This window comes from Halorussus sp. AFM4, assembly GCF_051194995.1.
Classification (GTDB): Archaea; Halobacteriota; Halobacteria; order Halobacteriales; family Haladaptataceae; genus Halorussus.
Window position 1 is genome coordinate 386,447 of record NZ_JBNTJT010000001.1, and the last position, 53,529, is coordinate 439,975.

Genomic DNA, 53,529 nt, shown 5'->3' on the forward strand with positions numbered 1-53,529 from the left:
GGGTCGGGCGCGATGCTCATCTACAAGGTCCGGACGCCGGACCTCTTCCACATCCTCCTGCTGGCGTTCGGGGCGATACTCGCCTTCGCGGTGCTCGGGGCGATAGCCTTCAGGCAGATGGTCCGCGAACCCGACGAGGACGACACGCCGCTCGTCGTCACCTCGATGGTCCACGTCGTCTCCACGCTGGGGAACCTCGTCCTCTCGTACCTCCTGGTCCGGTTCGTCGTCAGCGCCGCCACCCCGCGCTGGATCGCCTTCCCGCTCGTGGGGTTCCAGGCCACCTTCCTCTACAACGTCCTGCTCCTGCTGGAGGACTTCCTCTCGGAGGAGTTCGTCGAGCAGACCCGCTTCGGCGAAGACGTCGACGACGTCGAGGAGATGGAGTGACCCGCGGACCCCCTACGCCACGTCGACCCACTCGCCGCGCTCGTCGCTCTCCTGGATCGCCGAGAGGACCCGCTGGACCGCGAGGCCGTCCTCGAAGTCGGGGTGGTACTCCTCGCCGTCGGCGATAGCCGAGAGGAACTCGTAGTTCTCGTGGACGAAGGTGTGCTCCCACCCGATGACGTGGCCCGGCGGCCACCAGTGGTCGACGTAGGGGTCCTCGGCGTCGGTGACCAGCACCGTCTCGTACCCCCGGTCGCCGCCCCGCAGGACCTCCAGTTCGTTCAACCGCTCCAGCGAGAACTTCAGGCTCCCCTCGGACCCGTGGACCTCGATGGCGTGGTCGTTCTTGTGACCGTTCGCGAACCGGGAGGCCTCGAACGTCGCCATCACGCCGTCTTCGAGCTCGGCCTGCGCGGAGTAGGCGTCGTCGACCGTGACGGGCCGGGTCTCGGGGTCGCCGTCGCCCCCGCCGCCCTCCACCGGGCGCTCGTCCACGAACGTCCGGAGGTGGCCCGAGACGCGCTCGACGTCGCCGACAAGGAACCGGGCGAGGTCGACGGTGTGGGCGCCGAGGTCGCCCAGCGCGCCGCTGCCGGCGAGCTCCTCGCTGTTCCGCCACGACCACGGCGCCTCGGGGTCGACCAGCCAGTCCTGGAGGTAGCGCCCCCGGAAGTGGTGGATCTCGCCGAGTTCGCCGTCCTCGATGAGGTTCTTCGCGTACCGGACGGCCGGGACGAACCGGTAGTTGAACGCGGTGGCGGTCGGGACCCCGGCCTCAGCGGCGGCGTCGGCCATGCGCTCGGCCGATTCGAGGTCGTTGGCCAGCGGCTTCTCGCAGAGGACGGGCGTGCCCGCCTCCAGCGCCGCGACGGAGGGCTCGGCGTGGACGTGGTTCGGCCCGAGGTTGTAGAAGGCGTCGACCTCGTCGACCACGTCCGCCCAGTCGGTCGCGGTCCGCTCGAAGCCGAGGCGGTCGGCCGCGTCGGCCAGCGCCGCCTCGTCGCGTCCGACGAGCACGTGGCGCTCGACCTCAGGGGCCTCCGGGAAGAACATCGGTAGCCGCGCCATCGCGTTGGCGTGCGCTTTGCCCATGAACCGGTAGCCGAGGACGCCGACTTTGAGGGTCATCGCCTCGGACGTACTCGGGGCAGGCCCTTATCGTTTCAGGCGTCGGGTGGTGGGAATCCGCTTCGCGACTCTGCTGTCAGTCGACCGCCGCGCGGACGACGAGCAGCTGCGGGTCGGCCATCGCGGCCGCGTACCGGTCGGGGCGGTGCTCGCGGAACGCCTCGCGCGGCCTGGGCTCCTCGAACGCCTCGATCCGGAACCCCGACGAGACGACGGCGTCGACGACCTCGCCCATCGGTCGGTAGTACGTCGGGATGTCAGCGCCGGGCCACGGATTGGCGAACTCCGCCACTTCGTAGTAGTCGGCGTCGGTCCCCTCCCGGAGGTAGCGGGGATGGACGGTGGCGAACGCGAGCGTCCCGTCGACGGCGAGGACGCGCCGGAACTCCTCGAAGACGGGCGGCCACGACTCGACGTGGCTCAGCGCGAGGTTGCTGACGACGAGGTCGAAGGCCCCGTCTGCGAAGTCCAGGGGGTCGGTCAGGTCGGCCCGGCGGAACGTAGCGCTATCGCCGAACCGGTCGCGGGCCGCCGCGATAGCGCGGTCGCTGACGTCGACGCCGACCACCGCGGCCCCGCGGTCGAGGAACCAGCCGACGTGGTCGCCCCGGCCGCACCCGGCGAGCAGCACCCTGTCGCCCGCGACGTCGGGGAGGACTGCCGCGAGCGCGGGCCAGGCGTAGTGGCGCTGGAAGTGGCTGTCGCCCCACGGGCTCTCGGTCGGGTCGAGGTCGCCGGCGTCGGCGCTCTCGGCGAGTTGGTCGTATCCCGCTGCGACCGTCGAACGCGGAGCATCGGAGTTGTCCTCTCCCAAGCTTTCCCTCGCCACCGCGTAGCACGGAGCGACTGATATTCTTTCTATTCCGTCCGGCGGCGCGGGATTCGGTGCTACCCGGCCGCGGGGGAGTCGCTCACGCCGGGTCGTGCTCTTCGAGCACCGACCCGACCGCCGAGGCGAGCTCCTTGAACAGGTTCATCTCCATCTCGTCGGTCGTCACGAAGGCGCCGTGGTCGCCGACGATCACCCGGGTCACGTAGCCGCGCTCGAACACCCGGATGTTGAACAGGTAGTCGCCGAGCTCGGTGTCCTGGTACACCGCCTGCGTCCGGAACCCCAGCCGCTCGTTGTCCGCGAAGCCGACGAGGTCGGCGTCGGCCTCGAGGCCCTCGCGGAGGTAGACCTGCTCCTCCTCGTCTTCGGTGAAGTACGTGATGCTCCGGAGCTCGTCGCCCACGCTCGTTCGGGCGGCGCTGACGAGCTGGTCGGCGAGTTCGTCCGCTGCGATGTCCCCCATGGCTGGACCGTCGACCCGCAGCAGGAAAAGTGCTAGTGGCGGTCCTCGGGCTCCGGGAACCGGCCCCGATCAGGCCCAGTAGGCCTCGCCGGGCCGGTCGCGGAACACCGCGCGCTGGAGCATCGCCACCGCCTTCTCCAGCCCCTCGTTGGAGCTGGTCAGCGAGTCCTCGTGTTCGATGGAGAGCGCGCCGTCGTAGCCGACCATCCGGAGGGTGCTCACGACGTCCTTCCAGTGGTCCTCGCCGTGGCCGTAGCCGACCGACCGGAACAGCCACGACCGGTCGGGCTCCTCGTCGTACGGCACCGTGTCGAGCACGCCCTTGTACCGGGCGTTGGCGTCGTACACCTTGGTGTCCTTGGCGTGGAAGTGGTGGATGGCGTCGTGCTCGCCCAGGAACCGGATGGCGTCGGTGACGTCGATGCCCTGCCAGTAGAGGTGCGAGGGGTCGAAGTTCGCGCCGATGCGCTCGCTGGTCTCCTCGCGCAGCCGGAGCATCCCCGAGGGCTCGTACACCAGCATGTTCGGGTGCATCTCGATGGCGACGTCGACGCCGTGGTCGGCGGCGTGCTCCGCGACGTCCTGCCAGTACGGGACGGCGACCTCCTCCCACTGGTACCGGTGGGCCTCGGCGTGCTCGCCGGGCCACGGCGCGGTGATCCAGTTGGGCGTCTCGTCGTCCGGGCTCCCCGCCGGCAGCCCCGAGAACGTCGTGACCGTGTTCACGTCGAGCTGGTCGGCGAGCTCGATGGCCTCCCGGAGCTCGGTGTCGGCCCGCTCGGCCGTCTCGTCGTCGGGGTGCAGGGGGTTGTTGTGGGTCGCCAGCGCCGAGATGCGCATCTCGTACTCGTCGAGCAGGTCGAACAGGTGGTTCTGGGCCTCGTCGTCGTCGAGGTACTCCTCGCGGGGGAGGTGGTCGTCGCCGGGGTGGCCTCCGCAGCCGAGTTCGACCGCGTCGACCCCGATGCCGTGGAGGTACGCCAGGGCGTCGTCGAGCGACTGTCCGCCGAGCGGAACGGTGAGAACGCCGATGTCCATACCTCGTCTCACCACGGACGCCGGAATAAAATTGTGGGGCGGCCGGGGCCTCAGCGGCTCTCGGCGAGCTGCACGTCGAGCCGGTCCTCCAGGGCCTCGATGAGCGACCCGCCGACGTTGGCCTGGTTCGCCCGGCCCTGCTCGACCGCCAGCAGGTCGTTCTCGGGCACGTCGAGCTCCGCCGCCAGCTCGTCGCGGGTGAGCCCCTCGTCCTGGCGGGCGCGTTCGACCGTCTCGCCGTAGTCCGTCACGAGGTACGGCAGCGGATCGTCGTCGTAGTTGGTCCCCTCCTTCTCCCAGTGGCTGGAGTCGCCGTCGTAGACGCCGCTGGCCTTCGCGGCGTTCTGGGCGGCCTTCTTCTTCCGGTCTCGCCCGTCGTCGCCGCCCGATCGCGACTGCGTCTTCTTCGCGTTGTCGTTGTGCGAGGACGCGCAGTTCGAGCAGACCCGGAGCTGCGCCCCCGCCACGTTCGCCTCGGTCAGCGCGTCGCTCGACTTGCCACAGAGTTCGCACGAGCCGCCGCTACCGCCGCCGGACGACCCACCAGTCGAGTACTTAGCCATACACCCCTGTTGGGGCACGACGCATTTGAATACCCCGCTTGGCGGGCGGGCGAGCGGGCCCGCCCCGCGGTGGCGGTCCGGGTCGGAACCGCGTTCGCGGTCCGGGGCCCCGGTCAGACTCTCCGGCGGCCGAACACTCTTTACGCACGAACCCCGAGACGTGGTGACGATGGGCGCGGATCCACCCGACGACGGTTCCGAGACGGTGGGGGAGATATTCGACGTCCTCTCGCGGCCCGAGCGCCGGCTGCTGCTCTACTACCTCCGCGACAGGGAGGCGGCCTCCGTCGAGGAGCTGGCGACCGCGGTGGCGGGCTGGCTCCAGGCCCGCCGGGATCCGACCGAGGTCGTGACGCCGAGCGAGCGAGAGCGGGTCCGGGCGTCGCTCCACCACGTCGACCTCCCGAGACTCGAAGCGGCCGAGCTGGTCCGGCGCGACCGCGAGTCGGGCGAGGTCGCGCTCGACGAGCCGCCGCAGGTGTTCGAGGACATCCTGTCCCAGGCGCTCGCCCAGGAGCGACTGGTCGCCGAACGAACCGCCGGCGAAACGGCCGACGAGACCGACCCCGAGAACAGATGACGCTCCGGGACTTCGTCGACGAGATCGCGTCGTACCGCCGGACGCTCACCGTGTACGCGCCCGAGCCCGACGGGGCGCTCGAGCGCTACTTCGAGACGCGGAACGTGACCGTCGAGCACGAGCCGATCCCCGACGACGGCTCGGGCGGGTTCGTCGTCGTGACCGCCGACGGGGAGTTCGTCGGGAGCCTGGGTCTGCCCGCGGTCCGGGAGCTGGTCCTGCCGACGGTCGAGGAGCGGGAGCTCGGCCCCAACGAGTCGATCCGCGTGCCGATGAACCTGCTCGCGGACACCACCTTCGTCTCGTTCGACGCGCGCCAGCTGCTGGTGGCGACCCGCGAGATCGAGGACCGGGCCTACCGGCGGGGCCGGGGCACGCTCCGGTCCGGCTTCCAGACGCTCGGCCGACTGGTGCCCCAGCGGCGCAAGTACGAGCGACTGGCGGGCGAGACGGAGCTCGACGTCCACGTCTACGGGCTGCCCGACGCCGAACCGGAGCTGGCGGACGCCGCGGTCCACGCCGTGGACGCCGACGAGATCGCGAGCCACTGGTTCGTCGTGTTCGACGGCGGGGGCGACGACCGCCAGGCCTGCGCGCTCCTGGCCGAGCAGGTCGACGACGACCCGCGGTCGTTCCGGGGGTTCTGGACCTACGACCCGGGGACGGTCGCCGACGTCGACGAGTACCTCCGGGCGACGTACGGGGACGAGCGAGCCGGAAAGCGATAGACCGAACTTGGCCGACCCCCGACGTGTGACCGATGACCGACTACTCGTTCACCGCGGACGTGGAGGTCCGCTTCCGGGACATCGACGCGATGGGACACGTCAACAACGCGGTGTACGCGACGTACCTCGAACAGGCCAGGACGGCCTACTTCGACGCGGTGCTGGACGCCTCGCTGGCCGAGGTCAGCACCGTCCTGGCGACCCTCGAACTCGACTTCCGGCGACCGGTCGAACTCGGCGACGAGGTGACGGTCGCCACGCTCGTACCGGAGCTCGGCCGGTCGTCCATCCCGATGCGGTACGAGGTCCGTGCCGACGGTGCGGTGGCCGCCGTCGGCGAGACCGTGCAGGTGGCGGTCGACGAGGAGACCGGCGAGTCGAGGCCGCTCCCCGACGACTGGCGCGAGCAGATCCGGGAGTTCGAGGGGCTGTAGGCGGCCGTCTGTCCGACTCCGGGCGTCGCCGAGAAGCGGAGAGCCGTCGCTCGGGAGAAACGGAGAGCCATCGCTCGGAAGTTTGCGTCGAAAGGAATTGTGCGTGGGTGCAGTCCCAAGGGACTCCACCTGCATCCTTCGCGCGGCGGAACCGCGCTATGCGATGCGTGGGACCGGATTTGAACCGGCGGACCCCTACGGGACAGCGCCCTCAACGCTGCGCCGTTGGCCTAGCTTGGCTACCCACGCTCGCCGGGTCACTTTCCGCAGTCAAAGGTAGACACTACCCGAATAAAATGCCTTTCGTTTCAACACGGGGACGGCACCGCCACACACGGCAAGGCGTATTTCGCTGGGGTCCCTACCGCCGACCATGCAGCGACTCGCCGAGCGCCACGTCCCCGCCCTGACCGGGCTCCTGACCGTCGTCTCGCTCGCGCTGGTGTTCGCGGCCGCCCTGCGCGTCGTGCCCGAGGGCGCGCTCCCGCGGGCCCCCGACGCCGTGCTCGCGGCCATCCCGCACGTCAACGCCGCCATCAGCACCGTCGCGTTCGCGGTCGTCGCGGCCTCGTGGCGGGCGATCCGGCGGGGGAAGGTCGACCGCCACCGCAAGGGGATGCTCGCGGGCGTCGTCCTCTTCGCGGCGTTCCTGACCCTCTACCTCTACCGGGTCGCGCTGCTCGGGCCGACCCACTTCGACGGTCCGCAGTTCGTCGAGCAGTTCGTCTACTACCCGATTCTCGGGATTCACGTCCTGCTGGCCGTCATCTGCATCCCGCTACTGTACTACGTGCTGCTGCTGGCGCTGACCCGGCCCGCAGCCGAACTCGCGTCAACGAACCACCCCCGAGTCGGCCGGGTCGCGGCGTCGCTGTGGCTGACGTCGTTCGCGCTCGGCGTGGTCGTGTACCTCATGCTGTACCTGTTCTGAGGCCGGGTCGCTCCGTCCGGGACGAGGACACCGCCTTCGCTCCGGCGAGTCACCCCCTCGCCTTCACTCCGACAGTTCGCCCTCGTAGGTCTCCAGCAGCACCTCCCAGGCGTCGTACCCGGCGTGGTAGTGGCTGGCGAGGACGCGGCCGTTGCGCCCGAGTTCGACGGCGTGTCGCGGCTCCCGGAGCTGCACCCACCGGAGTTCAGGTCGCGGGCGGGCCGGCCCGGACTCCTCGGCCTCGGCGCGCTCGGCGGTGTCGTCGGCGGCTTCTCCGCGCGGGGACCTGTCGCGGCGGCGAGCCATCTCCGGAACCCACGGTGTCAACCGGATTAACAGTTGTGGCCCGTCGAGCGCCGACGGTCGCGCGACTCTACTGCCCGTCGGAGCCGTCGCCGCCGGACTTGCGGCTGTCGCCGCTCCCGTCGTCGCTACCGGACTCGTCGCTCCCGACGTCGATGCTGATGCTCTCGGTCCGCTCGCTCCCGTCGGACCCGCCGCCCTCGCCCAGGAACTTCGTCCGGAGGTCGTCGGCGACCGACTGGACCTGGTCGCGCAGCGTCTCGACCTCCCGCTCGAACTCCTCGACCGTCCGCTCGACGTGGTACACACGCGAGGCGGGGATGCGCCGCACCAGGTCCCGGCCCCGGTCGTCCTCGCCGGTCTTGACGATCCAGTGGTCCTGGAAGTACGCCAGGTGCTCGTTCTGGACGTTCTTCTCGGCGGTCTCGCCGTCCGGTGCCTCGTAGGTGATCGTCGCCTCGCCGAGGTCTTCCTCGACCATAGCGGGTTGTCGGCCTCGAAACGGGTAGTGACTGTGGCCGTCCGCCGTCGGCGGGGTCGCGTGTCAACATGCGTGGCGCTCGCTGGATCTGGAGCGTGGCGCTCACTGGATCTGGATGTGCTGGCGGGCGCAGTCGGCGAAGTAGAGGTGGTCGCGCTTCGGGTACCCCTCCGGGCGCGGGTCGTTGCGCTCGCCGCAGAGGTTGACCCCGCCGCCGCCGTGGCCCATCGGCGTCCGGTTCCACGACCGCGTCTCCTCGTCGACCCAGGTCCGGCCCCAGCTGCGCTCGTGGCCGCCGGCGTGGAGGTTGTGGCCGAGCTCGTGGAGCGCGCCGTAGACGCAGTGGCGCGGGTCGTCGGGTCGCACCCACTCGGCCACGTCGGCGTCCTCGGTGAGCGTCCCGCCGGGCGCGACGGCCGCCCGCTTGCCCAGCTTCGAGATGCCGCCGCCCTTCCGGTCGGTGAGCAGCAGGTTCGAGTCCTTCCGGACCTGCGGGGTGGCCCCGTCGGCGAGGTGCTCGGCCCACTGGTTCAGCTGGGTGCGCTTGTTCTCCCGGCCGGGTCGCGACGGCGCGACGTCCTGGACCGGCGGCAGGTCCCAGACCACGCGGTAGGGGATTCCCAGTCGCTCGAACGCCCGCTCGACGTACGTCGCGACCTGCGCCTCGGGGTGGCCCTTCGCGCGCTTCGAGAGGTCGCCGGTCTGCCGGACCGACACCTCCACGGTCGGTCGCTCGGCCCCGACCGGTTCCGGCACGTTCGATAGCTCTTTGTATCGCACGGGGGGACTCCGTGACTCGCGGGCATAGGTTCTCCGGCCGGGGAGGAGGGAATGGGGAGTACCGTCAGTCGTCGGCGGTACCGTCACTCGTCGGCGGGACAGTCACTCGTCGGCGGTACCGTCAGTCGTCGGCGCTCGCGGACTCGCCGACGTCGGGGCGAGGGTTGTCGGCGTGGTCGGCGTCCATCTCCTCGCCCTCGATGTCGTAGGGGTACTCGCCGGTGACGCAGCCCATGCAGAGGTCGGCCCGCTCCTCGCCCAGCGCGTCGGCGACCGCGTCCGGCGAGAGGTAGCCGAGGCTGTCGGCCTCGATCTCCTCGCGGATCTCCTCGACCGACCGGTCGGCGGCGATGAGCTCCTCGCGGGTCGCCATGTTGATGCCCATGTAGCAGGGCGCGGCGATGGGCGGCGCGCCGATGCGCATGTGGACCTCGGCGGCGCCGCAGTCCTTGAGCAGGGCGACCAGTTGGGTCGAGGTGGTCCCGCGCACGATGCTGTCGTCGACCAGCGTGACGGTCTTGCCCTCCACCGTCGACTTGATGGGGTTCAGCTTGAGGCGGACCGCCCGCTCGCGCTCGTCTTGGGTCGGCATGATGAACGTCCGCCCGACGTACCGGTTCTTCATCAGCCCCTCGGCGAACTCGACGTCGGCGCCGTCTTCCTGGGCGGCCTCGGCGTAGCCCGAGGCGAAGGCGCGCCCGGAGTCGGGGACCGGCATCACGACGTCGGTGTCGATGCCGCTCTCCTCCCAGAGCTTCCGGCCCAGCTCCCGTCGGACCTCGTAGACCAGGTTGCCGTCGATGACGCTGTCGGGCCGGGCGAAGTAGACGTGCTCGAAGAAGCAGTGGGCGGTGTGCTCGCGCTCGAACAGCTGGTAGGAGTCGAACCCCTCGCCGTCGGGGTTGAGGACGACGAGTTCGCCGGGCCGGACGTCCCGGACGAGCTCGCCGTCGAGAGTGTCGATGGCGGCCGACTCGCTGGCGACGACGTAGCCGTCGTCGAGCTCGCCGATGCAGAGCGGCCGGTTGCCCTCCGGGTCCCGGACGCCCAGCACGGTGTCGTCGTGCATGATAGTCAGCGAGTACGAGCCGTGGATCCGGCCCATCGTGCGCTTGACCGCCCGGACCAGGTCGGCCTCCAGCAGGTTGCGCGCCAGGTCGTGGGCGATGACCTCGGTGTCGCCGTCGGAGGTGAACGCGTGGCCCTGCGCCGCGAGCTCGTCGCGAACCTCGTCGGCGTTGACCAGGTTGCCGTTGTGGCTCAGCCCGAGAGCGCCGCTCCGGAACGAGACCGTGAACGGCTGTGCGCACGACTTGTCGACGCTCCCCGCGGTCGGGTAGCGGACGTGGCCGATGCCGGCGCTCCCGCGCAGGCTCTCGATGTCGTCCTCGGTGAAGGCGTCGCCGACCAGCCCCATCTCGACGTGGTCGTGCTGCTGGAACCCGTCGTGGGTGACGATGCCCGCCGACTCCTGGCCGCGGTGCTGGAGCGCGTACAGCGAGTAGTAGAGCGGCCGCGCGGCGTCGCGCTCCGCGAGCGAGACCCCGACGACGCCGCACTTCTCGGTCGGCCCGGAGAGGGCCGCGGGGTCGTGTGCATCGGCGTTCTCGGTCGGACTACTGGGGACCGGGTCCCGGCCGTCTGGCATGGACGGAGCTACCGCGCCGGCGTAGTAAAAACCCTCGCTATCGTGCCGAAATCTCCGCCGGCCGGCGCCGAAGTATGCACGTCCGCGGATATTTCGCGTCCAGTGTCAAAGAGCGCGTCCAGCGCCAAAGAGCGGCCGCGTGGGGTCAGGGCGACCCTGACGGTGTCACAGGAACACCAGAACCGCGCCGGAGGTGATGTAAATACACACCGGAACCACGGCGGAGGTGTAGAAAGGCACACCGGAACCCGCCGGAGATGGTGGAAAGGCACACCGGAACTGCCCGGAGGTGCTGGAAGGACACCGTAAGCGCGGCCTGAACGCGGCCGCGGTACTGTCGGGACCGATACGTTAATCCGCTCGCGGTCGCTGGATTCACGTAGCCATGCGGATACGCGAGTGGCAGGACATCGTCGAGGACGTGGTCGAGAAGGACGTCGACCCCGACGACTGGCGGGCGGTCGGGGGCAAGCGGGCCGGCGGCGTCGGCGAGGACCTCTACCTCGGCCACCCGCGCGCCGGCGTCTACCTCCTCAAGACCTACGCCAAGAACCCCTACGAGGTCCGGGGGGTCGGCAGTCGGGTCGCGCGCAAGCTCGACGACGAGATCGGCTCGTTCCTCCCCGAGGAGGAGTCGGGCGGCCGGTTCGCGGTCCGCAGCCCGCCCGAGGACGAGGACGACGCCGAGGAGAAGGCCCGCCACCTCCAGGAGGTCGTCAAGGCCCACGCCGACGCGCCCACCACGCCCGACGACTTCTTCGACGACGTGATGGAGGCGCTCGACAGCCCGGCGTTCGGTCCGATGGACTTCGACCGGTACGGGCGGCCCGACCCCGCCGAGGAGCTCTCCGACCGGTTCGAGGAGGCCGAGGACCTGCTCAACGAGGAGCTCGACGACCTCATCGACGAGGACGACGTGGGTCGCGGCTTCCAGTGACGGCAGTCGGTGATTTTTCGGCCGTCCGTCAGTCCAGGTAGGTCGTCGTCCCCTCGCGGCGGGAGTCGAGCCAGGTGACCCCGTCGACCGACTGCATCGCCTCGACGGCCGCGGGCGTCGCCGTCACGTCGACCCGGAGCCACCCGGTCCCCTCGACGGTCACGCCCGCCATCGCGCGGAGTTCTGCGGCGACGGCGGCGGTCCGGTTCTCGGCCCGGCGCTCGACTTCCTCCTGAAGTGCCTGCTTGTACTCCGTGTCGGTCAGGTCCTCGCGGTCGACGGCCGCCCCGGCCGCGGTGCGATTTATCTCGGCGACCGAGACCGTCACCGGGATCTCCTCGTCGGAGCCTGCGGACCGTAGCTGCCGGTTGAGTTCGCGGCTCACGTTGCCGTACTTCCGCTCGTATGCCCGGTCGGCCCGGGCCTCGACCGCGTCGCGGTCGGCTACGGTTCCGTTCTCCGCGACGAACACCCCGAGCGTGCGGCCCGACTCGCGGTTCCGGACCTTCGCCGAGTAGTAGCACTCGCCGAGCAGCGGGTAGTCGACGAAGGCGTCGTTGACGACCGAGACGTTCGCGGCGTCGGCGCCCGCCTCCTCGGCGACGTGGGCGACGGCGATGTCGCGATACCGATCTCTGCTATCGGGACAGTCGACGGGCGCAGATGCGGGCGACTCGCCGCTGTCTGTGGTCGGTCCGGCGGCGGTCGTCGCGGCATCGGAGGTCCGCTCGCTCGCCGGACCGCCGGACGCGCCGAGACAGCCCGCGGAGACGACGAGGACGACCAGCAGGCCGGCGACCGCCGCGTTCGGTCGGGTCATTGTCGGGGCCAGGCGGTCGGCCGGTAAATGCTTTCAGGAGGGTGAAACGGCGATTGTAACCATCGGCGTGGCCGCCGGGCCGACCGCGCACCCGGCGTGCGTATCGAACGAAGGCTTAAGCGGGTCCGCCGACACCGATTTCGCATGGACCCGACCGAAACCGTCGAGGAGTACTACGGCGCGCTCCGGCGGGGCGACCCTCTCGCGCCGTACTTCGCCGGCCGCGAGGACGTCGTGAAGTTCGGGGTACGCGAGCGGCTCGCGGGCGGCGAGGCCGTCGCCGAAGGGCTCCGCGAGCAGACGCGGACCACCGACGACTGGCGCGTCGAGAGCCGGGACCTGCGGGTCACCGCCCGCGATTCGGTCGCGTGGTTCACCGACGACGTCGGGCTGGCGTGGACCGACGCGGGCGGCGACCGGCGGTCGTTCGACACGCGCTGGAGCGGCGTCCTGGAGCGTCCGGACGGTGAGGTCGCGGACCGTCCCGAGAGCGAGGTCGCGGAGCATCCGGAGGACGATGTCGCGGAACATCCGGAGGGCGAAGCCGCGGAACGTCCAGAGGGCGATGCCGCAGAGCGTCCGGGGAGCGGCGACTGGCGCTTCGTCCAGATGCACGTCAGCGCCCCCCGCGACTGGTGACGATGGTCGGGCCACCGTCTCGCGAGGAGAAGCGCGAAGCGATGAACCGGCTCAAGGCCGCCATCGTGGTGCTCGTCGGCGCGTCGGCGGGGCTCATCACGCTGTCGGGCGGCGGGTCGCTGCTCCAGGTCGGGGTGGCGATCGTCGCGGGACTCGTGGTCGGCGCTGTTCTGCTCGCCTACCTGGTCCGGATCGCGTGACAGGAGAGGAGGCGTGACAGAAGAGGAGGCGTGACAGGAGAGGAGTAGACGATACCCGCAGTCTCAGGGACTCACGCGCGCCAGCCACCGCTGGGGGTCGTCGAGTTCGGCGTCGGTCGGCAGGTTCTCCGGGCGGTCCCAGACCGCGCTCGCGCCCTCGATGCCCCGCTCGGCGGCGACCGCGTCGAAGAACGCCTTGCCGCGCTCGTACTGCCGGCGCTTCAGGCCCAGCCCCAGCAGTCGGCGGACCAGCCGGGAGAGCGGGTCGCCGCCGCGCCGGCGGGCCTCCATCTTCTCGCGGAGGTCGGCGTACTCGTCGTCGAACGCGCCGTCCATCAGGAGCTCGGCGTACCCCTCGACCGCGGTCATCGCGGCGTCGAGTTCGCGGAACGCCTCGCGGTCGAGGCGGCCGTGCGCCAGCGCGTCGATGCCCGACTCCATCCGCTCCTCGAGGTGGTCCGAGAGCCACGGTGCCGCGCCGAACTCCGCAGCGTGGGTCACCTCGTGGAACGCGATCCAGCGACGGAAGCGGTCGTAGCTCACGTCGAGCTCGCCGGCGATCCGCTCGATGTTCGGCCGGACGAAGTAGAGGGCGTGCTCGTCGCCCTCCGCGAGCAGGAGCGGGTCGTACTGCCCGAGGACGTTCTTGGCGAGCACGGAGAGCATCACCGACATCGTCCCGGTGTTGATGGTCCGGGCGACGCCCGGCATGACCGCGGGGCCGTGCTCCTCGACCGGGTGCATCACCCGCCGGAAGGTGTCGATGTTGGCGTCGATCCAGTGGTGGCGGTTCTGCACCTCGACGGTGTCCGGGACGTCGAAGTCGGCACCCGACACCTCCCGGACTCGGCTCCGGGCGTCGCGCACGTCTGCCGCGTATCCTTCGCGCTCGGCCGCAGAGAGGTCCAGCGAGCCGGGCGGCGTGACCGCCTTGGCGGCCTCGCCGACCGCGTCCCAGTCGATGGGTCCGTCGCCCGACGCGTCGGCGATCGCCCGGACGCTACGATAGAGATTCACGGTTTCAGTTGGAGACGAGTCGTCAAAATCTTTCTGCCGTCGGTCGGCGGGTCTGTTCCCCGTCTCCGCGCCTGTCCCTCGGTCCGGGTCGGGGATTTCAGTCGGGGCCCACACCACCGTCGCGTTTGTAAGAGCAAGCGGTGGGTTCGGTCGGTCGGCGAGGGCCTCGGCCCCTGACACCACTGTCGCGGATGTATCTCGGGATCTCTTCCCCAGAGACAATCCGATACGTGATATCTGCAGTAGAGCCATTCAATACACAGAAAATACGGCATTTACATCCGCGATGGTGGTGTGTGTTCAACAACTAGACGCGTCTGCCGTTACAGACGCGACGGGGGTGTGTCAGTGTCCCACTCGAATCCTGTCTGCCGCCCACATCTTTCGCCTATGCATAACCCTACTTACAAATATTCTCACTTACCCCTTCCACTCACCTCTTCCACTCACATCCTCACACTTACACCCTCTCACTCACCCCTCCCACTTCCACCCCCACTCACAAATTCCGTCACCGCACGCCGACTCGGAACACGTTCCCGTACCGAACCGGGAACACAGCTCCGCGCCGGCCACCCCTCCTCCCCACTCCGTCCGGCGTCTTACATCCGCGAGGGGGGTGTCTGCGGGAATCCTCGACAGCTCTCCGCGAACACCGGTGACGCTCGGGAGTTGCCCCCTTCCCGACCGAACATCCGCGAAGGTACTCCGAATCGGCGGTTCGTTCGAACAGGTTCCAAACCCACTCCTCCCGACGCTGGCCGGCGAGATACATCCGCGACGATACCCCCTCCATTTATGTGCTGAAGTGCGAACCCACTGCCAGCAGATGGCCACCGACGACGACGTAGACCGCGACCCGCTCTTCCGGTACGACGAACCGATCTTCGCCGACGAGGACCTGCTGCGCATCTCCCACCTCCCCGGTCCGAACCGGATCGTCGGCCGCGACGAGCACATGCAGAAGGTCGCCGAGGCGCTCAACCCCGCGATCTTCGGCCAGGAGCCGACCCACCTCTTCATCTTCGGCAAGACCGGGACCGGCAAGTCGCTCATCTCCCGCAGCGTCTCGAAGCGCGTCGAGAACGAGGCCCGCCACGAGGACGTCGACGTCGAGACGGCGTTCATCGACTGCGGCGAGCAGACGACCGAGGCGTCGGTCATCAAGACCCTCGGCCGGGAGCTCAACGACCGGAGCGAGACCGGCATCTCGGTGCCCCAGCGCGGGCTCGGCACCGGCGACTACTACGACCGGCTCTGGCAGATCATCGACGCCTGCAGCGACGTGGCGATCATCATCCTCGACGAGATCGACATGCTGGAGGACGACGAGGTGCTCCGAAAGCTCTCCCGAGCGGGCGAGAACCGGCGCGTGACCGACTCGACCATCGGCATCATCGGCATCTCGAACAAGATCGATTTCCCCGACGAGCTCAACGAGCGTGTCAAGTCGAGCTTCGCCCACGACGAGCTCGTGTTCCCGCCGTACGACGCCCACCAGCTGGTCGACATCCTCCAGAACCGCGCCGACGCCTTCCGCGACGGGGTGCTCTCGGACGACGCCGTCCCGCTCACCGCCGCGCTGGCCGCCCAGGAGCACGGCGACGCCCGCAAGGCCATCGACATCCTCCGGAACGCCGGCCGGATCGCCACCAAGGAGGAGGACGAGATGGTGACCGAGGAGCACGTCTACGCCGCCAAGGAGAAGACCGAGGCCGACCGATTCGCCGAGCTCATCGAGGGCGCGCCGACCCAGGCGAAGGCGATACTGCTCGCGCTGACCGTCCTGACCGAGAACAAGCCCCGCGACCAGTTCCCGACCCAGCAGATCTACCGGCAGTACCAGTCCATCGCGCGCAAGCTCGACATGGACTCGCTGTCCGAGCGCCGGGTCCAGGAGATCCTCCAGGAGCAGGACTTCCTCAACGTCATCAACTCCGAGACCAAGGGCCGCGGTCGGGGCCGCGGGGTCCACACCAAGCACCGACTGCTCGAGGACCCCGACATCGTCAAGAAAGTCCTCAACCGCGATTCCCGGATCGCGGACCTCGGTATCTGAGCCGTACGACCGGGCTTCTGAGCCGTACCGTCGAGTATCTGAGCTGTACTGCCGGGTCTCTCAGCCATACTGCCGGGACCCTCAGCCGTACCGCCGTATCTCTAAGCAGCACTACTGTTCTCGGCCGTTACCTCGGTTCTCCTGTCCGCTTCTCGTCGAAATAGCGTCAGCCTCCAGGGAGTGTATAAGGCACATACTAGGTAGATAAAGGTATCTAAGACATACCTGGACAGAACTTATACGTCCGGACGTGGCGATTCGAACCATGTCAGCCACCACGACCTGGAACGACCCGAACGACTGCCCGTTCTGCGGGAGCGAGCTTCAGAACCCCGGCGCGGGGTTCATCGACCACATCGAGGAGAACCCGGACTGCGAGGCCGGCTTCGAGACGTGGCGCAGCAACATCACCGACGACATCTGCGGCGGCTGGTCCGGGTAACCCGAGCAGCGTTCTCCGAGGCCGAACTCTTTTCGCTGGTGACCCCGCTGAGGACCAGATAGACCTCCTCTCAGTGGATAGTAGCTCCCTGCTGCGTGGCGGAGATTCACGGGGTAAAAATAATAGGTGTCCTAATATTGGTAATGTCGAATTAGGGAATCTTATAGGAAGGCTTATCAGGACGTCGCGGTTACGGACTTCCACGATGAGATGCCCCCAATGCAGCGGTGAACTCGTAGACGCGCACGGGTACGAGTCGTGCCGGCAGTGCGGTCACATCCCGCCGCACGGCGCCGACTGACGACCCGGCGACCCCGGTCGTACCGCCAACCGAACAGCAGCTCACGGTCGTTTTTCCCTTCGCAGTCGTCCCCACAGAGATGAGACCCCGACAGGTACCCACCCCGCCCGCGACCGTCGGGATTTTTCTACCGTCGGGCGCTACGGTGCTGTCGTGAACGTCCGGGGAGAAGTCGCGGAAGTCGGCGAGGTTCGAACCGTCAGCACGCAGTACGGCGAACGCGACCTCGCGGAGGTGACGGTCCGCGAGGACGACGGCCACAAGACGGTGACGCTGTGGGGCAAGTGGACCGAGAGCGCCGACCTCCTCGAACCGGGGATGGAGCTGCTGGTGACCGACGTCGCCGAGGACGAATACCAGGGGGAGACGACCTACTCCACCGACGGCGACTCCTACGTCGTCGTCGAGCCCTCCTTCCTGGTGGACGTGACCGACGTCCGGTCGTGGGTCCAGTGCCCGCGGATGTACTACCTCAACAAGCTCTCGGGCATCCCCCTGGAGTACCCGGTGATCAAGGGGACCATCGTCCACGAGGTGTTCGGCGACCTGCTCCGGGGCCGCGACCTCGACGAGTCCATCGACGAGCGCGTCGAGGAGGCCGGCCTGGAACTCGGCCTGCTCGGCCGCGAGCGCGACGAGGTCGCCGAGGAGGTCCGCCAGAACGCCGCCGCCATCGAGGGGTGGCTCGCGCAGGGCGCGCTCACCGACGAGGACAACTGGCGGAGCGAGCAGACGCTCATCAGCGAGCGGTTCGGCATCAAGGGCCGGGCCGACGCGCTCCGGCGGGGGATGCCGGTCGAGCTCAAGACCGGCAAGAACCTCAAGCGCGACCCCCGGTTCCAGGACAAGATCCAGGCGGCGTGCTACGCCCTCCTGCTCCAGGAGAAAGGAGTGCCCGCCGACACCGGGACCCTCCTCTACACCAAGAACAGCGCGCTCGACCGCAGCGAGGAGTCGGGCGACCTCTCGCCGGCCAAGGAGTTCTCGGTCGGCGACGGCCTGCTGGACTTCGTCGTCCGGACCAGGAACGAGATCGCCGCGATGGAGTACCACACCGTCGAATCGCCGGACCCGGCGGCCGGCGTCCCCACCGGCTACGAGGCCGACGCCAAGTGCGAGTACTGCTTCGAGCAGGACACCTGCATGGTGGTCTCGGGCCGGCTCGATCAGGAGTCGAAGGCCGGCCAAATCGGCACTCCTATCCCGAAGGAGGAACGCGAGTACTTCGACCGCATCTACCGGCTGGTCGAGGAGGAGCGCCGGGCGACCCACGCCGAGTACGCCAAGCTCTGGGAGCAGACCGCGGCCGAGCGGGCCGACGACGACCGGGCGCTGATCGACCTCGACCCCGCGGGCCGGCGCCAGCTCGACGGCGGCCGGTGGGAGATGCGGGCCGAGCGGACCGGCGGCGCCGTCTCCAAGATTCGTGAGGGCGACGTGGTGCTCGCCAGCGACGGCGACCCCGTGAACGGCCACGCCGAACTGGCCCGCGTCGAGCGACTCGGCGACGAAGTGATCGTCACCGCCGACGAGCCGGTCGAGCTCCGGCGGCTCGACGTCTACCCCTCGGAGCTGTCGGCCGACCGGATGCTGACCGCGCTCCACGACTTCCTGCTGAAGGGCGACCCGCGCCGGAAGGACGTGCTGTTCGGGCGCGAGGACCCGGAGTTCCGCGACGACCACCGAACGTACATCGACAACAACGAGGCCCAGAACGAGGCCGTGAACCTCGCGGTGAACGCCGAGGACCTCGCGCTGGTCCACGGCCCGCCCGGCACGGGCAAGACCTACACCATCGCCCGCACGATCCGGGCGCTCGTCGAGCGGGGCGAGCGGGTCCTGCTCTCGGCGTTCACCAACCGCGCGGTCGACAACGCGCTCGAAGCGCTGCGCGACCAGGGCTTCGAGGATGTCGTGCGCGTAGGGACGGAAAGCGGCGTCCGCGAGGACATGCAGGACCTCCGGCTGGAGCAGGCCGGCGACCCCGGCGAGCGCGTCGCCGAGCTCCGCGACGCGAGCGTCGTCGCCGCGACCACCGCGACCTGCGGGTCGCGGGTCATGCGCGAGCAGTCGTTCGACGTGGCGCTGGTCGACGAGGCCTCCCAGCTCACCGAGCCCGAGACCCTGGCCGCGGTCAACCGGGCCGACCGGTTCGTCCTGGTCGGCGACCACCAGCAGCTCCCGCCGGTCGTCAGGACCGAGAACGAGCTCTCGACCTCGCTGTTCGAGCGCCTCATCGAGGAGTACCCCGAGGCGGGCGTTATGCTCGACCGCCAGTACCGGATGAGCCAGCGCATCCAGGCGTTCGCGTCGCGGGAGTTCTACGACGGCGAGCTCCGGCCCGCCGGCGGCGACGTGGCCGCCCAGCGCCTCGCCGACCTGCCGGCGGTCGACCCCGCGGCGCTCCCCGACGACCTCCGGGGCGGCGGCGTCTCGTTCGTCGACCCCGGCGGTCGCACCGACGGGAACACCAACCCGGTCGAGGCCGAGCGGGTGGCCGAGGTGGTCGACGAGTTCCTCGCGGCGGGCGTCGACCCCGCAGAGATCGGGGTCATCGCGCCGTTCCGGGCCCAGGTCGCCGAGATCGGCCGTCGAGTGCCGGAGGGCGTGGCGGTCGACACGGTCGACCGCTTCCAGGGGTCGAGCAAGGAGGTCATCGTGGTGTCGTTCGTCGCCACCGGCGACCTCGACAGCCCCATCTTCGAGGACCACCGCCGGGTGAACGTCGCGCTCACCCGGGCGAAGAAGTCGCTCGTCCTGGTCGGCGACGAGGCGGCGCTCCGGAGCGAGGACCTCTACGGACGGATGGTCGACTGGGCGGAGTGAGCGACCGTCTCCGGGTCGTTCGGCCCGCCGGACTCGCCGCCGATCGGACGCCCCCTGCTCCGTTTGATTCAGACGCACCGATACGAAACTTTCCCCAGAGAGCCGCTTTCGGTACGTTTAAGGCTTCGACGGGTGGCGCTATTGTGTATGAGTGGACGACCGCTCGACGTACTGGAAGCTTCTCTCGACGAGGAGGTTACGGTGCGATTGAAAGGCGGCGAAGAGTTCGAGGGCGTGCTCACGGGGTACGACCAGCACATGAACCTGGTGCTGGAGGACACCGACGAGGAAGACACAACCATTATACGCGGCGACAACCTCGTGTCGATTAGCCCATGACCGGAGCAGGAACCCCGAGCCAGGGGAAGAAGAACAAGACGACGCACGTCAAGTGCCGTCGCTGCGGCGAGAAGTCGTATCACAGCAAGAAGAAGGAGTGCTCGAACTGCGGCTTCGGCAAGTCGAGCAAGCGCCGGGACTACGAGTGGCAGAGCAAGTCCGGCGAGTAACCGCCGCGGACGCGACTCTCCCTTCTCTCTGAAGCCAGTATACCGAGCAGCGAGCGGCCTCGAGTACGCCGACGGAAGCTCGGCGACCGGGCCTTCGCCCGGCCGTCAGTACGTCGGCGACTCCTCGGGCACGCCGTCGCGCTGGTTGACCACCCGCCCGAGGACGAACAGCGCGTCCGAGAGCCGGTTGAGGTACGTCACCGCGACGTCGTTGACGTCCTGGTCGGCTTCGAGCGCCACGGCCCGGCGCTCGGCGCGCCGGCAGACCGTCCGGGCGTGGTGGAGCCGCGCGCCGGCGTCGCCGCCGCCGGGCAGGATGAACGACTGCAGGGGCTCGAGCTCGTCGTCGTAGGAGTCGATCCACTCCTCCAGCTGCTCGACGTGGTCTTCGCGGACGACCGGGTCGTCCTCGTCGGGGTCGGGGTTGGCGAAGTCGGCCTGGACGACGTGGAGGTGGTTCTGGATCTCCCGGAGCTGCTCGTCGACGTCGTCGTAGCCGGTGGGCCGGATCCGGCCGACCAGCGCGTTCACCTCGTCGACCGTGCCGTAGGCCTCGATCCGGGGGCTGGCCTTCGAGACCCGCGACATGTCCCGGAGGTCGGTCTGGCCCTCGTCGCCGCGGCCGGTGTATATCTTCATGCCTCCGAGTACCGACGCGCTCTACTTAACTCTCGGCCCGAACCACTTCTACCCTCCCGGCCCGAACCACTTCTACCCTCCCGGCCCGAACCAGTTCTACCCGGAGTTCAGGCCAGCGACTTCTCGACGTACTCGACGATCTTCTCGCTCTCGGCCATCGTCACGCCCCGCTCCTCGTCGACCAGCACCGGGACGCCGCGCTGGCCGCTGACTCGCTTGACCTCGTCGCGCTCGGAGTGGAGCGCCTCGACCCACTCGGTCTCGTAGTCGACGCCGTGCTCGTCGAGCGCGTCGTGGACCGTCTCGCAGTACGGGCAGCCGTCGAGCGCGTAGAGCGTGATCGACATGCGCGACGCTTCGGTTTCGACACGCAAGTAGCTATTGCCGGGCGACGTCGCCACCGCGAAAGTCCGGATTTCTACCGTTTCTCGGGGTTATACGGCCGAAGCGCTCCTATTCGTTGACGGGATGTCCTCCGAACCGTCACGAATCGAGACGTCTCCCACCGAGCCGCGCACCGCCACCGGGGTCGCCCCGCGGTACAGCCGGTACCTCGCGGGCTACCTCGCGCTGACCGTCGTCGGCACGATCGGGCTCCTCGTGCTCGCGAAGCGCTCCTCGCACCTCCTGGCGGCCGTCGAGGTGCTGGTCGCGGGCGGCGTCCTCGCGGCCGCGAGCGTCGGGGCGATAGCCGCCCTCTACCGGGACGCCGTCGGTCTCGCGGAGGCCGGAACCCGGTGGAACCCCGACTGGAAGCCGTACGTCGCGTTCGCCGTCGGAACGCCCGTCGCGGTCTACCTCGCCATCGCCTACGTCACCGTCTCGGACGTCGCCCTGCTCGCGGCGGGCGTCGCCTTCGTCGGCGCGGCGTTCGAGGCCGCCGCGCTGTATCTCTACCGCCGCTTCGAGTACGTCGGGACGCCGGCCTGATCGCCGGCTGTCGTCACGCTCCCGCCGAGGCGGTCGCCGGTACGGAAATCCGCGAACCGCAGTACGAAAGAGGGGCGGTCAGCGCTCGATGACGACGCCGCTCTCGCCGACCGCCACGTCGGTCTCACCGACGGCGTCGCCGGAACCCCCGAGCGCGACGTCCCGCAGGCTCTCCTCGACCGGCGTCGGGACGCTCCGCCAGCCGGTCGTCGGCGTCCGGCGGTAGGCGCGGCCGCCTGCGCCGACCGCCAGCGCCGCGTCGCCGTCGACGGCCAGCGCGCGGAGGGCGGTCTCGCCGACCCGGCACGGCGTCCAGTTGCGGCAGACCCGGTCGTAGCGGTAGACGAGCCCCCCGTCGCCGGCGATCCGGACCGTCGCCTCGGACGCGGCCACGTCGTGGAAGTCGACCTCCGCGTTCCGCGGGCTGATGTCGGTCCGGTCGGTGCCGCGCTCCTCGAAGGCACCGCCGTTGGTGTCGGCGACGAAGAACCGCCGGCCGTCCGACGCGAGTCCGGCGACGGACGACCCGCTGCCGGGCTCCGAGACCTCGCCCCACTCGGGGCAGCCGTCGTCGTCGGTCGCGACGGGCAGCACCTCGCCGGAGCCGTTCGCCGCCCGGAGCGACTCCGCGTCGCGCGGGCCGGCGACCGCGACGGCCTCCCAGGTGCTCGTCTTCTCCATCGGCGCCGAGTGGTCGTGCTTCCGGTCGGCCGCGACGTCGTAGGCCCCGAGCGCGCCCGAGGAGCCGGCGAACCAGACGCGCTCGCCGCCGGCCGTGACGGCCGCGTCCCTCAGCGTGTTGCGCCGCGCGCCGGGCCCGGCCTCGACGACGACCCGCCACCCGTCATCGTCGGGGGAATCGGTGCGCCGGGCGAGGACGACGCCGTCCTCGCCGACGGCGTGGGGGCCGGCCGCCGTCTGGACGACGGCGTAGAGGGTCGCGTCCGTCGGGGTCTCGGCGACCGCCCACTCGCCGGCCTCGTCGCCGGTCGTCACGGTCCGAACTGCGCCTTGTGTTCCTTGTAGAGCACGCCCGTGAAGAGCGCGAACGGGACGAGTCCGACCACCGTGGCGGCCAGCGCGACCTCGATGAGCGTCGCCAGCGCGTACCGGGCGTAGAAGTACCCCAGCACCGACATCCCCGAGAGGATGAAGAACACGACGCTCGCGATGGCCAGCCCGAAGCTCAGCCGGCGGTAGCGCCAGGCCAGGTTCTCGGACCGCCGGAGCATCTTGATGAGGACCGCCACCGGCGGGATCGCCAGTGCGACTAACTGCAGCACCGCGAGTGCGATGTCCTGTTCCAGTGTCATGGTGAGTTGTCTGCGACGACGTGACGTTCGAGTGTCGTGCGTTCAGTTCGAAGAGTCGGTCCCTTCGAGCGATGCGTCCGGCCGGTGCTCGCGGGCCCGGCCCGTCAGGAGAGCGCCTCGTGTGCGGCCGCGATCCGCGAGACCGCGACGTCGTAGGCGGCGTCGCGCCACCGGCGGTCGTCGCCCAGGTGGTCGCGCACCTCGTGCCACGCCGAGACGACCCGGGAGTCGAGGCGCTCGCCGATCTGCTCGGCGGACCACTGCCGGGTCGTCACGTCGCCCAGCCACTCGAAGTACGAGGCGGTCACCCCGCCGGAGTTGGCCAGCAGGTCGGGCACGACCGGCACGTCGCGCTCGGCGAGGATCGCGTCGGCCTCGGGCGCGGTCGGCCCGTTCGCCCCCTCGACCACCAGCGACGCCGCGACGTCGTCGGCGTTGGCCTCCGTGAGGACGCTCTCGACCGCCGCGGGGACCAGCACGTCGGCGTCGATTGCGAGCAGTTCCCGGTTCGAGATCGGCGTCGCGTCGTGGTCGGTCACCGCGCCCGGTCGCTCGAACGCCGCCGGCACCGCGCGGGTGTCGAGCCCGTCGGGGTCGTAGACGCCGCCGTACGCGTCGCTGACTGCGACGACGTCGGCGCCCCAGTCGTCGAGCAGGCGGGCGGCGTTCGCGCCGACGCTGCCGTACCCCTGCACCGCGACGGTCGCGCCCTCTAACGCCTCGTCGTAGTGGCGCAGCGTCTCGCGGGTCACCAGCGCGACGCTCCGGCCGGGGGCGCCGCGGCGCTCGGCCAGTCCGCCCGCGGCGGGCGGCTTGCCGGTCACGACGCCCCGCTCGGCGGTCGGGCCGTCGCCGTACGCGCCGGCGAACCACGCCATCTCCCGCGGGCCGGTGCCGAGGTCCGGCGCCGGGACGTCGCGGCGCGGGCCCACGAACTCCCGGAGCGCGTCGGCGTAGCTGCGGGTGAGTCGCTCGCGCTCGTCGCGGGACAGTCCTCGCGGATCGACCGCCAGCCCGCCCTTCGCGCCGCCGAACGGCAGGTCGACCAGCGCGCACTTCCAGGTCATCGCGGCGGCGAGGTCGGCGCACTCGGCCCGCGAGACCGACGGCCGGTAGCGCAGGCCGCCCTTGTAGGGGCCGCGGACGCCGTCGTGCTGGACCCGGAAGCCCGTCGCGGTCGCGAGGGTGCCGTCGTCGCGCTCGTAGTGCACCGCCACGCGGTGGGTCCGGTCGGGGCGACGGAGCCGCTCGCGGACCGCCGGGTCGAGGTCGAGCCGGTCGGCCGCGCGCTCGAACTGCCGGCGGACCGCGTCGTGGCCGGCGCCGCTGTCAGCGTCCCTCCCCGTCATTCGTCACCGGCTCCGTCGTCGGTCACTTCGCCGTCGGACCGCCCGTCGTCGGGCGTCGTCAGGCACTCCCGCTCCCAGTCGAGGTGGGCGATCAGTCGCTCGCGGGTCGGGTCGGCGAGCCGGTAGACCTTGGTCCGGCCGTCGAGCGGGAGGGTCCGGACCCGGCCCGCGTCGACGAGGCTCCGGAGGTTCTGGTAGAGCCGGCCCCGGTTCAGCTCCTCGCCGTAGTGGGCCTCGAGTTCGTCGCCGATGGCGACCCCGGCGGGGTTGGTCCCCTCCAGTCGGGCGATGGTGAACAGGAGGTCCCGCTCGAAGCCGGTCAGGCCCGCGAGCGGTTCGGGATCGGGTCGGTGCTCCTCGGTCTGCACGCGTTCTGTCGTCGGGTCTGTCGTTGCCACGGGTTCTCACGGCGGCGGATGCCGCCACGCCGCGCGCGGGCCTCGAACCCGCCGTCAGCCGGTCCTGAACGCGGTAGCAGTCGGAATCGAGCGCGATAGCCGTCTCAGAAACGAGCCCCGTAGCCGCGTCGGCGACCGCCGCGACCCCGGCGGCGCGGGAACCGCCGCCTGCGAGCGACGGGTGCCGGTCGGCACGCGGCCGTCCCCCGACCGCACCCGCCGACCGCTCGGACGCCGACCCCCGAACGGCAGGCGCAGGTGCCGGACGCCCGCCTACCGCCCCGCCGGGCCCGGGCCCACGTCCGGTAGGCCGGCTGGCCGAACGTCCAGACGGCCGCCCCGCCCGAGACGGTGAGGTACGCCAGCCGCAGCTCGACCGGGACGGCCGCGAGGTCGAGCGCGCCCAGCGCCGCGCCGACGACCACGCCGACGAGCGAGACCACCAGCAGGACCGCGAGGACGTCGTTCGTGAGCCAGAACCGCGCCTGCGCGGAACTGGTGTCGCCCTCGCTCCCGCCGACGGGTCCGCCCCGTGGGGCCGACCTGTCGGCGCGGGTCGACCGCCCGCGGCCGCGAGTCGGCCGCCCGGTGCCGCCGGTCGATCGACCGCCGCCGCTGGCCGACCGACCGCCACCGGTCGGTGCTCGGGCGCCGGCGGGGACTCGGTCACTCGTCGGTGCGTCGCTCGCCGCTCGCTCGGTCGTGTCGTCTGTCATGGTTCAGTAGTGGGGTTCGCTGCGGGGCCGTGAGGTCATCATCTCGGTCGGGAGGGCGTCGTCCGGGCGGGGCCCACCGGACGCGGAGCCGACCAGTGACCGGACGCGCTCGCGGTCCCGTCGGCCCGGCGATCAGGCCTCCCCGACGTCGGCGAGGTCGGCCAGCAGGCCCTCGTGGCGGACGAGCAGGGTGCCGAGGACGCTCATCGCCAGCACGTAGCCCACCCCGAACTCGGGGACGAGCCGCGCCGGCCCGCCGACGAGGCCCCGCGCGAGCGCGGCCAGCACCAGCGAGAACTCCCCGCGGGCGATCATGCCGACGCCGACCCGGAGCGACCGCCGGTCGTCGAGGCCGTAGAGCCGCCCGCCGAGGGCGCCGCTGACCAGTTTGCTGGCGGTGGTGGCGGCGACCGCGACCGCCAGCAGCCCCGCGAGGTCCAGCAGCGCGAGGACGTCGGTCGAGACGCCGATGGACAGGAAGAACACCGCCGAGAACAGGTCCCGGACCGGCGCGAGCGAGCGCTCGACCCGCTCCTCGACGTCGGTCCGGCCGACCGCCGCCCCGACGACGAAGGCGGTGACGCCCACGCTCACGCTGGTCGCGGTCGCCGCGCCGGCGACCAGGGTCGCGACCGCGAGCACCCGCAGGACGAACAGCTCCTCGGAGTCGACGGTCAGGAGCACTTCGAGCGCGGTGGCCCCGTACCAGCCGGCCAGCGCGACCGCGCCGAGGAAGCCCAGGCCGGTCGCGACCCGGACCGCCGCGCCCGCGACGCTCCCGCCGGGGCCGAGCGCGCCGACGAACGCCAGGTACACCGCGATGGCGACGTCCTCGAACACCAGGACGCCGAGGATGGGCTCGCTCGCGGCGTCGGCGATCCAGCCGCGCTCGACCAGCGCCTTCGTCACGATGGCCGACGAGGAGATGTAGACGATGCCCGCCACGAGCAGGGTCGCCACCGGGCCGAAGCCGAACAGCAGCCCGAGGCCGACCCCGACCGCGAAGTTGAGCGCGAAGTCGACCAGGCCGGCCGCGAGCAGCCGCCGGTAGCTCCCCGCAAGTCGCTCGAAGCTGACGTGGACCCCGAGGAAGAACAGCAGCACCACGAGCCCGAGGTCCGCGAAGGCGTGGACGAACGCCGCGTCGCCGAGCAGCGCCACCGGGACGCCGAGAACCGCGGTGGGCGCGCTCGGGCCGACGACGACGCCCGCCAGGATGTACGCCGGGATGACCGACTGGCCGAGCCGCGACGCCAGCGCGCCCGCGACGGCCAGCGCGGTCAGCAGGACGCCGAGCTGGGCGACGAGCGGGAGCGACCGGGGGACTCCGGCGAGGAGTGCGAACGGACTCGTCACCCCCATCACTCGCCGGTCACGAGGCGCTCCAGTTCGGCCTGCTCCTCGCGGTCGCCGAGCGCCACCACGCAGTCGCCCGGCCGGAGCGCAAAGTCGGCGTCCGGGCTCGGGTGGGTCTCGCCGTCGCGCCGGACCGCGAGCACGGTCGCGCCGGTCTCGCTGCGGACCTCGGCGTCGCCGAGCCGGCCGTCCGCGAGCGGGGCGTCGGCCGACAGCTCGTACCACTCGATGACGGCGTCGCCGACCGGCACCTCGACGGCGTCGAGCTCGACCGGCTGGAAGTACGCGCCCTCGAGGACGGCGCCGAGCTTCCGGGCCCGCTCGTCGCGGAGCGCGAACAGGTGAGTCGTCTCGTCCCGCTCGGGGAGTCGTCGGTACACGTCGCGGTCGCCGTCGTGGTGGACCACCACGACGAGCCGGTCGTCGGCCCGGTCGAGCTCGTACTTCCGACCGACGCCGGGGAGTTCGGTCTCGTAGACGGTCATGATGTGGTGGAGCGCGCTTCGAGTCGAGTCGTCGTGACGCGACTGCGAATCGGAGTCGTCTCGCCGCGACGCGATCGCTCGTCGCGGGGGCGGTTCGTCTCCGGGCTGCGGGTCCGCGGGGGCCTCACGCGAGGCACGGACCGACCCCCGCGAGAGCGCGGTGGCCCCACGCCAGCGCGACGCCCCAGAGCCAGTCCAGCGGGGTCCAGACGCCGAAGGCGTGCGAGACCGCGTCGTCGAGCGCGACCAGCCCGGTCCAGACGACGGAGAGCCGCCACCGGAGGCCGTACCGGGTGGTGACGACGCCGCCGAGTATCACGCCGACAGCGCCGAGCAGGCAGAGGACCGCGCCCGGCGCGGGGTAGTACCGCCAGACGTGGACCCAGCCGAACAGGCCGGCGAGCGCGCTGCCGGCGACGAACACCGGCTCCTCGCGGGGGTAGATGTCCCACTTGCGGGCGCTGACGAACAGCACGAGGTACAGCGCGTAGAGGTAGTGGTGGGGTGCGTACAGTGCGCCGTCGGGGATCGACTCGGCTGGGAAGTTCATGGGTGGTGTCGGTGGGTGGCTGTCGGTAGATGGCTGTCGTCGGGGCGATTCACTGCAGTTGTCAGCGGTCGTCCTCGTCCTCCCCCGGCGAGTCGTCCTCTCGGGGCGAGTCGTCCGCGCCCGGCGGGTCGAACCGGGCCCACTCCGGGGTCAGGAGGCGGTCGTCGAGGTCCCAGACGTTCGCGTCCGCGACGAGCGGCCGGCGGCGGAGCGACCGCGCGACGTTCCAGACCCAGACGACCTGCCCGAGCCCGAGGACGTAGGCCCAGACCGTGGCGAACTGCTGGAGCGGCGCGAGCGCCGGCGGGTAGGTCGCCATCCGGCGCGGCAGGCCGCGGAAGCCCAGCAGGATGAGCGCGCCGAACGCCCCGACCGTGCCGACCGCGGTCAGCCAGAAGTGGAGCCGGGCCAGCGCGGCGTTGTATCGCCGGCCCGTCAGCAGCGGGAACCAGTAGTAGACGCCCGCGAACAGCGCGAAGACGCTCGTCCCGACCAGCATGAAGTGGAAGTGCCCGACCACGTAGTAGGTGCCGTGGAGCAGCCGGTCGACCGGAATCGACGCGAGGAAGACCCCGGTCACGCCGCCGAGCACGAAGTTGCCGACCGCGCCGACGCAGAACAGCATGGGCGCAGTCAGCCGGACGCGACCGTTCCACAGCGTCGCGATCCAGTTGAACGTCTTGACCGCGCTCGGCACCGCGATGGCCAGCGTCACCGCCATGAAGCTGGCCCGGACGCGCGGGTCGAGCCCGGTGGTGAACATGTGGTGGGCCCAGACCCCGTACGCGAGCACGCCGATGGCGAGCGTCGAGTACACCACGAACGGCCGGCCGAACAGCCGCCGGCCGGCGAACCGCGGCAGGACGAGGCTGACGAGACCCATCGGCGGCAGCACCAGGATGTACACCTCGGGGTGGCCGAAGAACCAGAAGAGGTGCTGCCACAGGATGGGCCCGCCGCCCTCGACCGCGAAGAACGTGGTGCCGAAGTTGCGGTCGAGCAGCAGCATCAGGAGCGCGCTGCCGAGCACCGGGAACGAGAAGAGCGCCAGCCCGCCGGTGGTCAGCATCGTCCACGAGAAGATGTCGAGGTCTGCCCACGCGATCCGGCGCTCCGCGACGACGGTCGCGATGAAGTTGATGGCGCTCATGATCGTACTGACCCCCGAGAGGTGGAGCCCCAGCAGCAGCAGGTCGATCGCCCGGTTCGGCGCCTCGACCGACATGGGCGCGTAGAGGGTCCACCCCGTCGCGGGCGGCGACGCGCCCGGGACGCCCGCCAGGTCCGCGAGCAGCCCCGACCGGATCAGCGCCGCCGCGGGGACTAGCAGCCAGAAGGCGACCGCGTTGACCCGGGGGAACGCCATGTCGTCGGCCCCGACGAGCGCCGGCAGCACGCAGTTCGCGAGGCCGAAGACGACGGGCGTCGCGAACAGGAACAGCATCGTCAGCCCGTGGGTCGTGAACAGCGCGTCGTAGGTGGCGGCCGGCCAGACGTCGGCGCCCGGCGTCAGCAGGTGAGTCCGGAGCAGCAGCGCATCGCCGGCGCCGACGACGCCGCAGCCGAACCCGAAGGCGAGGTAGAGGAGCCCGACGTCCTCGTTGTCCACCGTGGTGAGCCAGCGCCTGACGCCGGCGGGTTTCGCGGACATGGGAGGTGAATCCGTCGTGCGAGTCGCCCGAGTCAGCGCGCGTACCGCAGGAACTCCCGACAGCCGAGCAGGCAGACCGCGGTCGCGAGGCCGAAGGCCAGCGTCGGACTGACCGCGTAGAGCGCGCCGCCGGCCAGCGGGCTCGCGACCCCCGCGGCGCGCCCGGCGAGTCGGAGCGACGCCGCCGCGCTGTCACCGCAATTTCGGCCGACACACACCAGCAGTTCCCTGCGGAACGGCCGGGCGGCGACGCCGACGCCGAACCCGGCGAACAGCCCGGCCGCCGCCGTCGCGCTCGGGGCGGCGGCGAGCGCCAGCGGGAACAGCGAGACGACCAGGCAGCCCCCGCCGACCACCGGGTCGACGCCGACGCGGTCGGTCAGGCGGGCGACCGGCGCGGCCGCGAGCAGCGCCCCCAGCGTCTCGGCCGCGAGCAGCCCCGCGAACAGAGCCGCCGGGCCGACGGTGATCCCGAGCACGGCGCCGCCGAGGCCGAAGTCGGCGACCGCGAGCACCAGGAACGGACAGCACAGCCCCCGGCCGACCCGGACGAGTCCGTCGGCCAGCGCCAGCGCCCGGTCGTCGCCCGAGAGCCCCCGCAGGTCCGCTAGCACGCGGTCGAGTCGCGGCGGTTCGCGGCCGCCGTCCCGGTCAGGGACGTCCGTGCCGTCGTCCGGGTCCAGGACCGCTCGCCCGACCGCGGCCGCGGCGGCGAGGCTCGCGGCCCCGGCGCTCGCGAGCTGGAACGCCGGCCCGACCGCGCCGACGCCGGCGAAGACGAGCGCGAGCACCGGGAGCCCCGCGAGCACGCCGACCCGGCGGAACGTCCGGGCGGCCGCGAGGCGCCGGGCGACCGCTCCGGTCGGAAGGCGGCGCTCGGCGATTCGGAATGCGGCGCCCGGCCCGTGGGAGTACCACGTCGCGAGGCACGCCGCGCCGGCCAGGGTCCACGCCCACGGGCCGACCGTCAGTGGGAACGACCCGACGGGGCCGAGCTGGGGCGCGGCGACCCACAGCAGGTAGCCGAGCCCGGTCAGAAGCCCGAATCCCGCGACGACGTACCGGGAGTCGGAGCCGTCCGCCTCGCCGGTCGGTTCGAGCGCCGCCGCGTAGCCCTCCCGGAGGTCGAACCGGTCCCGAAGGTCGGCCAGCGCGTCGCCGGGCCAGCGGTCGCCCGCCGCCAGGCGGCTCTCGACTGCGACCGCCGGATCGTCGAGGTACGGGGCCGCGAGGCGGGCGAGCCGCCACCCGCTCCAGACGACGCCGACCGCCGCGGGGCCGGCGCCCAGCGCCCGCAGGTACGCCGGGAGGAACCGGACCAGGACCCGGGTCGCGAGCCCGACGCCGAGCGTCAGCACGGCGACCGCGAACAGGCCGGGCTCGCGGTCGTGGAGGTCGCGGAACGCCGCCGGGTCGCCGGGACCGGGCGGCGCCGATTCCGCGGGCGAGTCGTCCCCGGTCATTCGTCTCTGAGCCGGCGGTAGGCCTCGGCGAACCGGTCGAACGCCTCGACGAGGGCCCGTCCGACGACGCGGACCGCCCGGCCGAGCGCCCGGAGGAGGTCGACCCCGCGGCGGGCGGCGGTCGCCAGCGCCCCTGCGAGTCGCTTCGCGCCGGCGGCGAGTGCGGCGAAGCCGGCCCTGGCCGGGCCGGCCGCGCGGTGGACACGGTAGAGGGGCGGGCCGACGACGCCGGGGAGCGCGACCAGGAACTCGCCGACGCGCTCGTGACCGTAGGCGGCCCCGACCTGCGCGAGGAACACCGGCGTGAACAGCAGGTTCAGCGCCAGGGTGTAGCCGGGGGCGCCGCCGGCCCCGGTCGCGCCGCGGGCCGGAATCAGCCCCGCGAAGTCGAACAGGTAGTGGACCGCGACGCCGGCGACGACCGCCGCCAGCGCGGTCGCGCCGAAGATGACCGCGGCCATCCGGGTCCCGTAGTAGCGCCGGTAGGTCCGGACGAGCTGGGGGATGATGAGGTCGGCGTAGACGAACGCCAGCACCGCCCCGAACGCGACGCCGTGGTTCCACAGCACCAGCGCGAACGGGACGTTCCCGACCGAGCAGAGGAACGTGGCGACGCCGATGGCGACCCCGAGCGCGACGTGGACCGTCACCCAGGTCAGCGAGCCCTCGCCGCCGACGCCGAACAGCGAGGCCCACCACGGGTCGGGGACGAACGCGGCGATGAGCCCGGCCAGCAGGAAGCCCAGCGCGATGTCCGCCCACAGCATGTCCCACTCGCGGACCGCGTTGCTCGCGGCGGTCCTCCAGCCGGCGAGCGACCGGAGGTCGGCGGTCGAATCCTCGACCACCCGGGCGTCGCTCCGGGCGCGGTACGACCGGAGGCAGCCGCCGCAGCAGAAGTACTCGGTCGCGCCGTCGACGGTCGCCTCGACGGTGTCGCCGTCGCTCGGGTCGGCGGCCATCCCGCAGGCCGGACACGTCACCTCGTCGAGCTCCAGGACGCGCTCGCGGGCCGCTGCGAACCACTCGTCCGGGACGTGCTCGCGGTAGACGTACGCCAGCACGGCGACCGCGACGAGGCCGCCGGCGAACTCCGCGGCCACGAACTGCCAGCCGAGCAGGATCCACATCACCAGCCCCAGCTCGGCCACCAGGTCGGTCGCGGCGAACTGGAACGCCGCGAGGCTCGCGACCGGCGAGGCGCCCTTCTTGAACAGCGCCTTCGCGGTCGCGACCGCCGAGAACGAGCAGCTCGACGACAGCGAGCCGAACAGCGTCCCGTACCCCACCTCGCGCCAGCCGTCGCCGCCGAGGTAGCGGGCCATCTGGTCGTCGCCGGCGAACTCCTCGACCGCGCCGGTGACGGTGAACCCCAGGACCAGGGCCCACCACGTCTCCCACGCCATCCCGACGGCGAGTCCGAGTCCCTCGAACAGCGAGCCTACCAGTGACATGTTGGTCTCTCCGTGGTATCGTCGGTCGGTTTCGCGTCGGTCGATCGCTCTCCGGTCAGTTCGTCCGCGGTCGGTCGATCCCGCCCCGTCAACGCGGTCGTTCGAGGACGGTGCCGCCGTCGCCGACCGCCACGGACGGCACGTCGACGGTTCCGAGCGCGACGTCGCAGAGCGGCGCGTCGCCCGGCGCGTCGGCGGGGCGCCAGCCGTTCCGGGTGAACTCGTAGACGCCGCCGGCCGCGTCGACCGCGAGGCCGGCGTGGCGGTCGCGGTCGATTCCGCGGACGTCGGCCTCGCCGACCGAGACCGGCGTCCACGCGAAGCCGTTGTACCGGAAGATGACGCCGTCGCCGGCGGCGACCGCCACGTCGTCGGGGCCGCGGGGCGCGACGTCGTGGAGGTTCACGCCAGCGGCGTCGATGCCCGTGCGTCGCCACTCGCGGCCGGCGTCGACGGTCTGGTAGACGCCGCCCGAGGTGTCGCAGACGTACCCGGTGCCGCGGTCGACGAACGAGACGCCGAGCGCGCTCGCCCCGCCGCCGGGCTCGACCACGCCGTCCCACGACACGCCGGCGCCGTCGTGGCGGCCCCGGAGGAGCTCGCCCGACCCGTTCGCCAGGAATAGCCACTCCTGGCCGGCCAACCCGGCGACCGCGACGTCCTCCCACGTGGAGGTCCGGCCTTCCGGCGCCGAGAAGTCGGTCACCCGCCCGGTCCCGACGTCGTACCGACCGACGACGCCGCTGTCGCCGCAGAACCACGCCCGGCGGCCGTTGGCGGTGGCGTCGACGCCGTTCAGGCCGTTCTGCGCGCCGGTCGGGCCGGAGTCGAGTTCGACCCGCCACTCGCCGCCGGCCCGCCCGAGGACCCGGCCGCCCTCGCCGACCGCGCAGGGGCCGGTCCGCGTGCGGGCGACGCCGTGGAGCGCGCCGGCCGTCGGCGTCTCGACCGCGGACCACTCCCCGTCGCTCGGGTCGTCGCTCGCCGAGCACCCCGCGAGCCCGGCGGCGCCGCCCGCGAGCAGTCCGAGCGCGCCGCGCCGCGTCGCTTGCAGGGACTCGTCTCGTCCCTCCTCCCGGCGGGCGACTCGCCGCGTTACCCGGTGGGACTCCTCTCGCCGTGGCACTCGTCGAGAGCTGTCTCGTCGGGCCACGCCGTCTCACGCGCCGAGGGCGCCGGCGACCGCGATCGCGGTTCCGGCGAGGACGGCCGCGGCGCCGACCGTCGCGGCGACCTCCTCGCGGCGCGGGGCGAACCGTTCGAGCGTCGCCACCGCGGTGACCGCCAGCAGCCAGAACAGGTTCAGCGAGCCGACGACGACAAGCAGCGCGAACAGCGCCCACGTCGAGCGAATGGAGTCCAGCGCGCGTTCGACGCCGCGCTCGGCCGCGTCGCGGACCGACAGGTCGTGCGCGGAGGGCGACGAGCAGTCGACGCACCTCGCCAGCGCGTCGCGCTTGGTCGTCGTGAGCTGGTACAGCCCGGCCAGGACCGCGGCACCGCCGACGAGCACCGGGCCGAACCGGTCTGCGGCCCCGGCGAGGTTCACCAGCGCGTCGACCGCCAGCGGGACGACGCCGGTCGCGGCCCACGTCAGGCTGTAGCTCCCGAGGAGCGCGACCGCGGCCCGGATCGTCCCGGCCCGCGATCCGGTTTCGTTCGCCGCGTACCGCTCGACGAACGGGATCAGCGCGGGGTACGTCGCCGCCGACGTCAGCACGCCCCACAGTAGCAGGTAGGCGAGGACGCCCGCGACGCCGTTTTGGGTGCCCATCGTCTCCGGGACGCCGGGGTCGCTCAGCGCCGCCGGGCCCGCCGTCGACGGCGTCGGGAGCCACTCCCGGTGGAGTGCCGTCCACAGCAGGAGGGTGACGGTCAGCATCGCGACCGGGACGTCCGGCACGTCGTCGGCGTCGAGTAGCTGTTCGTCGATTCGAGCGCGAACTTCGGTGACGCGGGTCGGAATCCCCGCGGCGCCGAATGGAATCTTGCGTCTCATGAGCACTGGATGGCTGCGGTCTGCGGTTCGATCGCTGTGCTTTCCCGCTCGATTCTCGGTCGATACGTCCGTCTCCGGCCGGCGGCGGCCACGTCGTGACGGTCGTCCGCTCGGGCGAATCCGACGTCGTCGCGGGGTGGAGGCGACTATCGGGCATGCGAGGGTCGCTCCCCCGGGGGCGTGAACGCCCCCGGCGCGGACGTGCGCTTGACAACGGTGGCGACCCGGACGACGAACGCGAACAGGATGGCCAGCGGGCTGAACGCGACCGCCAGCGACACCGTCACCAGCAGCAGCAGCGCGGTCTCGCTGATGGCCGGCGGGTAGCCGCTCGCGTAGATCATGACCACCAGCGTCGAGGTGAGGAACGCCGCGGTCCCGCTGTAGGCGAGCAGCCGCGACAGCCGGGCGAGCTCCTGCCGGAGGTAGATCGTCTTGAAGTACTGGCGGGTGACGTCGAGCGAGACCAGCGCCGACTGGAGCTCCGCGAGCAGGTCGTCCGCCGGGTCCGGGAGCGCCCCGCCGAACCGGGCCCGCAGCCGCCTCGTCCGGTTGAACTGCCGGGAGTAGTCGTCGTTCATCACCGGCAGCAGCACCGCGAACACCGGCAGGTCGGACGTCCCGACGCGGTCGGTGATGCGGTCGGCCCGGGCCGCGACGGACGCGGCGAACTCGCTCAGCCGCGCCCGCGCCTCGTCGTCGCCGGCCTCGCCGGCCACCGACTGGAGCGCGACCGCCCGGTCGCCCGTCTCCCGGGCGACCAGCCGGAGGAACGCGGCGGGGTCGGTCGGCCCGACGTCCACGTCGGTCGCGAGCGCCTCGACGTCGAGCCGGAACTCGTGGACGCCGTCGATGCGCTCGCGGAGCCGGTCGGGCGTGCCGAACAGCCGCGAGACGGTGAGCTGGTTGACCGCGATGACCAGCGGGATGAACGAGAACAGCCCCGCGATGATGGTGCTGAACATGGTCGTGACGAAGCTGCTCTCCCGGACGCCGATGACGTTGGTCAGCCCGAGCGCGAGCGACCCGACGAAGATGCCCAGCACCATCGCCGCGACGACGGTCCACCGGTCGCCCTCGAGCAGCAGCCACCGCCGCGCCCGGCGCTGGTTGGCGTCGTCGCGGGCGCAGGCGACGCCGACACGGAGGCCGGCCAGCGCGAGGCTCCCGCCGACGGCGAGGAACCGCGCCAGGACGCGCAGCGCGGTCGCGAGGACGGCGACCAGCGACTCGACGCCGGCGTCGTCCTCGTTCGGTCGGGCGTCGGAAGCGGCGTCGTCCGGCTCCGACTCCGGGGTCCCGTCGGCGGTCACGGTGACACCTCCAGCGCGAGCGCCAGCGCGTCAGCGTCCAGGTTCGCGAGGAACGTCGCCAGCGCGACGGTCAGGCCCAGCAGCACGAGCAGGCGCTTGAGCATCCGGATCCGGGTCTCGCGCAGCGCCCGCCAGTCGCCCGGGTGGTAGCCGAAGTACCACAGGCAGACGATGGCGGCGACGTTGATCGAGAAGACGTTGAGCAGTACGACCGCGCTCGACCCCACGACCACGGTCGGGTGGGTCCAGGCGATGGCGACGCCGACGACGCCGATCGGCGGCATGATGGCCGCCGCGATCATCACGCCGACCAGCGTCGTGAGCCCGCTGGTCGAGAGGCTGACCGCGCCGGCCAGGCCCGCGCAGAACGCGACCGCGACGAGCAGGAACGTCGGCGACGTGTGGTTGCTCGTCGCGAGGCTCGCCCGGACGTCGAGCGCCGCGTTCGGGACCGCGAACGCCTTCACGAACAGCGCGAAGGCGACGGCGCTGACCAGCGCGACCGCGATGCCGGCCGCCTGGTACTTCGCGCTCTCGGCGAACAGGCCCTCGTCGTCGATGACCGTCGCGGCGCTGGTCGCCATCGAGGGGCCGAGCAGCGGGGCGATGACCATCGCGCCGACCGTCACGGGCAGCGAGTCGAGCAGCACGCCCGCGGTGGCCACGACCGCGCTGATGGCGGTCATCAGCACGAAGATCAGGAAGTCGGGCAGCAGGTCGGCGGCCTTCGAGTGGAGCTCGTCGCGCGCGACCCGCTCGCGGCTGACCGACTCCAGCTCGGCGTTCGAGACCCACGACTCCTCGGAGCTCTTCGAGACGACGGTCTTGGTGTTGACGACGACCGTGTAGCGGTCCGGCGGCAGGTCGAGGTCGGCCAGCGCCTGCTGGACCGACTCGACCGCCCGGACCGGGAGCAGCAGCTTGACGATGGCCGCCGAGTCGGTCGCGGTCGCGTCGTCGGTGACGACGTAGTCGAGGTCCCGATCGTCGAACAGCTCCACGATTCGTTCGCGGACGTCCGCGGACAGTACGAGAATCTCCACCAGCCGCATGTCTTTCCTGACCATGCTTCGTGTCTGAGGTCGAGGGCCGGGCCGACGCGGCCCGCCCGGCGCCCCGGCTACAGCAGTCGGAGTCCATCGGCGTCGATTCGCTCGGCGTCCGCGAACGCCCGCCGGTACAGGTCGGCGACCCGGTCGCGGATCTCCGCGAGCCGGTCGGCGCCCGAGCCGGTGCAGTCGACGGCGCAGTAGCCGAACACCTCGCCGTCGATGCCCGACTCGTACCGGAGGTCGCCCGCGCAGTCGGGGCACCGCGGCTCGACGTCGCTGCCCATCCACTCGACGTCCCACCCAGTCCGGGAGAGCCGCTCGGCGAGCGCGTACCAGACGAAGAGGTCCCACTCCGCCCGACCGCTCGCGGTCCGCTTGAGCCGGAGCAGCTCGACCCCGGCCCGCGAGTAGAGCTCCTCGTCGGGCTCGCGGGCCCGCCGGTGGCAGTTCCGGAAGTGGTTGAACAGCGCGACGCGCGAGGACCGCAGCGCGCCGCCGGTGAGCTCGCCGTCGGGCCGGGTCGTCCCGTCGTGGCGCTCCCCGACGGGGTGACGGGCCGGCCGCCCGCGCTCGTCGTAGTGTCGTTCCTCTGAGAGCGGTGCGCCGCTCTTCGGACAGAATGCGTACTCTCCTTTCATCGTTCTCGGTAGCGGCAGCGCTGTTCGGTCGGGGGTCATCTCCGTTCGCCGCTCGAACGGTCGCCCGGACCGGGCTCCGACCGGGAGTAGGTGCCGGAGGGTGAAAAGTTGCAGAAGAAATCCAGAAATTAGTACTGTCTGGGATTGCGGAATTATCCGCTGGTCATGGTGTCGTCGCCGCACGTCGGGACGGTGTCTCGGCTGCCAGTTCGACCTGTTATTTTCCTATCCTATCTCGGCGTATTAAATCTGGTCGGACCCATAGTCGGAACGCAATGGAGCGCCACGAACTCCGCGTGACCGGCATGACGTGTGCGAGCTGCGAGCGGATCGTCGAGGACGAGGTGACCCGGCTGGCCGGCGTCGCGAGCGTGTCCGCCGACAGCGGCGCGAACCGCGTCACGGTGGAAGGCGACGCCGAGGCCGGCGACGCCGCCAGAGCGGTCATCGCCGACATCGGCTACGGCGTCGAGCGGTAGCCGACCTGCAGCCTCTTTTCGCGGTGTCGAACGGGCCGACGACTGCTTCGAGCGCGGCCGATCGCCCGCGTCGAACACGGAAGCGATCGTTCCGGTACCCGGTCGGCGGTCAGGTCGTTCTGCCGGGGGTCGCACGGCCGACAGCGGCGAAAAATGAGCGACGACACGGTCGGCCGGCGAGGCGGTCGCCGGATCGGCGGTCCTGAAGGAGGGTGGTTGTACGTTCCGCACCATCGCAGCGACGGGTTGAGCGCACTCGTCCGTCCCGAGCCCGGCCTAGTTCGTCCCGTCACCGCCCGACGAACCGCTCGTACCGGCGGTGGTCTCGCCGGTCGACTCGCCCGACCCGCCGGCACTGCCGTCCGTCGAACTGCTCGACTCGCTGGCGCTCCCGTCAGTCGAGTCGCCCGACCCGGCGCTACCGCCGTCGGTGGAACCGCCCGAACTCCCGTCGGTCGACTCGCTCGCGCCGGCCGGGTCGCCGTCCCAGTACTCGCCGCGGCCGTCGTACTGGTCGCCGTCGGGGCTCGGCCCCTCGTGTCTGGTCTGTCCCCGCGGGCGCTGGAGGACGGTGCCGGACTTGCCGACCGCGACGTCGGGCTTCCCGAGCGAGAGGTCGAGCAGGTCGTTGCTGGTGCCCGAGTGGACCTGCTGCCAGCGCTGCTCGTCGTCGCGCTGGTAGATGCTGCCGTCGTTGCCGAGCACGACCATCTGCTCGCCGCGGACGTCGAACGCCCGGAGGGCGGTGCCGTCGGTGACGCCGATGGGCGTCCAGGCGCGGTACGAGTCGTCGTACCGGTAGATGCGGCCGTCGCCCGCGGCGACGTACACCCGCCCGTTCCTCCCGGCGAAGATGTCGTAGAACTTCACCTGCGCGTTGACGATGCCGATCTGCTCCCAGCCCTCCTCGGCGGTCGTCCTGAAGGCGTTGCCGCTGGTGTCGACCGCGTAGCCGTACCCGTCCGGGCCGGCCGCGAGCGCGGCGACCTTCGAGCCCTTGTGGTTCGGCTTGTGGACGACGCCCCAGTTCTCGTCGAAGCCGTCGACGGAGAACGGCAGAATCTCGCCCGAGCCGTTGGCGACGAGCACCTTCTCGGACCCGCGCCCGCCCGCCACGGCGAGTCCCTCCCAGGTGCTGGTCATCTCCTTCGGGCTGGAGTAGTCGTACTTGCGGCGCTCGACGACGTCGTAGCAGCCCAGCGCGCCGGACGAGCCGGCGAACCAGATCCGCTTCCCGTCGTCGGTGACGTCGAGACCGCGCAACTGGTTGTCGCGGGTCTTCGGGCCGTCGTCGAGGACGACCTCCCAGTCCGGGGACTGGGTTCCGTCGTGACGGTTGGCGAGGAGAGTGCCGCCCGCACCGATAGCGTACGGGCCCTCCGCCGTGCTCACGACCTCGTAGAGGGTCTTCTCGAAGGGAACTTCGACGCTGTGCCACTCGGGGTCGTCCGCGTCGGGACCGAGTTCCCACATTGCGTTCACCGATAGGGTCTGTGAACACAAGAACAGTGGAGACCGTGTAGATCGCTGCGCGAAATACCGGTTTTATTCGAACGCGACCCGAACCGAATCGTATGTGGAGGTTCGATTCCGAGATGAACCCGGCCACGTGGAAGGCGGTCGACTCGCCCGCGTCCGCGACGCTCCACGACGTCGTGGGGACGGCCCACGGCCCGTGCGCGGTCGGCGGGCGCGGACTGGTCCTCGGTCGCTCGTCGGACGGGACGTGGGGCGTCGTCGTGGAGAACGGCCCGGGCGCCCGCGGCCGGACGCTCTACTGCGCCGACGCGACCGACGACGGCGAGCGGGTCTGGTTCGGCGGGGCGAGCGGCGCGCTGGGCTGCTACGACCTCCGGGAGCGCCGCCGGACGGACTTCTCGAAGCCGGCGGGGCTCGGCAACGCGCTCCGCGGCCTCGCGGTCACGGGGGAACGCGGGTCCGAGAAGCTGCTGGCGAGCGACGGCAGCGGGCACACCCTCCCCGGCGAAATGACGTCGGGCGCGCTCGACTGGGAGGACCCGCGCAGGCCCGCCGGCGACACGGCCCTCACCGCCGTCTGTTCCGACCGCGACGGCGTCGGATACGGGACCGACAGCAACGGGAACGTCTGGCGGACGACCGCGGAGGGCTGGGACCGGATCGGCGTCGCGGGCGCCCAGAACAGCTTCTACGCGGCCAGCGTCGCGGCCGACGCGCTCGTCGTCGGCGGGGGCAACGGCCGGGTCCACGAGCGCCGACCACCGGGCGGGAGCCGGGGCCGGGGGTCGCGTCCGTGGACGCCCTACACCCTCGGGAGCTTCACCGTGGAAGCGCTGGCCCAGCGGGGCGAGCGCCTGCTCGCCGGCGGCACGAGCGGCAGCATCTACGTCCGGCGGGTCGGCCGGGAGTGGACCGGTGTGGGGTGGCCGGGGTCGAAGACCATCCTCGGCGTCGCTGTCGGCGACCCCGGCGTCGCCGTCGGGAAGAACGGGACCATCGTGGAGCCGGTGTCGGGCGGGGACTGAATACGGGGCGGTCTGAATCGAGCCACGGGCGGTCCGAACCGGGCGCGGACGAGGAACTCCACTCGTCGATACCTTCCAGAGCGGGGCTCTCGGAGAAACACGTCCCTGATCGCGCTCGGAATCGACAGAGGATTTCCGACCACACTCGGGGCCACGGACGACTTGGACAACTGGTCGCGCAACGACTCGCGGGGGTCGCCGCCCGGTCCCGCCGCCCCTTCAGTTCTCCTTTCACCCTTGCGTAATTATTAGTGGCCGGCGGCCCATACGTTCGTTCGTGTTGCAGGGGGACGCGACGCGTCGCGGAAGGCTCCGGCGGGTCCAGCGCCGGAGCGGTGTCTGCCCTGCGACACGCAACCGTCCACCGGAGAGCAGACACGATGTCCCAGGAATCGAACAGTACTAAGAGTGTCGAATCGAGCGACTGGACGCCCCACGACCCCGACCCGCGGCGGTACGGCCGTCCGGGGCGTCTCGTGCCGACGGCTCGGGACCGGGGACGAGCGCCGGATCCGCGCGATTCGGTGGGACGAGCCCGACCGCCGAGCCGGGAACACCGCCGACGCGGGGTCGGTCGCCCCGGCGGAGGCCTCGACCGCGGGCGCGGCGTCGCGGCGGACGGCGGTCGACGGTTCGTCGGCCTCCGGGCCGCCGAACGGGACGTGCTCTACGCGATCCGCGAACTCGAGCGCGAGGGCGACGCCCCGACGGGGACCGAGATCAAGGACCGGCTCGACGAGCGCTACGGCGACGCGCTGAGCCGCTCGCAGTTCTACCGGAACCTCGGCGATCTGGTCGACGCGGGACTGGTGCGGAAGGGGGTCAAGGACGCCCGGACGAACGAGTACGCGACCACCAGGGCGGCCCGCGTGATGCTCGCCCGGAACGCCAAGCGCCGGGCGAACGCCGTCGAAGTCGCCCCGTAGCGCGAGTCCGGACGATCTCGGGAACAGTCGAGGAGCTGTACCGCCGCCCTTTTCGGGACCGAGGGGACCGCCGCCGCGAATGTATCCGCCGCGAGACGCCGGAGCAGGAACGGAACTCGTTCGTCGCCATCCGCCCCAGACGCCGGAGAGCACCGCGCAGACGCCGGGAAGCGAGCCGATCCGGAAACACCCCCGGAACGCGGAATTCGTATATCGTAGTAGAGTTTATTTTATATCGGTCCTGTTGCCGTGCGCCGCGGTCGGAACGCCGAGCGACGCTGTCACGGATGCCGTCGCCTCCGAGCGCGAGCTGCGGCCGCCGCCCCGGGAGCGGCCCAAACCAGTATCCTCAAATGGAACGGGACTCGACGTTCGAACATGGCCCAGGAACTCGAGCACGACTGTCCGCAGTGTGGCACGACGCGGACGTTCTACCGCACCGCGAGCACGACCCTCCATCTCGGCGAGAAGACCAAGTGGGGCTGCCCGGAGTGCGACTTCCGGTTCGTCCGCATCGACGGCGACATCGACTCGGCGGAAGCCTGACCGCGTTCTCCCCTTCGGCTGTGACGCAATTCAAATCGGTGAGTCCCTCGTTGGCGAGCACTCGCCAGTGTTCTTGCCGCACCGATCCGGAACTGCCTCGTCGACGGGATGACCCCGGGGTTGGACCGGTCTCTTTGCCCTTCGCGAACCTGTGCGTAGAACTACCATTTCCCTGTCACGGGCGACTCCCGGCTGGGGCAAACTGAACGAGCCCAGTCGACGATATCGACAGACCGACCGGTCGACTCTCGCTCCCGGTGGCCGGTTAGGGGATGGCCGTAAGTGATGGAACTCCCTACCCCCGAACGAGCTCCGCGGCGTCGAGATCCAGTGGCATCGAGTGTCTGACCGGTCGGAATCGTTCCCCCTTCTCGCCGGACGGTCTGCACTGCACCGCGATTCGATCCACCGTCGCTCGTTGCCGGCGAGTCCCGTGAGGAGAGGAACTACCCACGTCGCTCGAAATCAGTCGGCATGCAGAGAAGTTGCGTCTGACCGGCGGATTATGGTCTGGAATACAGTAGTGACCTCTCTCAGCCGAACAACGCAGTGCTACCGGAACTCATAAACCCCTTATTGGTATACAGAATCAGCCCCCAGCCGGGTGCCGCCGTCCCGTCGGTCCGACCGGATGGAACTGCGATGGCCGGGACTGGAAACCGAACGCCGAACCCAGCCAGCACTCCCAGCGACCGGAACGACACGCTCGTGGTCGACAGCCGGGCTCGCAACGGTCGACCACCAGGGCACTGCCACTTACTCGCGGTCGACACGCAAGTCCGGTGGGGTGACGAGTCCACACTCGCTCGCGCGAGCCCGCGTGTAGAAAGGGTTATCAGTCGACCGGGACCGTAAACGAAACATGAGCGAGATCACGGTCGTCCTGCCAGACGGGTCCGAACTCGAACTGGAGGACGGAGCCACGGTCGAAGACGCGGCGTACGAGATCGGTCCCGGACTCGGCCGGGACACGGTCGCGGGGGTGGTGGACGGCGAGCTCGTCGACAAGGCCAGCGAGCTGTACGACGGCGCGAAGCTGGAGATCGTCACCCCCTCCAGCGACGAGTACCTCGACGTGCTTCGCCACTCGGCGGCCCACGTCTTCGCCCAGGCCCTCCAGCGGCTCTACCCCGAGGCGAAGCTGACCATCGGGCCGTGGACCGACGACGGGTTCTACTACGACGTCTACGGCGTCGAGCTCGACGAGGAGGACCTCGAGGCCATCGAGGAGGAGGCCTACGACATCATCGAGGAGGACCTCGCCATCGAGCGGTTCGAGCGCTCCCGGGAGGAGGCGTTCGAGGTCTACGAGGACAACCCCTTCAAGCGCGAGATCCTCGAGGAGGAGGCCGCCGGCGAGGAGTCGATCTCGTTCTACGAGCAGGGCGAGTTCGAGGACCTCTGCCGCGGCCCGCACGTCGAGTCGACCGGCGAGATCGGCGGCTTCGCGCTGCTGTCGATCTCGGGCGCCTACTGGCGCGGCGAGGAGGACAACGAGATGCTGACCCGGGTGTACGGCACGGCCTTCGAGAGCGAGGCGGAGTTAGAGGAGTTCCTCGAGCGCCGCCAGGAGGCCGAGGAGCGCGACCACCGGAAGATCGGCCGGGAGATGGACCTCTTCTCCATCCCCGACCACTCGCCGGGCTGCGCCCACTACCACCCCAACGGGATGACCATCCGGCGGGAGCTCGAGGACTACATCCGGACCAAGAACGACGAGCTGGGCTACGACGAGGTCTGGACGCCCGAACTCAACAAGGCCGAGCTCTGGAAGCCCACCGGTCACTACGACACGTTCAAGGAGGCCGGCGAGATGTTCGCGTGGGAGCAGGACGACACCGAGTACGGCCTGAAGCCGATGAACTGCGCGAACCACGCCTCCATCTTCGACGACCACAGCTACTCCTACCGGGACCTGCCGGTCCGGTTCTCTGAGTTCGGCACGGTCTACCGCAACGAGCAGTCGGGCGAGCTCTCGGGGCTGCTGCGAGTCCGCGGGCTGACCCAGGACGACGGCCACGCGTTCATCCGCGAGGACCAGATCCGCGAGGAGATCACCCGGACGCTGCGCATCATCGAGGACATCTACGGCCACTTCGACCTCGAGGTCAAGTACAAGCTCGAGACGAAGGGCGACAACGCGGTCGGGAGCGACGAGATCTGGGAGACCGCGACGAACGCGCTGAAGGACGCGCTCGAATCGCAGGGCCTCGAGTACGACGTCGAGGAGGGCGAGGCGGCCTTCTACGGCCCGAAGATCGGCCTCGACGCCGTCGACGCCATCGGCCGGGAGTGGACCATCGGCACGGTCCAACTCGACTTCAACATCCCGGAGCGGCTCGACCTGAGCTACACGGGCGAGGACAACGAGCCCCACCGACCCGTGATGGTCCACCGCGCGCTGCTGGGGTCGTTCGAGCGGTTCATGGGCGTGATGATCGAGCACTTCAAGGGCAAGTTCCCGACGTGGCTCGCGCCCGAGCAGGTCCGCATCCTGCCGGTGAGCGACGACAACATCGGCTACGCCAAGCAGCTCCAGAACCGCTACCTCGACGACTTCCGCGTGGAGATCGAGGACCGGTCGTGGACGGTCGGCAAGAAGATCCAGCAGGCCCACGACGACAACGTCCCCTACATGCTCATCGTCGGCGACGACGAGGAGGAGGCCGGGACGGTGTCGGTCCGCGACCGCCAGGAGCGCGACCGCAACGACGTCGAGATCGAGGCGTTCCGCGACCATCTCGAAGAAGAGGTCGAAAGCAAGGCGACCGACGTGACGTTCCTAGAGTAGCAGTAGCCGGTACTCCTGTTTTCACTTAGTTATCGTCCGTAAGTGACTTAGTGGAATTGTTAAGTGTGTGACGCCCACCAAATAGTCGGTAGATTGATTTGTAATGACGTTTTACTGGTTTTCTACTTTGCAAGTCGCCGATGAAACTGGATATGACATCATCGGGTTTGCTGTCCTCCTCGGAACACTCGTTACCGGGGTGCTTACCGTAGCTGGAGTGGCACTTTCGTTGGTAGAAGCAACGGTCATTGTGATAGCTTCGGGTCTGACTCTCGCGTATTTACGGCGTCAGTCTACCTCGTTGGGGTGGGTGCTACTTGCGTCTGTTTGGTTTTTCTGTCTTGGACTGTTGGGCGGTCTCGCCGCGGGACTTGCAGCGGCCATCACAGGCGCGTTGTGCTGGTGGCTGTTCATCGAACGCCGGGGGGTACTCACGTACCGTCAAGGCGCGGCTGTTGGGTATCTCATCCAGGGGTTTGCCTATCCAGTGCTGTATCTGCTTTCAGGGTTTCTCGGTCTCCCCGCAGGTGCTGACAATCGGCCCACCTTCACATACTCGGGGGTGATTCCGTCGGGCGCAGAAGTCGTTGACATTTTAGTCCGGATGGTAATGTGGCACGAATTTTATTTAATCGGCATAATCCTCACTGGACCAGTTGGCATCGCTGGTGGCCTCGTCCTCGTCGCACTCCGACGGCGAGTTCCACCCGAGTCCGGAAGCCAATGAACCGAGAATGGGAATCCCTCTACGATAGGTCCACGCTCTGAACGGCGGAACCGCGCTACCATCCCCGGTGATTTCTGTCCCGCGATTCAGGCCGGCTCCCACACGATTTCAGACAACGGGTGGAGCGGATTCCCGCCGACCACGTCGTAAGTGACGCTAGTCACGTCGATACCCCCGGTCGCCCGCAGCGACGTCAGCAGGTCGTCGTTGTAATTCCGAAGATTCGCGTACTCCATTCGAAGCTGACCCAGCAGCGTGTCCTCCGGATGGAGTTCGTAGACGTGTTCGAGGTGGACGCCGGCGCGGACGTCGTCCAGGTAGTCGGTCAGCGTCTCGGCGACGACGTCGCGCACGCTCGGCAGCGCGGTCAGCGATCCCTGGGTGAACAGGACCACATCGTCTGCTTCCGCGAGTGCGTCCTCGAGCAGGTCCCATCGGTCGTCGCGGAAGTCGAAGTGGCCGAACCGGATGCGGTCGCGGTCGCCGAGCAGTTCGCGGCCGAGCGCGACGCCGTTCGCGGCGGGGTCGCCGCCGACGAACTCGCAGTCGGGGTAGGCGTCGGCAAGGACGCCGAGCTCGTACCCCCAGCCGCAGCCCAGCGAGACCACCGTCTCGCCGCCCGACAGGGTTCCGGCCAGGGAGGCGACCAGCGCCTCGTCCTGGAGTTCCTGCTTCTCGTCGACGTCCGCGAGGTAGAGCTGCTCGGCCCGCGAGACGGGGACCGGACTCTCCTCGGCGTGGTGGTTGGCGGCGCGCTGGACGTCACGGAAGTCCAGCCCCGGGTCCTCGCGGGCCAGCCCGAGCAGCTTGCCGTACACCTCGTCGTAGACGTCGACGCCGGTTCCGCCCAAGCCCGGCCGCTCAGTCCAGTCCTCGCGGCCGAGCAGGCGGGCGGGCCACGGCGAGTGGGCCGGCAGGTCGTCGAGCGGGAGTTCGCGCACGACCCGTAGGCGGCCCGCGACGCGATTAAGCGTTCCGGAAGGTCGGCAATCAGTGGCGGCCGGCCGCCGGAGGAGACGGTAGTCCCGCGAGGAGCGCCCAGTCAGTCAAGAATCCGCGGTGAACCGCAGCTTTCGACAGATTTTATTCGGGTGGCTTCGTGGCCGGACCACAGGAAACGAATGGCTCCAGAGTTGTTAATCGTGGACGACAGCGACTTCCAGCGGACGATGGTCCGGCAGGCCGTCGAGAGCGAGTTCGACGTGGTCGCCGAGGCCGCCGACGGCACCGAGGCGGTCGAGGCGTTCGAGACCCACCGGCCCGACGCGGTGACGATGGACATCATGATGCCCGAGATGGACGGCGTCGAGGCCACCAGCCGGATCAAGGCCGACGACAGCCCGCCGGTGGTGGTGATGGTGACCAGCGTCGACCAGCAGAGCAAGATGAAGCAGGCCGTCAAGGCCGGCGCGGACGGCTACGTGACCAAGCCGTTCGAGCCCGAGGACGTGACGTCCGAACTGCTGTCGGTCCTCTGAGGGCGAGCACCGGAAGCAGTCCGCGGTCGCGGCGTCCCCGGTCTCCCCTCACTCCTCGGCGTCGAGCGCCTGCCAGGAGAGCCGGAGGTTCCGCGCCGCGCTGGTCTGGTCGATCCGCCGGGCCGTGGTCCGGTTCGGCGCGCTCGCCAGCGTCTCGTCGTCCTCGCCGGCGACCGCGTCGAACGCGTCCGCGAGCTGGTCGAGCGTGTCCTTGCCCTCGATCTCGGTGGGCTCGGTCATCAGCGCCTCCGAGACGATCTCGGGCCACTTCGTCGTCGGCGGGTGGACGCCGTAGTCGAGCATGCGCTTGGCGACGTCGGCGGCGTCCTGATCGCCCGCGCTCGCGACGAACTCGTGGTGGAACGGCTCGAAGGGCACCTCGTAGTCGATCTGGCTCGCGAGGTAGTTGGCGTTGAGCACCGCCTTCGCCGAGGCGTCGGCAAGCCCCTCGTCGCCGAGCCGGGCGATGTAGGCGTAGGCCTTCACCAGCACGAGCCAGTTGCCCTGGAAGCCGTGGACCTTCCCGACCGTGCGCTCGGGCTCGAACAGCTCGTAGACGCCGCCCGTGCCGCGACCCTCGCCCTCGCGCCGTCCGACCTCCCGGACCCGGGGCGCGGGCAGGAACTCCGCGAGGTCCGAGACCACGCCGACCGGGCCGGCGCCGGGTCCGCCGCCGCCGTGGGGCGTGGCGAACGTCTTGTGGACGTTGTAGTGCATGATGTCGAAGCCCATGTCGCCCGGCCGGGCCCGGCCGAGCAGCGCGTTGAGGTTCGCGCCGTCGTAGTAGAGCAGCCCGCCGGCGTCGTGGACGACGTCGGCGATCTCCTCGATGTCGCGCTCGAAGAGCCCGAGCGTGTTGGGGTTCGTGAGCATGAACAGCGCGGTCCGGTCGCTCGCGGCCGCTTCGAGGGCGTCGAGGTCGACCCGGCCGTCGTCGGCCGACGGGAGCTCGACGACCTCGTAGCCGGCCAGCGCCGCGCTGGCGAAGTTGGTGCCGTGGGCGCTGTCCGGGACGATGATCTCGTCTCGCCGGTCGCCCTCGCCGTTGGCCTCGTGGTAGGCCTTCGCGACCAGGATGCCGGTGAACTCGCCGGCCGCGCCGGCCGGCGGCTGGAGGCTCACGGCGTCCATCCCGCCGATGCGCGCGAGGTAGTCCTGGAGGCCGTGCATCAGCGCGAGGCTGCCCTGGACGCTCCGGCCCGACCGGTCGGGGTGGACCGCCGCGCTGTCGAGCGCGGCCACGTCCTCGGTGAACTTGGGGTTGTACTTCATCGTGCAGCTCCCCAGCGGGTACGGCCCGGAGTCGACCCCGTAGTTCATCTGGGAGAGCCGGGTGTAGTGGCGCGCGAGCTCGGGCTCCGAGAGGTCGGGGAGCTCGACGCTGTCCCGGGTGAGGTCGTCGGGCAGCGGCGAGTCGACCTCGACTTCCCGGGTGTTCTTCTCCGAGAGCAGCGGCTCGTACTGACCCTCGGCGTCCTCGCCCTCGCCAGTCTCGCCGCCGTCGGCGTCGTGGGTCCAGCGCGCTTGATCGTATCTCATCTCAGGCCACCTCCTCGAAGGCCGCGACGAGACCGTCGACCGCGTGCTCGTTGGCGTCGGTGACGCAGACCTGGACCTCGTGCTCGCCGACGGCGTGGACCGCGAACCCCTCGGCCTCGAGGTCGGCGGCGACCGCCGCGGCGGGCTGGTCGGTGTGGGCGACGAACTCCCGGAAGTGGTGGCGGTCGTGGACCGGCGCCTTGACGCCGGTCACGTCGTCGAGCCTGTCGGCCAGGTCGCGAGCGAGGCGCACGCAGTCGTTACCCAGGTCGACCAGCCCCTCGGGGCCGAGGTAGGCGGCGTGGATGGCGGTCCGGAGTGCGACCCACGCCTGGTTGGTGCAGATGTTGCTCGTCGCGCGCTCCCGGCGGATGTGCTGCTCGCGGGTCTGGAGCGTCAGGGTGTAGGTCCGGCGGTCGGCGGCGTCCTCGCTCGCGCCGACGAGCCGGCCCGGCACCTGCCGGACGAAGTCGTCGCGGCAGGCGAACAGTCCCAGCCCCATCCCGTAGGCGGTCGGCAGGCCGAGGGTCGCGGCGTCACCGACCACGACGTCCGCGCCGACGCTCGCCGGCTCCTGGAGGACCGACAGCGCCACGGGGTCCGACCCGAGGCAGAACAGCGCGCCGTGGTCGGCCGCGAGGTCGCCGATCTCGGCGAGGTGCTCCTCGACGGTCCCGAGCGTGGTCGGGTTCTCGGCGTACACCATCACCGCGTCGTCGTCGACGGCGTCGGCGAGCGCGTCGGGGTCGACGTTCCCGTCGTCGGTGCCGAACGTCTCGACCGACAGGCCCGCGCCGTCGGTGTAGTTCTCGAGGACGTCCCGGCGGTTGTCGAGCAGGTAGTCGGGCACCAGCACGCGGTCGCCGTCGGTCGACCGGACCCGGGCCGCGAGCAGGGCGGCCTCGGCCAGCGCGCTCGCGTGGTCGTACATCGAGGCGTTCACGACGCCGAGACCGGTCAGCTCGACCAGCATCGACTGGTACTCGAACAGGGCCTGGAGGAACCCCTGGGTGATCTCGGGCTGGTACTGGGTGTAGGAGGTCAGGAACTCCGAGCGCTGCGAGAGGTGGTCGACCAGCGAGGGAACGTAGTGCTCGTAGTGGCCCCGGCCGAGGAACTCGGTCAGGTCGTCGTTGCGCGAGAGCAGCCCCCGGACGTGGCGCTCGGCCTCGCGTTCGGTCCTGGCGTCGATGCCGAACTCCCCGTCGAACGCCACCGACTCGGGGATGTCGAACAGCTCCCCCGCGTCGTCGGCGCCGACCGCGTCGAGCATCGCCGCCGTCTCGTCGGCGGTGTGCGGTGCGTAGGGGCTTCCCCGGTCCCCGGACTCGTGTCGTCCGCTCATGTGGGCGGAGGTAGGGAGTCGACGGTTTTAACGTAGGGGGTATCGGCGCGAGCGGTTTCGACGAGCGGGTACTCGACCGAGGGTTTTTACCGACCGCCCCCGACCGGGACGGTACGCTCAGGGTTCACGAATGACGCTCTCTCCGCGGTTCGAGTCGGCTCCCGGCGCGACCGGCGTCGACGTCGTCGACCCGGTCGAGACCCGCCACTTCCCGCTGGCCACCGACGCGCCGGTGGACCCGACGCCCGTCGACCCCGGGCGGTTCGCGTTCCCGGTCGACGCCGCGTGTCGGGTCTCGGTCGGTCGGCTGGGGCTGCCCTACATGCTCCCGGTGGACGTCCGGACGCCCGAGGGCGACCCCATCGCCTCGGTCGACAGCCCCGCGACCCGCGAACTGCCGGCCGGCGACTACCTCGTCGAGCTCCACTCGCCGATCAAGGTGTACCTCCGGACCGAAGGACCCGTGCGGGTCGAGGCCACCCCGGAGGGCGTGGCGTTCGAGTTCGGGGAGACCACCGCGGTCGACGTCGGCGCGCGGTCGTACCACAGCGCCCCGGCGGCGACCGTCACGGTCCCGGACGACCCCGCGGCGGCGATGGCGGCCGTCTCGACGTTCGCGTCGGCGCTGAAGACCACCTCGCCCGAGCGGGCGTGGCCGACGCTGCGGGGCCACCCGCCGGCCGTCGAGCGCGGCGACGAACTCGCGGTTCCCGACGGGCTCGACGCGCCCGAGACCGGGATCACGCTCCGCGTGCCGGCCGACTACGGACACGTCTACGCGGTCGCGCCGCTGGCCTACTACCTCGGTGCCACCGTCGAACCGGGCGAGACCGCCCGGATCACCGCCGGGAGCGGCGTCGACCGTCGCCTCGGCGACGACCCGACCGCGGTCGCCGACGCGGTCGCGGGACTGCTGAAGCGGGTGTTCTTCCTGGACTGCGCGACCAGGACCGAGGGGCTGTACCCCGACGACCTCCGCGAGCGCGAGGTCCTGGCGGCCCGCGCGGACATCGACTTCGCCGGCCTCTACGACGCCGACACCGCCGACCGGCTCGCGGCCTACCTCGCGGTACCCGACGACGCCGTCGCGGCCGCCGCCTCGCCGTGGCACCGGGTCGCGTACGTCCGGCCGGACGCCGACGCGCTCGGGCTACTGCCTGCGCTTGTCAACGACCTCTCGCTGATCCGACCGAAGGCGAGCGCCGCGGACGCCGCCGACGCCGCCGACGGCGCGGTCGACGACCGGCTCGACGGCGCGCTCGACTCGTTCCTCCGCGGGCCGCGGGCGAGCGCCGGGCGAGCGAGCGCCGAACGGACGGGCGGCGAGCGCGGGAGCGACGGGCGAGCGGGCACCGCCGGCGATGACCTGCTGCGGTCGGTGAGGAGCCCGGCGGACGACGCGAGCGCGGCCGGCGTCCCGGACGTCGGCGAGTACGTCTCGCTGCCCGAGACCGACGCGCTCGAACGGGCGTGGGTGGGCGACGGCACCCCGATCCGGGGCACGAAGCTCGTCGCCGAGGCGTTCGCCCGCGAGACGCCCGAGCCCTCCGACGGGACCGTCGACGTCACGGTGGTCTGCAACGACGAGGCGATGCGCGAGGAGTGGGACTCGGTCGGCGAGATCTACGGCAGCCGCGAGGACCTGCCGGTCGACGTGACCGCGCGGGTCGGCGTCCCGACGGGCGAGCTCCGGGCGCTGCTCGCGGGAGACTGCGACGTGTTCCACTTCGTCGGCCACATCGACGGCCGGGGGTTCCAGTGCCCCGACGGCGTCCTCGACGCGGCCGACGTCGGCGAGACGAACGCGACCACCGCGCTGCTGAACGGCTGTCGCTCGCACGACCAGGGGGTCGAACTCGTGAGGGCGGGCGCGAGCGCCGCGGTGGTGAGCCTGTCGGACCTCTTCAACTCGGGCGCGGTCGAGGTCGGCGAGACGCTGGCCCGACTGCTCCACCACGGCTTCGGGGTCGGCGCGGCGATGCGAATCGTCCGGGACCACACCTCGATCGGCAACCGGTACGTGGTCGTGGGCGACCCGGGCGTGACCGTGGCGTACTGCGAGAGCGGCCTCCCGATTATCCACCGCGTCGCCGAGCGAGGGGACGGCCGGTTCGACGTGACTCCCTACTCGTATCCGACGAGAGTGCGGGGCATGGGGACGAACGTTCGGCCCTACCTCCAGGAGTCGGACTGCTACCACGTCGGCGTCGGACCGTGCGGCGAGAAATCGACCGATCCGCGGGCGCTCCAGGTCTCGTTCGTCGGTGACTCCCAGCCGCTGATCGTCGACGACGAACTGGTCTGGAGCGACGAGTGGTTCGACCGCTGAGCTTACGGCCCCGACTTCGCGCACGCGCAGTCGGCGACCGCGCTCCCGCTCTCGGCGAGCAGCAGCGCCACCGCCCAGAGCGCGCCCATCAGTTTCGGATTGTCGGCCAGCCACGCGGTGATGTCGGACGTTCGTGCCATTGCAACGCAGTATCCGATTCCTGTTAATATCTATCTTTCTTAATTTTACCTAGAGTATCAATAACAGATGAACCACCAGTTGCGGCAGCGGCCGGCTCGCCGAGAGCGCGTGGCGCCGACGACCGCCCGTCGTGTCGGCGGAACTCCCTTTTACGTCCCCTGTACCGTTCTGCATCTAACCGCCCGAAGGAGGAAAATTTATAACTCGACCCTGAAAATGTGAGTCACACACAGACGAATGGCGTCCCCAGAATCCACGGGTCCCGAGCGCGGGGCCGGCGACCCGTCCTCCGACGACGACCTCTCGTGCTTCTTCGACGTCCTGAACGAGCTGAAGTCCACCGGCTGCAACCTCCTGGTCGTCGGCGACGCGCCCCGGGAGCTGTTCGCGCGTGCGAGCGCGCGGATGCTGGGCGACGACGGCGCGAACAGGTACCGCGTGCTCGCGGCCACCGACGCGACCCCGGGCAGCATCGCCGACCGGCTCCCCGACCCGGCCGAGTCGCCGCGTCCGGTCGGCGAGACCACCCACCTGCTCAACCACGTCGGCGCCGTCCGGTCGGTCACCGACCCCGCCGACGCGACGGCCCCGGCGGACCTGGCGGGCGTCAAGGAGACCAGGGTCGCCGACCCGCAGCTGACCGGGCTCCAGGCCGCGTTAGTCGAGGCCGTCGACGACTTCGCGGCCCGCGCTGACGACCCGCTCGCGCCCGCGGAGCTCCGCGTCGGCGTCGACTCGCTGGCGCCGCTGGTCGACTTCTACGGCGAGGACGTGGTCCGTCGGTGCCTCCGCATCGTCGGCGGGCACGTCCGGACCCACGACGCCATGGCCCACTACGTACTGCCGGAACCGTACGACAGCGACCTCGTGCGGTCGCTCGCCGCCGACGTCGACGCAGTCGTGGAGGTCCGGCTGGCCGACGCGGCGCCGGACGGACGGGTCGGAGAACAGCGCTGGCACGTCCCGAACCGCGACCTGTCGGTCGGGTGGGCGCCGCTGTAGCCGCGGAGCCCCGCGGTCGGTCGCGGCTCCCCGCGCTACTCGATCTGCTCGCGGTACTCCTCGGCGCTCAGCAGCTCGTCGAGGCCGTCGTCCTCGGCCAGCTCGACCTCCAGCATCCAGCCCTCGCCGAAGGGGTCGTCGTTGACGAGTTCGGGCTGATCCGCGAGCGCGTCGTTGACCGCGGTGACGGTGGCGTTCACCGGCGAGTAGAGGTCCGAGACCGCCTTGATCGACTCGACGACGCCGAACTCCTCGCCCTGGGAGAGCTCCTCGCCCTCGTCGGGGAGCTCGACGAAGACGACGTCGCCGAGCTCGTCCTGCGCGAAGTCGGTGATGCCGATCCTGGCGGTGCCGTCGGTCGTCTCGA

At 70.7% G+C, this 53,529-nt stretch carries 58 protein-coding genes and 1 tRNA gene (2 of these 59 only partly in view); 23 read left to right on the forward strand and 36 right to left on the reverse strand.

Annotated elements, in window-relative coordinates:
* A protein-coding gene (locus tag ACQUQF_RS01940; RefSeq protein ID WP_435175185.1) for a hypothetical protein crosses the window boundary here: on the forward strand, positions 1 to 390 show its 3' portion. 75 nt of this gene lie to the left of the window's left edge; only the last 390 of its 465 coding nucleotides appear in the window; its start codon lies off the left edge, out of view; it ends in the stop codon at positions 388 to 390.
* 12 nt (positions 391 to 402) lie between these two features.
* Here ACQUQF_RS01940 and ACQUQF_RS01945 read toward each other — a convergent pair whose 3' ends face one another.
* The 5 genes from ACQUQF_RS01945 to ACQUQF_RS01965 all read right to left on the reverse strand — a co-directional run bounded on the left by ACQUQF_RS01945 (position 403) and on the right by ACQUQF_RS01965 (position 4,414).
* Positions 403 to 1,518 carry a Gfo/Idh/MocA family protein gene (locus ACQUQF_RS01945; RefSeq protein ID WP_435175187.1) on the reverse strand — a complete coding sequence of 372 codons (1,116 nt, stop codon included), beginning with the start codon at positions 1,516 to 1,518 and terminating at the stop codon, positions 403 to 405.
* Positions 1,519 to 1,594: 76 nt separating this feature from the next.
* A complete protein-coding gene (locus ACQUQF_RS01950) occupies positions 1,595 to 2,332 on the reverse strand; it encodes a class I SAM-dependent methyltransferase (RefSeq protein WP_435175189.1) in 738 nt (245 codons plus the stop codon).
* Positions 2,333 to 2,429: 97 nt separating this feature from the next.
* A complete protein-coding gene (locus tag ACQUQF_RS01955; RefSeq protein ID WP_435175191.1) occupies positions 2,430 to 2,813 on the reverse strand; it encodes a DUF7522 family protein in 384 nt (127 codons plus the stop codon).
* Positions 2,814 to 2,882: 69 nt separating this feature from the next.
* Positions 2,883 to 3,851, reverse strand: coding sequence for a sugar phosphate isomerase/epimerase family protein (locus tag ACQUQF_RS01960; protein ID WP_435175193.1), 969 nt, complete (start codon positions 3,849 to 3,851; stop codon positions 2,883 to 2,885).
* Positions 3,852 to 3,901: 50 nt separating this feature from the next.
* On the reverse strand, positions 3,902 to 4,414 hold the full coding sequence (locus ACQUQF_RS01965) for a helix-turn-helix domain-containing protein (protein WP_435175195.1): 513 nt from the start codon (positions 4,412 to 4,414) through the stop codon (positions 3,902 to 3,904).
* 169 nt (positions 4,415 to 4,583) lie between these two features.
* Here ACQUQF_RS01965 and ACQUQF_RS01970 point away from each other — a divergent pair, with 169 nt between their 5' ends.
* From ACQUQF_RS01970 to ACQUQF_RS01980, 3 genes are read left to right on the forward strand one after another with little or no spacing between them, the layout of a single operon-like run.
* Entirely contained in the window at positions 4,584 to 4,994 is a 411-nt protein-coding gene (locus tag ACQUQF_RS01970; RefSeq protein ID WP_435175197.1) for a DUF7344 domain-containing protein, read from the forward strand.
* The gene (locus tag ACQUQF_RS01975; RefSeq protein ID WP_435175199.1) at positions 4,991 to 5,722 is read left to right on the forward strand and encodes a DICT sensory domain-containing protein; all 732 of its coding nucleotides are present in this window, start codon (positions 4,991 to 4,993) and stop codon (positions 5,720 to 5,722) included. The genes ACQUQF_RS01970 and ACQUQF_RS01975 overlap by 4 nt, the downstream gene beginning before the upstream one ends.
* A gap of 32 nt (positions 5,723 to 5,754) precedes the next feature.
* Positions 5,755 to 6,156, forward strand: a complete 402-nt coding sequence (locus tag ACQUQF_RS01980) for an acyl-CoA thioesterase (RefSeq protein ID WP_435175201.1) — start codon at positions 5,755 to 5,757, stop codon at positions 6,154 to 6,156.
* A gap of 164 nt (positions 6,157 to 6,320) precedes the next feature.
* Here ACQUQF_RS01980 and ACQUQF_RS01985 read toward each other — a convergent pair.
* Positions 6,321 to 6,405, reverse strand: a tRNA-Leu gene (locus ACQUQF_RS01985).
* A gap of 124 nt (positions 6,406 to 6,529) precedes the next feature.
* Here ACQUQF_RS01985 and ACQUQF_RS01990 point away from each other — a divergent pair.
* Positions 6,530 to 7,087, forward strand: a complete 558-nt coding sequence (locus ACQUQF_RS01990) for a DUF420 domain-containing protein (RefSeq protein ID WP_435175203.1) — start codon at positions 6,530 to 6,532, stop codon at positions 7,085 to 7,087.
* Positions 7,088 to 7,150: 63 nt separating this feature from the next.
* Here the strand turns inward: ACQUQF_RS01990 and ACQUQF_RS01995 are convergent, their stop codons facing one another.
* From ACQUQF_RS01995 to purF, 4 genes are all read right to left on the reverse strand, one after another.
* A complete protein-coding gene (locus ACQUQF_RS01995; protein ID WP_435175205.1) occupies positions 7,151 to 7,393 on the reverse strand; it encodes a hypothetical protein in 243 nt (80 codons plus the stop codon).
* Positions 7,394 to 7,460: 67 nt separating this feature from the next.
* On the reverse strand, positions 7,461 to 7,871 hold the full coding sequence (locus ACQUQF_RS02000) for a hypothetical protein (RefSeq protein WP_435175207.1): 411 nt from the start codon (positions 7,869 to 7,871) through the stop codon (positions 7,461 to 7,463).
* Positions 7,872 to 7,973: 102 nt separating this feature from the next.
* Positions 7,974 to 8,651, reverse strand: coding sequence for a hypothetical protein (locus ACQUQF_RS02005; RefSeq protein WP_435175209.1), 678 nt, complete (start codon positions 8,649 to 8,651; stop codon positions 7,974 to 7,976).
* 121 nt (positions 8,652 to 8,772) lie between these two features.
* Positions 8,773 to 10,299, reverse strand: coding sequence for an amidophosphoribosyltransferase (gene purF / locus ACQUQF_RS02010; protein WP_435175211.1), 1,527 nt, complete (start codon positions 10,297 to 10,299; stop codon positions 8,773 to 8,775).
* Between the two features lie 385 nt (positions 10,300 to 10,684).
* On the opposite strand from purF, the gene ACQUQF_RS02015 reads away from it, so the two are divergent.
* Complete coding sequence (locus ACQUQF_RS02015) at positions 10,685 to 11,236, forward strand: hypothetical protein (protein WP_435175213.1); 552 nt, start codon at positions 10,685 to 10,687, stop codon at positions 11,234 to 11,236.
* A 28-nt stretch (positions 11,237 to 11,264) separates the two neighbouring features.
* Here the strand turns inward: ACQUQF_RS02015 and ACQUQF_RS02020 are convergent, their stop codons facing one another.
* Entirely contained in the window at positions 11,265 to 12,056 is a 792-nt protein-coding gene (locus ACQUQF_RS02020) for a hypothetical protein (RefSeq protein WP_435175215.1), read from the reverse strand.
* Between the two features lie 144 nt (positions 12,057 to 12,200).
* Between ACQUQF_RS02020 and ACQUQF_RS02025 the strand changes: the two genes are divergently transcribed.
* Entirely contained in the window at positions 12,201 to 12,695 is a 495-nt protein-coding gene (locus tag ACQUQF_RS02025; RefSeq protein ID WP_435175217.1) for a nuclear transport factor 2 family protein, read from the forward strand.
* 2 nt (positions 12,696 to 12,697) lie between these two features.
* Positions 12,698 to 12,895: a hypothetical protein gene (locus ACQUQF_RS02030; protein ID WP_435175219.1), complete on the forward strand. Its 198-nt coding sequence runs from the start codon at positions 12,698 to 12,700 to the stop codon at positions 12,893 to 12,895.
* A 63-nt stretch (positions 12,896 to 12,958) separates the two neighbouring features.
* Here ACQUQF_RS02030 and ACQUQF_RS02035 read toward each other — a convergent pair whose 3' ends face one another.
* Entirely contained in the window at positions 12,959 to 13,912 is a 954-nt protein-coding gene (locus ACQUQF_RS02035) for a zinc-dependent metalloprotease (protein WP_435175221.1), read from the reverse strand.
* An 829-nt stretch (positions 13,913 to 14,741) separates the two neighbouring features.
* Between ACQUQF_RS02035 and ACQUQF_RS02040 the strand changes: the two genes are divergently transcribed.
* The 5 genes from ACQUQF_RS02040 (at position 14,742) to ACQUQF_RS02060 (ending at position 20,049) form a co-directional block, all read left to right on the forward strand.
* Positions 14,742 to 15,971 (forward strand): Cdc6/Cdc18 family protein, encoded by a 1,230-nt coding sequence (locus ACQUQF_RS02040; protein WP_435175223.1) that lies wholly within the window; start codon positions 14,742 to 14,744, stop codon positions 15,969 to 15,971.
* Between the two features lie 265 nt (positions 15,972 to 16,236).
* On the forward strand, positions 16,237 to 16,413 hold the full coding sequence (locus tag ACQUQF_RS02045) for a DUF7501 family protein (protein WP_435175225.1): 177 nt from the start codon (positions 16,237 to 16,239) through the stop codon (positions 16,411 to 16,413).
* Positions 16,414 to 16,867: 454 nt separating this feature from the next.
* Entirely contained in the window at positions 16,868 to 19,540 is a 2,673-nt protein-coding gene (locus tag ACQUQF_RS02050; RefSeq protein ID WP_435175227.1) for an AAA domain-containing protein, read from the forward strand.
* A 147-nt stretch (positions 19,541 to 19,687) separates the two neighbouring features.
* Positions 19,688 to 19,879: an LSM domain-containing protein gene (locus tag ACQUQF_RS02055; RefSeq protein ID WP_276278964.1), complete on the forward strand. Its 192-nt coding sequence runs from the start codon at positions 19,688 to 19,690 to the stop codon at positions 19,877 to 19,879.
* The gene (locus ACQUQF_RS02060) at positions 19,876 to 20,049 is read left to right on the forward strand and encodes a 50S ribosomal protein L37e (RefSeq protein ID WP_435175229.1); all 174 of its coding nucleotides are present in this window, start codon (positions 19,876 to 19,878) and stop codon (positions 20,047 to 20,049) included. The genes ACQUQF_RS02055 and ACQUQF_RS02060 overlap by 4 nt, the downstream gene beginning before the upstream one ends.
* Before the next feature lie 105 nt (positions 20,050 to 20,154).
* Here ACQUQF_RS02060 and ACQUQF_RS02065 read toward each other — a convergent pair whose 3' ends face one another.
* Positions 20,155 to 20,688 carry a cob(I)yrinic acid a,c-diamide adenosyltransferase gene (locus tag ACQUQF_RS02065; protein WP_435175231.1) on the reverse strand — a complete coding sequence of 178 codons (534 nt, stop codon included), beginning with the start codon at positions 20,686 to 20,688 and terminating at the stop codon, positions 20,155 to 20,157.
* Positions 20,689 to 20,795: 107 nt separating this feature from the next.
* Positions 20,796 to 21,035 (reverse strand): glutaredoxin family protein, encoded by a 240-nt coding sequence (locus ACQUQF_RS02070; RefSeq protein WP_435175233.1) that lies wholly within the window; start codon positions 21,033 to 21,035, stop codon positions 20,796 to 20,798.
* A 121-nt stretch (positions 21,036 to 21,156) separates the two neighbouring features.
* Here ACQUQF_RS02070 and ACQUQF_RS02075 point away from each other — a divergent pair, with 121 nt between their 5' ends.
* Complete coding sequence (locus tag ACQUQF_RS02075; protein ID WP_435175234.1) at positions 21,157 to 21,618, forward strand: hypothetical protein; 462 nt, start codon at positions 21,157 to 21,159, stop codon at positions 21,616 to 21,618.
* A 78-nt stretch (positions 21,619 to 21,696) separates the two neighbouring features.
* Here ACQUQF_RS02075 and ACQUQF_RS02080 read toward each other — a convergent pair whose 3' ends face one another.
* The 16 genes from ACQUQF_RS02080 to ACQUQF_RS02155 all read right to left on the reverse strand — a co-directional run bounded on the left by ACQUQF_RS02080 (position 21,697) and on the right by ACQUQF_RS02155 (position 37,355).
* Positions 21,697 to 22,614, reverse strand: a complete 918-nt coding sequence (locus ACQUQF_RS02080) for a hypothetical protein (RefSeq protein ID WP_435175236.1) — start codon at positions 22,612 to 22,614, stop codon at positions 21,697 to 21,699.
* Positions 22,611 to 22,931: a hypothetical protein gene (locus ACQUQF_RS02085; protein ID WP_435175238.1), complete on the reverse strand. Its 321-nt coding sequence runs from the start codon at positions 22,929 to 22,931 to the stop codon at positions 22,611 to 22,613. The genes ACQUQF_RS02080 and ACQUQF_RS02085 overlap by 4 nt, the downstream gene beginning before the upstream one ends.
* A 104-nt stretch (positions 22,932 to 23,035) precedes the next feature.
* Complete coding sequence (locus ACQUQF_RS02090) at positions 23,036 to 24,280, reverse strand: Glu/Leu/Phe/Val dehydrogenase dimerization domain-containing protein (RefSeq protein WP_435175240.1); 1,245 nt, start codon at positions 24,278 to 24,280, stop codon at positions 23,036 to 23,038.
* Entirely contained in the window at positions 24,277 to 24,678 is a 402-nt protein-coding gene (locus ACQUQF_RS02095; protein ID WP_435175242.1) for a helix-turn-helix transcriptional regulator, read from the reverse strand. The genes ACQUQF_RS02090 and ACQUQF_RS02095 overlap by 4 nt, the downstream gene beginning before the upstream one ends.
* Before the next feature lie 104 nt (positions 24,679 to 24,782).
* Complete coding sequence (locus ACQUQF_RS02100) at positions 24,783 to 25,394, reverse strand: hypothetical protein (protein ID WP_435175244.1); 612 nt, start codon at positions 25,392 to 25,394, stop codon at positions 24,783 to 24,785.
* 132 nt (positions 25,395 to 25,526) lie between these two features.
* Positions 25,527 to 26,756, reverse strand: coding sequence for a cation:proton antiporter (locus ACQUQF_RS02105; RefSeq protein WP_435175246.1), 1,230 nt, complete (start codon positions 26,754 to 26,756; stop codon positions 25,527 to 25,529).
* Positions 26,756 to 27,235: a cation:proton antiporter regulatory subunit gene (locus ACQUQF_RS02110; RefSeq protein ID WP_435175248.1), complete on the reverse strand. Its 480-nt coding sequence runs from the start codon at positions 27,233 to 27,235 to the stop codon at positions 26,756 to 26,758. The genes ACQUQF_RS02105 and ACQUQF_RS02110 overlap by 1 nt, the downstream gene beginning before the upstream one ends.
* A gap of 124 nt (positions 27,236 to 27,359) precedes the next feature.
* A complete protein-coding gene (locus tag ACQUQF_RS02115; RefSeq protein WP_435175249.1) occupies positions 27,360 to 27,785 on the reverse strand; it encodes a hypothetical protein in 426 nt (141 codons plus the stop codon).
* A 61-nt stretch (positions 27,786 to 27,846) separates the two neighbouring features.
* Positions 27,847 to 29,436, reverse strand: coding sequence for a cytochrome c oxidase subunit I (locus ACQUQF_RS02120; RefSeq protein ID WP_435175251.1), 1,590 nt, complete (start codon positions 29,434 to 29,436; stop codon positions 27,847 to 27,849).
* Between the two features lie 32 nt (positions 29,437 to 29,468).
* Complete coding sequence (locus tag ACQUQF_RS02125; protein WP_435175253.1) at positions 29,469 to 30,899, reverse strand: hypothetical protein; 1,431 nt, start codon at positions 30,897 to 30,899, stop codon at positions 29,469 to 29,471.
* Entirely contained in the window at positions 30,896 to 32,353 is a 1,458-nt protein-coding gene (locus ACQUQF_RS02130; protein ID WP_435175255.1) for a permease, read from the reverse strand. The genes ACQUQF_RS02125 and ACQUQF_RS02130 overlap by 4 nt, the downstream gene beginning before the upstream one ends.
* An 88-nt stretch (positions 32,354 to 32,441) precedes the next feature.
* On the reverse strand, positions 32,442 to 33,479 hold the full coding sequence (locus tag ACQUQF_RS02135; RefSeq protein ID WP_435175257.1) for a hypothetical protein: 1,038 nt from the start codon (positions 33,477 to 33,479) through the stop codon (positions 32,442 to 32,444).
* A gap of 33 nt (positions 33,480 to 33,512) precedes the next feature.
* The gene (locus tag ACQUQF_RS02140) at positions 33,513 to 34,352 is read right to left on the reverse strand and encodes a DUF2182 domain-containing protein (RefSeq protein WP_435175259.1); all 840 of its coding nucleotides are present in this window, start codon (positions 34,350 to 34,352) and stop codon (positions 33,513 to 33,515) included.
* Between the two features lie 146 nt (positions 34,353 to 34,498).
* Positions 34,499 to 35,665 (reverse strand): hypothetical protein, encoded by a 1,167-nt coding sequence (locus tag ACQUQF_RS02145; protein WP_435175261.1) that lies wholly within the window; start codon positions 35,663 to 35,665, stop codon positions 34,499 to 34,501.
* On the reverse strand, positions 35,662 to 36,732 hold the full coding sequence (locus ACQUQF_RS02150) for a TIGR00341 family protein (protein WP_435175263.1): 1,071 nt from the start codon (positions 36,730 to 36,732) through the stop codon (positions 35,662 to 35,664). Before ACQUQF_RS02150 ends, ACQUQF_RS02145 begins: the two co-directional genes overlap by 4 nt.
* A gap of 53 nt (positions 36,733 to 36,785) precedes the next feature.
* A complete protein-coding gene (locus ACQUQF_RS02155) occupies positions 36,786 to 37,355 on the reverse strand; it encodes a hypothetical protein (RefSeq protein ID WP_435175265.1) in 570 nt (189 codons plus the stop codon).
* Between the two features lie 275 nt (positions 37,356 to 37,630).
* On the opposite strand from ACQUQF_RS02155, the gene ACQUQF_RS02160 reads away from it, so the two are divergent.
* Positions 37,631 to 37,834, forward strand: a complete 204-nt coding sequence (locus tag ACQUQF_RS02160) for a heavy-metal-associated domain-containing protein (RefSeq protein ID WP_435175267.1) — start codon at positions 37,631 to 37,633, stop codon at positions 37,832 to 37,834.
* Positions 37,835 to 38,110: 276 nt separating this feature from the next.
* Here the strand turns inward: ACQUQF_RS02160 and ACQUQF_RS02165 are convergent, their stop codons facing one another.
* Positions 38,111 to 39,307 (reverse strand): hypothetical protein, encoded by a 1,197-nt coding sequence (locus ACQUQF_RS02165; protein WP_435175269.1) that lies wholly within the window; start codon positions 39,305 to 39,307, stop codon positions 38,111 to 38,113.
* A gap of 101 nt (positions 39,308 to 39,408) precedes the next feature.
* On the opposite strand from ACQUQF_RS02165, the gene ACQUQF_RS02170 reads away from it, so the two are divergent.
* The 5 genes from ACQUQF_RS02170 to ACQUQF_RS02190 all read left to right on the forward strand — a co-directional run bounded on the left by ACQUQF_RS02170 (position 39,409) and on the right by ACQUQF_RS02190 (position 45,328).
* Positions 39,409 to 40,338 carry a hypothetical protein gene (locus tag ACQUQF_RS02170; protein WP_435175271.1) on the forward strand — a complete coding sequence of 310 codons (930 nt, stop codon included), beginning with the start codon at positions 39,409 to 39,411 and terminating at the stop codon, positions 40,336 to 40,338.
* Between the two features lie 524 nt (positions 40,339 to 40,862).
* Positions 40,863 to 41,264 (forward strand): PadR family transcriptional regulator, encoded by a 402-nt coding sequence (locus tag ACQUQF_RS02175; protein WP_435175273.1) that lies wholly within the window; start codon positions 40,863 to 40,865, stop codon positions 41,262 to 41,264.
* Positions 41,265 to 41,642: 378 nt separating this feature from the next.
* Positions 41,643 to 41,810, forward strand: a complete 168-nt coding sequence (locus ACQUQF_RS02180) for a hypothetical protein (RefSeq protein WP_435175275.1) — start codon at positions 41,643 to 41,645, stop codon at positions 41,808 to 41,810.
* 862 nt (positions 41,811 to 42,672) lie between these two features.
* The gene (thrS, locus tag ACQUQF_RS02185) at positions 42,673 to 44,601 is read left to right on the forward strand and encodes a threonine--tRNA ligase (protein WP_435175277.1); all 1,929 of its coding nucleotides are present in this window, start codon (positions 42,673 to 42,675) and stop codon (positions 44,599 to 44,601) included.
* A gap of 103 nt (positions 44,602 to 44,704) precedes the next feature.
* Entirely contained in the window at positions 44,705 to 45,328 is a 624-nt protein-coding gene (locus ACQUQF_RS02190) for a hypothetical protein (RefSeq protein ID WP_435175278.1), read from the forward strand.
* An 86-nt stretch (positions 45,329 to 45,414) separates the two neighbouring features.
* Here ACQUQF_RS02190 and ACQUQF_RS02195 read toward each other — a convergent pair whose 3' ends face one another.
* Positions 45,415 to 46,269: a hypothetical protein gene (locus ACQUQF_RS02195; RefSeq protein WP_435175280.1), complete on the reverse strand. Its 855-nt coding sequence runs from the start codon at positions 46,267 to 46,269 to the stop codon at positions 45,415 to 45,417.
* Between the two features lie 180 nt (positions 46,270 to 46,449).
* On the opposite strand from ACQUQF_RS02195, the gene ACQUQF_RS02200 reads away from it, so the two are divergent.
* A complete protein-coding gene (locus ACQUQF_RS02200) occupies positions 46,450 to 46,806 on the forward strand; it encodes a response regulator (protein ID WP_435175282.1) in 357 nt (118 codons plus the stop codon).
* Between the two features lie 48 nt (positions 46,807 to 46,854).
* On the opposite strand, the gene gcvPB is transcribed toward ACQUQF_RS02200, so the two are convergent.
* Both gcvPB and gcvPA read right to left on the reverse strand, forming a co-directional pair.
* A complete protein-coding gene (gene gcvPB, locus ACQUQF_RS02205) occupies positions 46,855 to 48,345 on the reverse strand; it encodes an aminomethyl-transferring glycine dehydrogenase subunit GcvPB (protein ID WP_435175283.1) in 1,491 nt (496 codons plus the stop codon).
* 1 nt (position 48,346) lies between these two features.
* Positions 48,347 to 49,690: an aminomethyl-transferring glycine dehydrogenase subunit GcvPA gene (gcvPA, locus tag ACQUQF_RS02210; protein WP_435175285.1), complete on the reverse strand. Its 1,344-nt coding sequence runs from the start codon at positions 49,688 to 49,690 to the stop codon at positions 48,347 to 48,349.
* Positions 49,691 to 49,820: 130 nt separating this feature from the next.
* Here gcvPA and ACQUQF_RS02215 point away from each other — a divergent pair, with 130 nt between their 5' ends.
* Positions 49,821 to 52,019, forward strand: coding sequence for a hypothetical protein (locus ACQUQF_RS02215; RefSeq protein ID WP_435175287.1), 2,199 nt, complete (start codon positions 49,821 to 49,823; stop codon positions 52,017 to 52,019).
* 2 nt (positions 52,020 to 52,021) lie between these two features.
* Here the strand turns inward: ACQUQF_RS02215 and ACQUQF_RS02220 are convergent, their stop codons facing one another.
* Positions 52,022 to 52,159: a DUF7503 family protein gene (locus tag ACQUQF_RS02220; protein WP_435175289.1), complete on the reverse strand. Its 138-nt coding sequence runs from the start codon at positions 52,157 to 52,159 to the stop codon at positions 52,022 to 52,024.
* A 238-nt stretch (positions 52,160 to 52,397) separates the two neighbouring features.
* On the opposite strand from ACQUQF_RS02220, the gene ACQUQF_RS02225 reads away from it, so the two are divergent.
* Positions 52,398 to 53,162 (forward strand): DUF7504 family protein, encoded by a 765-nt coding sequence (locus ACQUQF_RS02225; protein ID WP_435175291.1) that lies wholly within the window; start codon positions 52,398 to 52,400, stop codon positions 53,160 to 53,162.
* A gap of 35 nt (positions 53,163 to 53,197) precedes the next feature.
* Here the strand turns inward: ACQUQF_RS02225 and gcvH are convergent, their stop codons facing one another.
* On the reverse strand, positions 53,198 to 53,529 hold the 3' portion of the coding sequence (gcvH, locus tag ACQUQF_RS02230; protein ID WP_435175292.1) for a glycine cleavage system protein GcvH. 52 nt of this gene lie beyond the right edge of the window; the window shows 332 of its 384 coding nt (coding positions 53-384); its start codon lies off the right edge, out of view; its stop codon occupies positions 53,198 to 53,200.

Excerpts from the sequence above, each read along its gene's own strand:
- ACQUQF_RS01945 (WP_435175187.1), bottom strand. The coding sequence starts at position 1,518 with ATGACCCTCAAAGTCGGCGTCCTCGGCTACCGGTTCATGGGCAAAGCG.
- ACQUQF_RS01955 (WP_435175191.1), bottom strand. The coding sequence starts at position 2,813 with ATGGGGGACATCGCAGCGGACGAACTCGCCGACCAGCTCGTCAGCGCC.
- ACQUQF_RS01960 (WP_435175193.1), bottom strand. The coding sequence starts at position 3,851 with ATGGACATCGGCGTTCTCACCGTTCCGCTCGGCGGACAGTCGCTCGAC.
- ACQUQF_RS01965 (WP_435175195.1), bottom strand. The coding sequence starts at position 4,414 with ATGGCTAAGTACTCGACTGGTGGGTCGTCCGGCGGCGGTAGCGGCGGC.
- ACQUQF_RS01970 (WP_435175197.1), top strand. The coding sequence starts at position 4,584 with ATGGGCGCGGATCCACCCGACGACGGTTCCGAGACGGTGGGGGAGATA.
- ACQUQF_RS01975 (WP_435175199.1), top strand. The coding sequence starts at position 4,991 with ATGACGCTCCGGGACTTCGTCGACGAGATCGCGTCGTACCGCCGGACG.
- ACQUQF_RS01980 (WP_435175201.1), top strand. The coding sequence starts at position 5,755 with ATGACCGACTACTCGTTCACCGCGGACGTGGAGGTCCGCTTCCGGGAC.
- ACQUQF_RS01990 (WP_435175203.1), top strand. The coding sequence starts at position 6,530 with ATGCAGCGACTCGCCGAGCGCCACGTCCCCGCCCTGACCGGGCTCCTG.
- ACQUQF_RS01995 (WP_435175205.1), bottom strand. The coding sequence starts at position 7,393 with ATGGCTCGCCGCCGCGACAGGTCCCCGCGCGGAGAAGCCGCCGACGAC.
- ACQUQF_RS02000 (WP_435175207.1), bottom strand. The coding sequence starts at position 7,871 with ATGGTCGAGGAAGACCTCGGCGAGGCGACGATCACCTACGAGGCACCG.
- purF (WP_435175211.1), bottom strand. The coding sequence starts at position 10,299 with ATGCCAGACGGCCGGGACCCGGTCCCCAGTAGTCCGACCGAGAACGCC.
- ACQUQF_RS02015 (WP_435175213.1), top strand. The coding sequence starts at position 10,685 with ATGCGGATACGCGAGTGGCAGGACATCGTCGAGGACGTGGTCGAGAAG.
- ACQUQF_RS02020 (WP_435175215.1), bottom strand. The coding sequence starts at position 12,056 with ATGACCCGACCGAACGCGGCGGTCGCCGGCCTGCTGGTCGTCCTCGTC.
- ACQUQF_RS02025 (WP_435175217.1), top strand. The coding sequence starts at position 12,201 with ATGGACCCGACCGAAACCGTCGAGGAGTACTACGGCGCGCTCCGGCGG.
- ACQUQF_RS02030 (WP_435175219.1), top strand. The coding sequence starts at position 12,698 with ATGGTCGGGCCACCGTCTCGCGAGGAGAAGCGCGAAGCGATGAACCGG.
- ACQUQF_RS02040 (WP_435175223.1), top strand. The coding sequence starts at position 14,742 with ATGGCCACCGACGACGACGTAGACCGCGACCCGCTCTTCCGGTACGAC.
- ACQUQF_RS02045 (WP_435175225.1), top strand. The coding sequence starts at position 16,237 with ATGTCAGCCACCACGACCTGGAACGACCCGAACGACTGCCCGTTCTGC.
- ACQUQF_RS02055 (WP_276278964.1), top strand. The coding sequence starts at position 19,688 with ATGAGTGGACGACCGCTCGACGTACTGGAAGCTTCTCTCGACGAGGAG.
- ACQUQF_RS02060 (WP_435175229.1), top strand. The coding sequence starts at position 19,876 with ATGACCGGAGCAGGAACCCCGAGCCAGGGGAAGAAGAACAAGACGACG.
- ACQUQF_RS02065 (WP_435175231.1), bottom strand. The coding sequence starts at position 20,688 with ATGAAGATATACACCGGCCGCGGCGACGAGGGCCAGACCGACCTCCGG.
- ACQUQF_RS02070 (WP_435175233.1), bottom strand. The coding sequence starts at position 21,035 with ATGTCGATCACGCTCTACGCGCTCGACGGCTGCCCGTACTGCGAGACG.
- ACQUQF_RS02075 (WP_435175234.1), top strand. The coding sequence starts at position 21,157 with ATGTCCTCCGAACCGTCACGAATCGAGACGTCTCCCACCGAGCCGCGC.
- ACQUQF_RS02085 (WP_435175238.1), bottom strand. The coding sequence starts at position 22,931 with ATGACACTGGAACAGGACATCGCACTCGCGGTGCTGCAGTTAGTCGCA.
- ACQUQF_RS02090 (WP_435175240.1), bottom strand. The coding sequence starts at position 24,280 with ATGACGGGGAGGGACGCTGACAGCGGCGCCGGCCACGACGCGGTCCGC.
- ACQUQF_RS02100 (WP_435175244.1), bottom strand. The coding sequence starts at position 25,394 with ATGACAGACGACACGACCGAGCGAGCGGCGAGCGACGCACCGACGAGT.
- ACQUQF_RS02105 (WP_435175246.1), bottom strand. The coding sequence starts at position 26,756 with ATGGGGGTGACGAGTCCGTTCGCACTCCTCGCCGGAGTCCCCCGGTCG.
- ACQUQF_RS02110 (WP_435175248.1), bottom strand. The coding sequence starts at position 27,235 with ATGACCGTCTACGAGACCGAACTCCCCGGCGTCGGTCGGAAGTACGAG.
- ACQUQF_RS02115 (WP_435175249.1), bottom strand. The coding sequence starts at position 27,785 with ATGAACTTCCCAGCCGAGTCGATCCCCGACGGCGCACTGTACGCACCC.
- ACQUQF_RS02120 (WP_435175251.1), bottom strand. The coding sequence starts at position 29,436 with ATGTCCGCGAAACCCGCCGGCGTCAGGCGCTGGCTCACCACGGTGGAC.
- ACQUQF_RS02125 (WP_435175253.1), bottom strand. The coding sequence starts at position 30,899 with ATGACCGGGGACGACTCGCCCGCGGAATCGGCGCCGCCCGGTCCCGGC.
- ACQUQF_RS02130 (WP_435175255.1), bottom strand. The coding sequence starts at position 32,353 with ATGTCACTGGTAGGCTCGCTGTTCGAGGGACTCGGACTCGCCGTCGGG.
- ACQUQF_RS02140 (WP_435175259.1), bottom strand. The coding sequence starts at position 34,352 with ATGAGACGCAAGATTCCATTCGGCGCCGCGGGGATTCCGACCCGCGTC.
- ACQUQF_RS02150 (WP_435175263.1), bottom strand. The coding sequence starts at position 36,732 with ATGGTCAGGAAAGACATGCGGCTGGTGGAGATTCTCGTACTGTCCGCG.
- ACQUQF_RS02155 (WP_435175265.1), bottom strand. The coding sequence starts at position 37,355 with ATGAAAGGAGAGTACGCATTCTGTCCGAAGAGCGGCGCACCGCTCTCA.
- ACQUQF_RS02160 (WP_435175267.1), top strand. The coding sequence starts at position 37,631 with ATGGAGCGCCACGAACTCCGCGTGACCGGCATGACGTGTGCGAGCTGC.
- ACQUQF_RS02165 (WP_435175269.1), bottom strand. The coding sequence starts at position 39,307 with ATGTGGGAACTCGGTCCCGACGCGGACGACCCCGAGTGGCACAGCGTC.
- ACQUQF_RS02170 (WP_435175271.1), top strand. The coding sequence starts at position 39,409 with ATGTGGAGGTTCGATTCCGAGATGAACCCGGCCACGTGGAAGGCGGTC.
- ACQUQF_RS02180 (WP_435175275.1), top strand. The coding sequence starts at position 41,643 with ATGGCCCAGGAACTCGAGCACGACTGTCCGCAGTGTGGCACGACGCGG.
- thrS (WP_435175277.1), top strand. The coding sequence starts at position 42,673 with ATGAGCGAGATCACGGTCGTCCTGCCAGACGGGTCCGAACTCGAACTG.
- ACQUQF_RS02190 (WP_435175278.1), top strand. The coding sequence starts at position 44,705 with ATGACGTTTTACTGGTTTTCTACTTTGCAAGTCGCCGATGAAACTGGA.
- ACQUQF_RS02200 (WP_435175282.1), top strand. The coding sequence starts at position 46,450 with ATGGCTCCAGAGTTGTTAATCGTGGACGACAGCGACTTCCAGCGGACG.
- gcvPB (WP_435175283.1), bottom strand. The coding sequence starts at position 48,345 with ATGAGATACGATCAAGCGCGCTGGACCCACGACGCCGACGGCGGCGAG.
- gcvPA (WP_435175285.1), bottom strand. The coding sequence starts at position 49,690 with ATGAGCGGACGACACGAGTCCGGGGACCGGGGAAGCCCCTACGCACCG.
- ACQUQF_RS02215 (WP_435175287.1), top strand. The coding sequence starts at position 49,821 with ATGACGCTCTCTCCGCGGTTCGAGTCGGCTCCCGGCGCGACCGGCGTC.
- ACQUQF_RS02220 (WP_435175289.1), bottom strand. The coding sequence starts at position 52,159 with ATGGCACGAACGTCCGACATCACCGCGTGGCTGGCCGACAATCCGAAA.
- ACQUQF_RS02225 (WP_435175291.1), top strand. The coding sequence starts at position 52,398 with ATGGCGTCCCCAGAATCCACGGGTCCCGAGCGCGGGGCCGGCGACCCG.